The sequence below is a fragment of the Lutimaribacter marinistellae genome (assembly GCF_042648365.1).
Classification (GTDB): domain Bacteria; phylum Pseudomonadota; class Alphaproteobacteria; order Rhodobacterales; family Rhodobacteraceae; genus Lutimaribacter_A; species Lutimaribacter_A marinistellae.
The window spans coordinates 428798-485339 of the sequence record NZ_JBHRXI010000004.1; the positions used below are offsets into that span (position 1 = coordinate 428798).

The 56542-nt window shown below is 61.2% G+C and carries 52 protein-coding genes (1 of these 52 only partly in view); 24 read left to right on the forward strand and 28 right to left on the reverse strand.

All coding sequences use genetic code 11. The features are described 5' to 3' along the window. Positions 1-70 precede the first annotated feature (70 nt). Entirely contained in the window at positions 71-1138 is a 1068-nt protein-coding gene (locus ACFORG_RS06590) for a saccharopine dehydrogenase family protein (protein ID WP_386734591.1), read from the forward strand. 144 nt (positions 1139-1282) lie between these two features. On the opposite strand, the gene ACFORG_RS06595 is transcribed toward ACFORG_RS06590, so the two are convergent. Genes ACFORG_RS06595 through ACFORG_RS06605 form a run of 3 tightly spaced genes read right to left on the reverse strand, consistent with a single transcriptional unit; the run spans position 1283 to position 4575 of the window. After that, a complete protein-coding gene (locus ACFORG_RS06595) occupies positions 1283-2863 on the reverse strand; it encodes a TRAP transporter large permease (protein ID WP_386734592.1) in 1581 nt (526 codons plus the stop codon). 3 nt (positions 2864-2866) lie between these two features. Further along, positions 2867-3409, reverse strand: a complete 543-nt coding sequence (locus ACFORG_RS06600) for a TRAP transporter small permease subunit (RefSeq protein ID WP_386734593.1) — start codon at positions 3407-3409, stop codon at positions 2867-2869. Between the two features lie 59 nt (positions 3410-3468). Then, positions 3469-4575, reverse strand: a complete 1107-nt coding sequence (locus ACFORG_RS06605) for a TRAP transporter substrate-binding protein (RefSeq protein WP_386734594.1) — start codon at positions 4573-4575, stop codon at positions 3469-3471. 219 nt (positions 4576-4794) lie between these two features. Between ACFORG_RS06605 and ACFORG_RS06610 the strand changes: the two genes are divergently transcribed. Next, on the forward strand, positions 4795-5568 hold the full coding sequence (locus tag ACFORG_RS06610) for a class II aldolase/adducin family protein (protein WP_386734595.1): 774 nt from the start codon (positions 4795-4797) through the stop codon (positions 5566-5568). A gap of 1 nt (position 5569) precedes the next feature. Here the strand turns inward: ACFORG_RS06610 and ACFORG_RS06615 are convergent, their stop codons facing one another. Beyond that, the gene (locus ACFORG_RS06615) at positions 5570-6508 is read right to left on the reverse strand and encodes a ketopantoate reductase family protein (protein ID WP_386734596.1); all 939 of its coding nucleotides are present in this window, start codon (positions 6506-6508) and stop codon (positions 5570-5572) included. Continuing rightward, the gene (locus tag ACFORG_RS06620; protein ID WP_386734597.1) at positions 6505-8076 is read right to left on the reverse strand and encodes a class I adenylate-forming enzyme family protein; all 1572 of its coding nucleotides are present in this window, start codon (positions 8074-8076) and stop codon (positions 6505-6507) included. Before ACFORG_RS06620 ends, ACFORG_RS06615 begins: the two co-directional genes overlap by 4 nt. A 158-nt stretch (positions 8077-8234) precedes the next feature. Here ACFORG_RS06620 and ACFORG_RS06625 point away from each other — a divergent pair, with 158 nt between their 5' ends. Genes ACFORG_RS06625 through ACFORG_RS06645 form a run of 5 tightly spaced genes read left to right on the forward strand, consistent with a single transcriptional unit; the run spans position 8235 to position 14612 of the window. After that, on the forward strand, positions 8235-9473 hold the full coding sequence (locus ACFORG_RS06625; RefSeq protein WP_386734598.1) for a cytochrome P450: 1239 nt from the start codon (positions 8235-8237) through the stop codon (positions 9471-9473). A 25-nt stretch (positions 9474-9498) separates the two neighbouring features. Beyond that, entirely contained in the window at positions 9499-10683 is a 1185-nt protein-coding gene (locus tag ACFORG_RS06630; RefSeq protein WP_386734599.1) for a thiolase family protein, read from the forward strand. Then, positions 10680-12371, forward strand: coding sequence for an AMP-binding protein (locus ACFORG_RS06635; RefSeq protein WP_386734600.1), 1692 nt, complete (start codon positions 10680-10682; stop codon positions 12369-12371). The genes ACFORG_RS06630 and ACFORG_RS06635 overlap by 4 nt, the downstream gene beginning before the upstream one ends. Next, positions 12368-13351: a zinc-dependent alcohol dehydrogenase family protein gene (locus ACFORG_RS06640; RefSeq protein ID WP_386734601.1), complete on the forward strand. Its 984-nt coding sequence runs from the start codon at positions 12368-12370 to the stop codon at positions 13349-13351. Before ACFORG_RS06635 ends, ACFORG_RS06640 begins: the two co-directional genes overlap by 4 nt. 1 nt (position 13352) lies before the next feature. Then, entirely contained in the window at positions 13353-14612 is a 1260-nt protein-coding gene (locus tag ACFORG_RS06645; protein WP_386734602.1) for a thiolase family protein, read from the forward strand. Here the strand turns inward: ACFORG_RS06645 and ACFORG_RS06650 are convergent. After that, on the reverse strand, positions 14609-15424 hold the full coding sequence (locus ACFORG_RS06650) for an enoyl-CoA hydratase/isomerase family protein (protein ID WP_386734603.1): 816 nt from the start codon (positions 15422-15424) through the stop codon (positions 14609-14611). The two genes, ACFORG_RS06645 and ACFORG_RS06650, sit on opposite strands and share 4 nt — an antisense overlap. 123 nt (positions 15425-15547) lie before the next feature. Here ACFORG_RS06650 and ACFORG_RS06655 point away from each other — a divergent pair, with 123 nt between their 5' ends. Further along, positions 15548-16165, forward strand: a complete 618-nt coding sequence (locus ACFORG_RS06655; RefSeq protein WP_386734604.1) for a TetR/AcrR family transcriptional regulator — start codon at positions 15548-15550, stop codon at positions 16163-16165. 17 nt (positions 16166-16182) lie between these two features. Here the strand turns inward: ACFORG_RS06655 and ACFORG_RS06660 are convergent, their stop codons facing one another. From ACFORG_RS06660 to ACFORG_RS06695, 8 genes are all read right to left on the reverse strand, one after another. Then, the gene (locus tag ACFORG_RS06660) at positions 16183-17244 is read right to left on the reverse strand and encodes a C45 family autoproteolytic acyltransferase/hydolase (protein ID WP_386734605.1); all 1062 of its coding nucleotides are present in this window, start codon (positions 17242-17244) and stop codon (positions 16183-16185) included. After that, positions 17244-18344, reverse strand: a complete 1101-nt coding sequence (locus tag ACFORG_RS06665) for a DmpA family aminopeptidase (protein WP_386734606.1) — start codon at positions 18342-18344, stop codon at positions 17244-17246. Before ACFORG_RS06665 ends, ACFORG_RS06660 begins: the two co-directional genes overlap by 1 nt. Then, complete coding sequence (locus tag ACFORG_RS06670) at positions 18341-19261, reverse strand: MurR/RpiR family transcriptional regulator (RefSeq protein ID WP_386734607.1); 921 nt, start codon at positions 19259-19261, stop codon at positions 18341-18343. The genes ACFORG_RS06665 and ACFORG_RS06670 overlap by 4 nt, the downstream gene beginning before the upstream one ends. Continuing rightward, entirely contained in the window at positions 19258-20862 is a 1605-nt protein-coding gene (locus ACFORG_RS06675; protein WP_386734608.1) for a dipeptide ABC transporter ATP-binding protein, read from the reverse strand. Before ACFORG_RS06675 ends, ACFORG_RS06670 begins: the two co-directional genes overlap by 4 nt. Beyond that, a complete protein-coding gene (locus ACFORG_RS06680) occupies positions 20859-21662 on the reverse strand; it encodes an ABC transporter permease (protein WP_386734609.1) in 804 nt (267 codons plus the stop codon). Before ACFORG_RS06680 ends, ACFORG_RS06675 begins: the two co-directional genes overlap by 4 nt. Continuing rightward, on the reverse strand, positions 21659-22648 hold the full coding sequence (locus tag ACFORG_RS06685; protein ID WP_386734610.1) for an ABC transporter permease: 990 nt from the start codon (positions 22646-22648) through the stop codon (positions 21659-21661). The genes ACFORG_RS06680 and ACFORG_RS06685 overlap by 4 nt, the downstream gene beginning before the upstream one ends. Before the next feature lie 31 nt (positions 22649-22679). Beyond that, positions 22680-24176 (reverse strand): ABC transporter substrate-binding protein, encoded by a 1497-nt coding sequence (locus tag ACFORG_RS06690; RefSeq protein ID WP_386734611.1) that lies wholly within the window; start codon positions 24174-24176, stop codon positions 22680-22682. Between the two features lie 154 nt (positions 24177-24330). Beyond that, positions 24331-27771 carry a calcium-binding protein gene (locus ACFORG_RS06695; RefSeq protein WP_386734612.1) on the reverse strand — a complete coding sequence of 1147 codons (3441 nt, stop codon included), beginning with the start codon at positions 27769-27771 and terminating at the stop codon, positions 24331-24333. 373 nt (positions 27772-28144) lie between these two features. On the opposite strand from ACFORG_RS06695, the gene ACFORG_RS06700 reads away from it, so the two are divergent. The 3 genes from ACFORG_RS06700 to ACFORG_RS06710 all read left to right on the forward strand — a co-directional run bounded on the left by ACFORG_RS06700 (position 28145) and on the right by ACFORG_RS06710 (position 32049). Next, the gene (locus ACFORG_RS06700; protein WP_386734613.1) at positions 28145-29473 is read left to right on the forward strand and encodes a mechanosensitive ion channel domain-containing protein; all 1329 of its coding nucleotides are present in this window, start codon (positions 28145-28147) and stop codon (positions 29471-29473) included. A 54-nt stretch (positions 29474-29527) separates the two neighbouring features. After that, positions 29528-31204: a sulfatase-like hydrolase/transferase gene (locus ACFORG_RS06705; RefSeq protein WP_386734614.1), complete on the forward strand. Its 1677-nt coding sequence runs from the start codon at positions 29528-29530 to the stop codon at positions 31202-31204. Between the two features lie 137 nt (positions 31205-31341). Then, positions 31342-32049 carry an MIP family channel protein gene (locus ACFORG_RS06710; RefSeq protein ID WP_386734615.1) on the forward strand — a complete coding sequence of 236 codons (708 nt, stop codon included), beginning with the start codon at positions 31342-31344 and terminating at the stop codon, positions 32047-32049. A 67-nt stretch (positions 32050-32116) separates the two neighbouring features. Here the strand turns inward: ACFORG_RS06710 and nqrF are convergent, their stop codons facing one another. Genes nqrF through ACFORG_RS06740 form a run of 6 tightly spaced genes read right to left on the reverse strand, consistent with a single transcriptional unit; the run spans position 32117 to position 37959 of the window. Then, complete coding sequence (nqrF, locus tag ACFORG_RS06715; protein ID WP_386734616.1) at positions 32117-33337, reverse strand: NADH:ubiquinone reductase (Na(+)-transporting) subunit F; 1221 nt, start codon at positions 33335-33337, stop codon at positions 32117-32119. A 10-nt stretch (positions 33338-33347) separates the two neighbouring features. Then, a complete protein-coding gene (gene nqrE / locus ACFORG_RS06720) occupies positions 33348-33956 on the reverse strand; it encodes an NADH:ubiquinone reductase (Na(+)-transporting) subunit E (protein ID WP_386734617.1) in 609 nt (202 codons plus the stop codon). Next, positions 33956-34609, reverse strand: coding sequence for an NADH:ubiquinone reductase (Na(+)-transporting) subunit D (locus ACFORG_RS06725; RefSeq protein ID WP_386734618.1), 654 nt, complete (start codon positions 34607-34609; stop codon positions 33956-33958). Before ACFORG_RS06725 ends, nqrE begins: the two co-directional genes overlap by 1 nt. Continuing rightward, on the reverse strand, positions 34609-35409 hold the full coding sequence (locus tag ACFORG_RS06730; RefSeq protein ID WP_386734619.1) for a Na(+)-translocating NADH-quinone reductase subunit C: 801 nt from the start codon (positions 35407-35409) through the stop codon (positions 34609-34611). The genes ACFORG_RS06725 and ACFORG_RS06730 overlap by 1 nt, the downstream gene beginning before the upstream one ends. Further along, positions 35402-36610, reverse strand: a complete 1209-nt coding sequence (locus tag ACFORG_RS06735) for an NADH:ubiquinone reductase (Na(+)-transporting) subunit B (RefSeq protein ID WP_386734620.1) — start codon at positions 36608-36610, stop codon at positions 35402-35404. Before ACFORG_RS06735 ends, ACFORG_RS06730 begins: the two co-directional genes overlap by 8 nt. Before the next feature lie 5 nt (positions 36611-36615). After that, on the reverse strand, positions 36616-37959 hold the full coding sequence (locus tag ACFORG_RS06740) for a Na(+)-translocating NADH-quinone reductase subunit A (protein WP_386734621.1): 1344 nt from the start codon (positions 37957-37959) through the stop codon (positions 36616-36618). Between the two features lie 273 nt (positions 37960-38232). Here ACFORG_RS06740 and ACFORG_RS06745 point away from each other — a divergent pair, with 273 nt between their 5' ends. Beyond that, positions 38233-39348 carry a THUMP domain-containing class I SAM-dependent RNA methyltransferase gene (locus tag ACFORG_RS06745; RefSeq protein WP_386734622.1) on the forward strand — a complete coding sequence of 372 codons (1116 nt, stop codon included), beginning with the start codon at positions 38233-38235 and terminating at the stop codon, positions 39346-39348. Positions 39349-39398: 50 nt separating this feature from the next. On the opposite strand, the gene ACFORG_RS06750 is transcribed toward ACFORG_RS06745, so the two are convergent. Then, positions 39399-39593, reverse strand: a complete 195-nt coding sequence (locus tag ACFORG_RS06750) for a DUF1127 domain-containing protein (RefSeq protein ID WP_386734623.1) — start codon at positions 39591-39593, stop codon at positions 39399-39401. A 199-nt stretch (positions 39594-39792) separates the two neighbouring features. Between ACFORG_RS06750 and hslV the strand changes: the two genes are divergently transcribed. The 3 genes from hslV to ACFORG_RS06765 all read left to right on the forward strand — a co-directional run bounded on the left by hslV (position 39793) and on the right by ACFORG_RS06765 (position 43042). Next, on the forward strand, positions 39793-40353 hold the full coding sequence (gene hslV / locus ACFORG_RS06755; protein WP_386734624.1) for an ATP-dependent protease subunit HslV: 561 nt from the start codon (positions 39793-39795) through the stop codon (positions 40351-40353). A gap of 63 nt (positions 40354-40416) precedes the next feature. Beyond that, positions 40417-41718, forward strand: a complete 1302-nt coding sequence (hslU, locus tag ACFORG_RS06760) for an ATP-dependent protease ATPase subunit HslU (protein ID WP_386734625.1) — start codon at positions 40417-40419, stop codon at positions 41716-41718. Positions 41719-41836: 118 nt separating this feature from the next. Further along, complete coding sequence (locus tag ACFORG_RS06765) at positions 41837-43042, forward strand: MFS transporter (protein WP_386734626.1); 1206 nt, start codon at positions 41837-41839, stop codon at positions 43040-43042. Here the strand turns inward: ACFORG_RS06765 and ACFORG_RS06770 are convergent. The 3 genes from ACFORG_RS06770 to ACFORG_RS06780 are packed head-to-tail and all read right to left on the reverse strand — an operon-like array spanning position 43039 to position 45322. Next, positions 43039-43626, reverse strand: a complete 588-nt coding sequence (locus tag ACFORG_RS06770; protein WP_386734627.1) for a Smr/MutS family protein — start codon at positions 43624-43626, stop codon at positions 43039-43041. The two genes, ACFORG_RS06765 and ACFORG_RS06770, sit on opposite strands and share 4 nt — an antisense overlap. Beyond that, positions 43626-44669: a murein transglycosylase A gene (gene mltA / locus ACFORG_RS06775; RefSeq protein ID WP_386734628.1), complete on the reverse strand. Its 1044-nt coding sequence runs from the start codon at positions 44667-44669 to the stop codon at positions 43626-43628. Before mltA ends, ACFORG_RS06770 begins: the two co-directional genes overlap by 1 nt. Next, positions 44666-45322, reverse strand: coding sequence for a Tim44/TimA family putative adaptor protein (locus tag ACFORG_RS06780; RefSeq protein ID WP_386734629.1), 657 nt, complete (start codon positions 45320-45322; stop codon positions 44666-44668). Before ACFORG_RS06780 ends, mltA begins: the two co-directional genes overlap by 4 nt. Before the next feature lie 108 nt (positions 45323-45430). Here ACFORG_RS06780 and ACFORG_RS06785 point away from each other — a divergent pair, with 108 nt between their 5' ends. Then, a complete protein-coding gene (locus ACFORG_RS06785; protein WP_386734630.1) occupies positions 45431-45955 on the forward strand; it encodes an FxsA family protein in 525 nt (174 codons plus the stop codon). Positions 45956-46025: 70 nt separating this feature from the next. Continuing rightward, positions 46026-46535: a protein-export chaperone SecB gene (gene secB / locus ACFORG_RS06790; protein WP_386734631.1), complete on the forward strand. Its 510-nt coding sequence runs from the start codon at positions 46026-46028 to the stop codon at positions 46533-46535. A 24-nt stretch (positions 46536-46559) separates the two neighbouring features. Here secB and dnaQ read toward each other — a convergent pair whose 3' ends face one another. The 4 genes from dnaQ to ACFORG_RS06810 are packed head-to-tail and all read right to left on the reverse strand — an operon-like array spanning position 46560 to position 49300. Then, complete coding sequence (gene dnaQ / locus ACFORG_RS06795; RefSeq protein ID WP_386734632.1) at positions 46560-47285, reverse strand: DNA polymerase III subunit epsilon; 726 nt, start codon at positions 47283-47285, stop codon at positions 46560-46562. Then, positions 47278-47874 carry a dephospho-CoA kinase gene (gene coaE, locus ACFORG_RS06800; RefSeq protein WP_386734633.1) on the reverse strand — a complete coding sequence of 199 codons (597 nt, stop codon included), beginning with the start codon at positions 47872-47874 and terminating at the stop codon, positions 47278-47280. The genes dnaQ and coaE overlap by 8 nt, the downstream gene beginning before the upstream one ends. After that, positions 47871-48704, reverse strand: coding sequence for a shikimate dehydrogenase (locus tag ACFORG_RS06805; RefSeq protein WP_386734634.1), 834 nt, complete (start codon positions 48702-48704; stop codon positions 47871-47873). Before ACFORG_RS06805 ends, coaE begins: the two co-directional genes overlap by 4 nt. Further along, positions 48701-49300 (reverse strand): Maf family protein, encoded by a 600-nt coding sequence (locus ACFORG_RS06810; protein WP_386734635.1) that lies wholly within the window; start codon positions 49298-49300, stop codon positions 48701-48703. Before ACFORG_RS06810 ends, ACFORG_RS06805 begins: the two co-directional genes overlap by 4 nt. Before the next feature lie 405 nt (positions 49301-49705). On the opposite strand from ACFORG_RS06810, the gene ACFORG_RS06815 reads away from it, so the two are divergent. The 7 genes from ACFORG_RS06815 to ACFORG_RS06845 form a co-directional block, all read left to right on the forward strand. Continuing rightward, positions 49706-50155 (forward strand): CopD family protein, encoded by a 450-nt coding sequence (locus ACFORG_RS06815; protein WP_386734636.1) that lies wholly within the window; start codon positions 49706-49708, stop codon positions 50153-50155. 126 nt (positions 50156-50281) lie between these two features. Next, a complete protein-coding gene (rho, locus tag ACFORG_RS06820; protein WP_386734637.1) occupies positions 50282-51553 on the forward strand; it encodes a transcription termination factor Rho in 1272 nt (423 codons plus the stop codon). A gap of 31 nt (positions 51554-51584) precedes the next feature. Next, entirely contained in the window at positions 51585-52874 is a 1290-nt protein-coding gene (gene mnmE / locus ACFORG_RS06825) for a tRNA uridine-5-carboxymethylaminomethyl(34) synthesis GTPase MnmE (protein ID WP_386734638.1), read from the forward strand. 2 nt (positions 52875-52876) lie between these two features. Beyond that, the gene (mnmG, locus tag ACFORG_RS06830) at positions 52877-54754 is read left to right on the forward strand and encodes a tRNA uridine-5-carboxymethylaminomethyl(34) synthesis enzyme MnmG (protein ID WP_386734639.1); all 1878 of its coding nucleotides are present in this window, start codon (positions 52877-52879) and stop codon (positions 54752-54754) included. After that, positions 54751-55353 (forward strand): 16S rRNA (guanine(527)-N(7))-methyltransferase RsmG, encoded by a 603-nt coding sequence (gene rsmG, locus ACFORG_RS06835; RefSeq protein ID WP_386734640.1) that lies wholly within the window; start codon positions 54751-54753, stop codon positions 55351-55353. The genes mnmG and rsmG overlap by 4 nt, the downstream gene beginning before the upstream one ends. Then, positions 55346-56140: a ParA family protein gene (locus tag ACFORG_RS06840; RefSeq protein ID WP_386734641.1), complete on the forward strand. Its 795-nt coding sequence runs from the start codon at positions 55346-55348 to the stop codon at positions 56138-56140. The genes rsmG and ACFORG_RS06840 overlap by 8 nt, the downstream gene beginning before the upstream one ends. Positions 56141-56207: 67 nt before the next feature. After that, positions 56208-56542, forward strand: the beginning of a protein-coding gene (locus ACFORG_RS06845) for a ParB/RepB/Spo0J family partition protein (RefSeq protein WP_386734734.1). Its footprint extends 499 nt past the window's final position; 335 of the gene's 834 nt are visible here — the first part of the coding sequence; the start codon lies at positions 56208-56210; the stop codon falls past the right edge of the window.

Consider the following 56542-nt stretch of genomic DNA (forward strand, 5'->3'; position numbering starts at 1 on the left):
TGGCAGCTACACATCAACGGTGGAAGGGTGGAGCCTGCGACGTATCGAACAGGTACAAAGCGAGGGAAAGATGCAGAAAATCGCGGTTCTGGGACTGGGCAAGGTAGGTACATTGGCGGCTGAGCTGCTGCATTCGGCGGGTTTCGAGGTGACAGGGCTCGACAATGCTGCACGTGAGGACGCGCCCGCCTACGCGACCCGCGTGGTGGACGTGTCGGATGCCAACGCCTTGGGGCGCGAGATGGCGCAGGTGGATGCGGTTTTGTCTTGCCTGCCTTACCATCTGAACGTGGGTGTTGCGACAGCGGCCCATGCGGCGGGCATTCATTACTTCGACCTGACCGAGGACGTGCCGACGACCAAGACGATCATCGAACTTTCCAAATCTTCCAAGGGGTTGATGGCGCCACAGTGTGGGCTGGCACCGGGTTTCGTGGGCATCGTGGGCGCTGATCTGATCGAACGTTTCGACGAATGCAGGTCATGCAAGATGCGTGTCGGTGCCCTGCCGCAGCACCCGACGGGGTTGATGGGCTACTCGTTCAACTGGTCTCCGGCCGGGGTGGTGAACGAGTATCTGAACGATTGCGAGGTGATCGAGGACGGGGTGGTCAAGTGGGTCTCGGCGATGGAGTGGGTCGAGAAACACGTGATCGGCGGGATGGAGCTGGAGGCGTTCACGACCTCGGGCGGCCTGGGCACCATGTGCGAGACCTACAAGGGAAAGGTCGCGAATATGGATTATAAAACAATGCGTTACCCCGGTCACGTCAAGCTCATGAACTTCTTTTTCCACGAGTTGCTGATGCGGGAACGGCGTGACGAGGCCGAGGACATCCTGGTCAACGCAAAGCCCCCGGTGAATGATGACGTGGTCTATGTCCATGTCGCTGCCGAAGGAAAGATCAACGGAAAACTGGCACGGGAAGAGTTCGTGCGTGCGTATTATCCCATTGAGATCAATGGGAAATCCTATCCTGCAATCGCCTGGACGACGGCAAGCTCGGTGGTGGGTGTGATCGAGATGGTGCGCGACGGTGCATTGCCCGGACACGGGTTCCTGAAGCAGGAAGATATCCCTCTGGCGGCGCTATTGAACACACGCACGGGTGCGTCATTTGCCGGGGGCGCGGTGTGACAGTCCGGCAGGGGCCGAGGCGGATTGTACCAGCCAGAACCGGGAAATTGACCGTTTTGTACCCGGTTTTTCGGGCCGATTGACCGTTTTGTACATCGTTGTACCAGCGCGTCCGGGCCACAAGGCCCGGACTGTTGAGCAAGGTCACTGCGAGAAGAGGTAGTTCGGCAGCCATGTCGCGAGGGCGGGGAAACTCGCCAGCAGGATCAGGCCCAGAAGCTGCAGCATGATGAAGGGCATGACCCCTTCGTAGATGTGCCGGGTCGTGACCGAGGGCGGAGTAACGCCCCGCAGGAAGAACAGGGCGAAGCCGAATGGAGGGGTGAGGAACGAGGTCTGAAGGTTGACCGCGATCATCACGCCCAGCCAGACCGGATCGGCGCCAAGCATGATCAGCGCCGGGCCGACGATGGGCACGAGGATGAAGATGATCTCGAGGAAGTCGAGGAAGAAGCCCATCACGAACATCAGCGCCATGACGAAGATCATCGCTCCGGTCAGCCCGCCCGGCAGGCTTTCGAGAAGGTGATGCACCGTCTCTTCGCCGCCCAGCCCGCGGAAGGTGAGCGAAAACAGGCTGGCCCCCACGAGAATGGCAAAGATCATGGCGGTCACGCGGCCGGTATCCTCCATCGCGTAGCGCAGAGTACCGCTGGACAGAAGGATGGCGCAGGACATCAGGACCGCGATGGCAACGAGTGCCAGCAACGCGAAGGACGCCCACATCGCGATGGTTTCCGAGGTGGTGAAGGTTTCGCGCATCAGCAACAGGTGGAAGAAGTGGTTTATCACCATGAGCGCGATTGCCGCCGCAAGCCCGCCAAGCAGCCAGGGCGCGCGATCGGGCCGGGCGCGCAGCGCGGCGAGGAGCATGGCGCCCACCGCGCCGACGCCTGCGGCCTCGGTCGGGGTTGCGATGCCGCCGAGAATGGAACCGAGCACCGCGACGATCAGGGCCGACGGCGCAAGCAGACCATTCACGAGCACCCGGATCTTTTCGCTGCGATCGAGCGGCGCGTCCGCGGCGCCCTCGACCCGGACAGGTGCCCGGTCGGGCCGCAGTCCGGCAAGTACGATGATGTAGATCGCATAGAGCGCCACCAACATCAGGCCGGGGAAGAGAGAACCGGCAAACAAATCGCCAACGCCCACCGATTTCCCGGCGAAATTGCCCATCTTGAGGTTCGCCTGCTGGTTCGCATAGGTCAGCACATCCCCCAGAAAGACCAGCACGATCGAGGGCGGGATGACCTGCCCCAGCGTGCCCGAGGCGCAGATCGTGCCGGTGGCGAGCCGCGGGTCGTATCCCGAGCGCAGCATGACCGGCAGGGCGATGAGGCCCATCGTGACCACGGTCGCGCCAACGATCCCGGTAGAGGCGGCCATCAGCATGCCGACCATGACCACCGACAGGGCCAGCCCGCCGCGCATCCCGCGGAACAGGCGCGCCATCGAGGTCAGCAGATCCTCGGCCACCTTGGATTTTTCGAGCACCAGCCCCATGAAGATGAACAGCGGAGCGGCGATCAGCACCTCGTTCGACATGATGCCGAACACGCGTTGCGGCAGGAAATTGAGCTGTCGGAACTGGAACTGTCCCAGCATGTCGCCCAGCGTGGCGAAGATCAGCGCCACCCCGGCCAGCGTGAAGGCCACCGGAAACCCGGCCAGGATGGTGATGCAGACGGCGAGGAACAGCCAGAGTTCAAGGTATTCGACGAACATGTATCAGATCTCGTCCGGGTGCAGCGGAGCGTCCGGATCATGTCCCAGAACGGCAATCCGGAGGTTTTTCAGAAGGAAGGACACGGCCTGGAAGGCCAGCAGCGCCACGAAGACGAGCATGAAGGTCTTGAGCACGTAGAGATAGTCGAGCCCGGCGACCTCGTTCGAGGTTTCGCGCAGCTTCCAGGACCGCTCGACATAGGGGATCGAGCGGGACCAGAGCACCCAGAGCATCGGCGCCAGCAGAAAGACAGTCCCCGCGATATTCACCAGCGCCCTGCCCCGCGGCCGCATCGCGCCATAGAAGATATCGACGCGCACATGCTGATCGCGCATCAGCGCCCAGCCCGCCAGCGCCGTCATCGAGATGGCAAAGGCGTAGAGCACGGATTCATAAAGCGCGATGATCGAGATGCCGAAGACATAGCGCATGACCACGTTGGCGAAGGTCATGAGAACCATGTAAAGCACCAGCCACGAGATCAGTTTGCCGAAAAGCTCGGTTATCCGGTCGATGACCGAGATGACCTTGTCGAGTGCCTGCAAGGGTCTACTCCGGAACTTTGGGTGGGTCCGGCGCGCGGGGTGCGCGCCGGGGTACAGGGTCAGGCTCCGGCTTCGAACGCCATCTTGCGGGCCTTGTAGAGCGGGTAGTCGACGAGGGCCGAATACTGCATGGCCTCGTCGCGATAGGCCTTCCAGCTTGCATAGATCTCGGCCGCGTAATCGTCGGACTCGGCCAGTTCGGCAACGACCTCCTGCGCGGTCTTGGCGAGCGCCAGAACGACATCGTCGGGATAGCCGCGCACCTCGACACCGTGTTCGGTGCGCAGGGTCTCCATCGCCTTCGCGTTGTAGTAGGGCCATTCGCCGATATTGATCGAGTTGGCCGACTTGGCCGCGTGTTCCATGATCTTCTTTTCGTGGTCGCTGAACTCGTCCCAGAGGTCGGCATTGAGGCCGATCTCGCCGGCGCTGTTCACCTCCTGCCAGCCGGGGGTGTAGTAGTACTTGGCGTATTGGTGGAAGCCGTTGGCGCTGTCCAGCCAGGCGCAGCACAGTTCGGTCGCGTCGATGGCGCCCGATTGCAGCGAGGTGAAGATCTCTTGCGGGGGGATCATCACGGCGCTGGCGCCGACGCGGCGCATGACCTCGCCCGCGATGCCCGAAGAGCGCATCTTGATGCCCTGGAAGTCGTCGAGGCTGTTGATTTCCTCGTTGAACCAGCCGGCCATCTGGGTGCCGGTGTGCCCGCAGGTGAAGGCCTTGAGGTTCAGCAGGTCGCGATAGGCCTTGTCCTGAAGCTCTTGCCCGCCGCCGTGATACATCCAGGCGCAGTGCTCCATGGCGTTGAGGCCAAAGGGTACGAGACCGAAGAAGGTTGCGGCCTGCCACTTGCCCGCAAGGAACATGGGCGAGGCGTGATAGGCGTCGGCAGTACCCTGGCCGACGGCGTCGAACACCTCGAACGCGCCGACGAGTTCGCCTGCGGCGTTGACCTTGACGGTGATGTTGCCGTCGCTCAGCTCTTCGACGGCCTTGCCCCAGTTATAGGCGATGGAGGCGAGGCCCGGAAAGTTGTGCGGCCATGCCATGACCATGGTCAGCTGGCGTTTTCCCTGCGCGATGGCCGGGGCCGCGAGGGTTGCCGCAGTTGCGCCAAGCCCGGCGACGGCGGTGTTGCGAAAGAATGTTCTGCGATTGAGTGTCATGTTTTCCTCCCTGGTGCGCGACCCGGCGGGTCGCCGTTCGTCTCGGCGTCGGACCCTGGGTCGGATCAGCCAAACAAACACCTGTTCAAATTGACGGCAAACCTGTATTCTCGCAACACCAAAAAACGTTTCGGCCGGAAAAACCCGTTTCCGGACGGCAGAGAACCCGGTTTGGCGCCGGGCCCTTTTCGTATGGCCGAACAACGCGAGGAGATCACCATGGCACCGCTCGACAGCGCCGAATCCACCCCGCCCGCAGGCATGACCGCAGAGGAATGGCGGACCCGTGTAGACCTTGCCGCCGCCTATCGCCTGATCGTGCATTTCGGGATGGATGACCTGATCTATAACCACATCTCGGCGCGCGTTCCCGGGCCGGAGGAGCATTTCCTGCTCAACCCGTTCGGCCTGCTCTACGAGGAGGTGACGGCATCGAACCTGGTCAAGGTCGATCTGGACGGCAATATCGTGTCGGAAGGTGCGGACCCGATCAACCCGGCGGGATTCGTCATCCATTCCTGCGTGCATCGCGAGCGGCATGACCTGACCTGCATCATCCACACGCATACGACCGCCGGTGTCGGCGTATCCGCGCAGGAAGGCGGGCTGTTACCAATCAGCCAGACCGGGCTGCTGTACAAGGACCTGATCGGGTACCACGAATTCGAGGGCTTGGCGCTGAACCTCGAAGAACAAAAGCGCCTGCTGGCCGATCTGGGGCAGGACAAGCAATTGCTGATTCTGCGCAATCACGGGCTGCTGGCCTGTGGCCGGTCGATCGCGGAGGCGTTCATCATGATGTTCTACCTTGAGCAAGCCTGCCGCATCCAGATCGCCGCGCAGGCGGGCGGTGCGCTGCACACGCCACCCAAAGAAGTGCAGGACCTGACGCATAAACAGGCCATGTCGGGGCTGGGTGCGGAGCTGGGTACGCGGGAATTCGCGGCGCTCAAACGGAGATTGGACCGGATGGGCGCCGATTACGCGCGCTGATTCAAGAGGCCCCGCGCAAGTGGGGCTTCAACAGGGCGTAGCAGGTTTCGTGGATCGGCACGGACACATCGGCCTGCCGCGCGGCGTGGATCAGCCAGCCGACGGTGCTGCCGAGTTCCAGCGGACGGCCGCGTTCGAGATCGTCGAGCATCGAGGCGCGGGTGCGTGGGTCAGCGGTATGGCGGCTGAACTCCATGTTCTTTGCAACCAGGTCATTGGGCAAAGCGACGCCATGAGCGCGGCCGGTGGCGGCGACCTCTTCCATCGCGGCCTCGTATAGGGCCGAGGTTTCGAGGCAACCGATCCACCCGCCAAGCGGCAGGCGGGTCAGCGCGCTGACCATGTGAAAGGCGGTCAGCATCGTGAACTTGGCCCAGATGGCGGGCATGGGATCTGCCGCAACCTCCATCACGAGCCCACCCTTGGTGCCCAGCGCGGCGAGGGCGTCGATATGGGGCGAGGCGGCCCCGGCGGTCCGCGGCCCGTAGACGAACCGCCGGACCGGGCCGGTCAGCCGCACCTGCCCCGGCGCGGTGACCGAGGCGGGAACATAGGTCACACCGGCGAGGACGCGGTCGGCACCGAAGGCGCCTGTCAGGCGTTCGAGCCCGTCGAGACCGTTCTGAAAGCCGAGCACGCGGCTGTCAGGCCCCATCATCGCGCGAATCGCGGGGATCACGGCATCCGTGTCCTGCCCCTTTACCGTAACCAGGATCAGATCGGCCGTGCCCAGCGCCTGCGGATCGTCGCTGATCCGGTCGGGCGTGGCGTGCAGGGATCCATCATCTGTGGTGACGGTGATGCCCCGATCCCGCCATGCCGCGAGCGTGTCGCCACGGGCCAGCACGCGCAGCTCTGCCCCTGACGCCCCGAGATGGGCGGCAAGTACCCCGCCAATGGCCCCTGCCCCGACGATGGCGACCGAGAGCGGCGCGCTCATTGCGCGGCGTCCTGTTCGGCCCAATAAGGATCGCGCAGCAGGCGTTTCATCACCTTGCCAAGCGCGTTGCGGGGAAATTCCTCGCGCAGCTCCACCGCGACGAGGCGCTGCGTCTTGGCAAGGCGTTCATTGGCCCAGTCGCGCAGCGCGTCGCAATCGATGGCGGTGGCGTCGCGCGGTATGACGAGGGCAAGGCAGCTTTCGCCCCACTTGTCATGCGGTACGCCGATCACCGTCACGTCGAACACGTCCGCGTGCTGGGCGACGACCGCCTCGACATCGGTGGGGAAGACGTTGAAACCGCCCGAGATGATCATGTCCTTTTTCCGGTCGACGATGCAGAGGAACCCGTCCTCGTCGATCATGCCGATGTCGCCCGACCGCAGGAAGGTGCGGCCGCGCTCGTCGCGCCAGATCAGCTCGGCCGTGGCGTCGGGGCGTTTGTGGTAGCATTTCATGATCCCCGCACCGTAGCCCGCGATCTCGCCCGGGGTGCCGGGCGGGCATTCGTTGCCGTCATCGTCGAGGATGCGCACTTCGAACCCAAGAACGGGCGTGCCGACGGTTGCGAACTTGTCGGCGTGCTGGTGCGGTTTCAGCATCGAGGCGAACCCCTCGGAATAGCCGTAAAGCTCGTAGAGGCCGGGCGAGATCTGCTCGATGATGCGCGCCTTCATGTCCCGGCGCAACGACGAACCCGCCGACAGCAGGGTGCGCAACGAGGACAGGTCGGCCCCGGCCAGGTCGGGATGATCGAGCACCATGCCGTATTGCGCGGGCACCATGAAGGTGTGGGTGATCCCCTCTTGCGGGACGAGGCGCAGGAATTCGGCCACGTCGAACGCCTCCATCGCAACGAGGGTGCCGCCGGCGAAGAGGACCGGCAGCATCATCAGCCAGGTGCCGTTCGAGTAGAGTGCCGTGGTGGTCAGCGCGCGGCTGGTGGAGGTAAAGCCCATTTCGACTGCGTTGGAGAAGGCCCAGTGCAGACGCGCGCGGTGGGTCTGCACGATGCCCTTGGGCAGGCCGGTGGTGCCCGAGGAGTAGATGATGTTGAACTCGTCCGTCAGCTGGTAACGCACGTTGGGAACGGTCGCGGGCTGGCCGCTGATCAGATCGGGCAGCGTGGTCCAGCCATCGCCGTCAAAGCCATGCGCGATCCAGCCGGAGGGGGAGACGTTGGCGATGGCGCCGCGGTTCGCATCGACCTTGTCCTGGAATTCGGCCGAGACAAAGGCGCGCGTGGCGTCGCAATCGCTCAGCAGACCCTTGAGCTGGTCGGCGGTCAACATGCCCGAAAGCGGCACGGCCACACCGCCTGCGCGAACGATGCCGAAGAGGGATTCGAGCATCTCGACCGAGTTGCCCATCAGCAGCGCGACCTTGTCGCCCTTTTGCAGGCCGCCGGCGATCAGGCCGTGCGCGATTCGGCTGATATTGGCGTCGAAATCGCCCCATGTCCGGCGCACCGGGCCGCAGATCACTGCCTCTTTTCCGGGGTGGAACCGGGCGTGGGTGGCAAAGAGATCGGGCAGGTAGACCTGCGGATCGTCAACGGTATCGGTCATGTTTTCCTCCCTGCGGTGCGTTCTCTGGTGCCTGTCCGGGCCGGCATGCACGGCTTTGTCGATGCCGCCACTTGTGCCAAAGATACAACTGCGATAAAACTAAACAAACATCTGTTTGGTTGCAACCGCGCAGAGAGATCATCAGGACACGAGGTGCCATGACTTCCGCTATGACCGCCGAGCCGATCGTCTATGACCCAAGCGATCCGGCCACCATGGCCAACCCCTTTCCCATTTATGCGCGGCTGCGCGAAGAAGACCCGGTGCATTGGAGCCCCTCGCTGAAATCGTGGATCATCAGCCGCTACGCCGATGTGCGCGACCTGCTGCTGTCCGATCACCTGTCGGTGCGGCGCCTGATGCAGTTCTACAGCGCGCTGCCCCCGCAGGACGCGGCGCTGTTGTCGGACATCGTCAAGTACCTGGACCTGTGGCTGGCCTTTCGCGATCCGCCCGATCACACGCGGGTGCGCCGCATCCTGCGCCATGCCTTTACGCCCAAGGCGGTCGACGCGATGCGGCCGGGGATCGAGGAGATCGTCTCGCACCTGCTGGACCGGCTGGAGGCGAAGGACGCGAACCGGATCGACCTGATCCGCGAATATGCCCTGCTGGTGCCGGCCTATGTCATCATGGACATGCTCGAAGTGCCGCGCGACATGCTGGACGAGTTCAAGAGCTGGTCGGACGACATGGCCGTGTTCATCGGTGGCGCGCGCAATTCCGATGACAAATACGCCCGAGCGGCGCGCGGCTGCCAGAAGATGTCGTCGTATTTCCGGGACATCATCTCCGAGCGCAGCGCCAACCCGCGTCCCGGTTTCCTGATGGACCTGATCAATGCCCGCGACGAGGGCGACCAGCTGACCGAAGACGAGCTGGTCGCGACCTGCATCCTGATCCTGTTTGCCGGGCATGAGACGACGACGAACCTGATCGGCAATGCGACACTGTTGCTGCTGCGCCATCCCGAGCAGCTGGCCGCGCTGCGCGCCGAGCCTGCGCTGATCGACGGTGCGATCGAGGAAGTGCTGCGCTTTGACGGGCCCACCAATGCGCTGGTCCGCGTCGTAGCGCAGGATCACGAGCTGGAAGGGCGCAAGATGCGCGAGGGAGAGCGGGTGTTCGTCATGGTGAACTCGGCCAACCGCGATCCGCGCGCCTTTGACGAGCCGGACAGGTTCGACATCTCGCGCAACCCCAACCGGCACCTGACCTTTGGCCAGGGCATCCATGTCTGCCTTGGCGCGCGGCTGGCCCGCGAAGAAGGCCGGATCGCGGTGATGGAACTGATGAAACGCTTTCCCGACCTGGCGCTGGATGACGAGCCGCCGGAATGGCTGGACGCGATGGTGCCGCGCGGGACACGGCGGCTGCCGGTTCGGCTGCGGGGATAACAGGATACCAAGGGAGGACGCGCGAATGGCGCAGGAGATCGTGATTGCCGCGGGAACGCGCACGGCGATGGGAAATTACGGCGGCTCGCTCAAAGGGGTGGAGCTGACGGACATGGCGGGCCACGCGGCGCGGGCCTGTGTCGCAAAATCCGGTATCGCGCCGGAAAAGATCGACCACATGGTGTTCACCACGACCGTGCCGACCGATCGCGACACGCTGTTCGCGGCGCGGGTCGTGGGTGTGAAATCGGGCATTCCCGAGGATGCAGGGGCGCTGCATGTCGTGCGAGCCTGTGCCTCGGGGCTGCAATCCATCATCTCGGCCGGACAGCAGGTCGACAGCGGACATTCGCGGCTGGCGCTTGCCGGGGGCGCGGAATGCTATTCGCGCGCACCGCATGCCATGGCGGGCGCGCGCTGGGGTACGCCGCGCGGTCCGATCGAGATGGAAGACATGCTCGACTGGGCCTATCGCTGCCCGTTCAGCCAGGAATACATGGGCGAGACGGCTGAGAACCTCGCCGAGGAATACCAGTACGAACGCGAGCCGATGGACGAATGGGGCGCGATGAGCCAGGCCCGTGCCATCGCCGCGATCGAAAGCGGATTCCTGGCGCGGCAGATCACCCCGATCGAGGTGTCCGAGGGCAAGGGCACGCGGGTCTTCGACACGGATGAAAGCCCGCGCGCGGACGCAACGATGGAGAAGCTTTCGCGGCTGAAACCGGCCTTTCGCGCAGGCGGAAAGGTTACCGCGGGCAACTCCTCGGGCGTGACCGACGGTTCGGGTTTCGTGATCGTTGGCGACCGCGCCGCGATGGAGGCCGAAGGCTGCGCCCCCGAGGCCCGGCTGGTGGACTGGCACTGCGTCGGCGTTCCAGCGCGTATCATGGGGCACGGGCCTGTTCCGGCGATCAAAGGATTGCTGGAGAAGACCGGGTTGAGCGTTTCGGATATCGACTATTTCGAGATCAACGAGGCGTTTGCCGTGGTGAACCTGCATGCCGAGCGGCATCTTGGCATTCCGCGCGACATTCACAACCTGTACGGCGGCGGGATCTCGATCGGGCATCCGCCGGGCCTGACCGGTGTGCGGATGACCATGACGGCGGTCGAACACCTGAAGGAGACGGGCGGCAAGCGCGCGATCCTGTCGATGTGCCTGGGCGCGGGACAGGGCCTGGCCATGCTGATCGAGCGGGTGGCATGACGGGCGCGGCGACGCTTGCCCCCGGCCTGCCCGCGCTGATCGACGGCGCACCGGCGGCGCGCGCGGCCGAAGCGTTGGCAGCGCGGTCCGCCACGCTGTACGAGGCGTTTGCACAGGCGGCGACGGTGCATCCCGACAATGCGTTCTTGTGCATCCTCGCGCGGGCCGGACGCGCCTATTGCCCCGACGGGGCCGAGTTCACCTATGGGCAGGCGCTGGAAGAGGTCGAGACGCGCGCGGCGCTCTACCGGGCGGCGGGATACGGGCCGGGGCATCGTGTGGCGCTGATGCTGGACAACCGGCCGGAGCACCTGTTCAACCAGCTTGCGCTTTATGCCGTGGGGGCGACGCAGGTGCCGGTGAATCCGGATTACCTCGACCACGAGCTGGAATACCTGCTGGAGCATTCCGAGGCCGACCTGGCGCTGGGTCACGCGGGCAACATCGACCAGCTGAACCGCGTGGGCAGTGCGCTGGGCGTGCCCGTGCTGGAGGAAGCCGCCTTGCGGGGCCTGCCGCGTGTCAGCGGTGCGCGTGACGAGGTTCCGGGCCGGACGACCGAGGCGGCGCTGATCTATACTTCGGGCACGACGGGGCGGCCCAAGGGCTGCGTCATCGACCACGAATACCACTTTGCCGTGGGGTTGGGATATGCCCGCCACGGCGGACGGCTGGCCCTGTTGCACGGTGGCGACCGCCTGTTCGTGCCGCTGCCGGTGTTTCACGTGAACGCTGGGATCAATACGCTGACCGCGCTGATCCTGACCGGCAACTGCCTGATCCTGCCCGACCGGTTCCATCCCGACAGCTGGTGGCAGGACATTGCGGCGACCCGCGCGACGGCGATGCACTACCTGGGCATCATCCCCCCCATCCTGATGAAACGCCCGCCCAGCGCGCAGGACCGGGCGCATGGGTTGCGGTTTGGTCTTGGGGCGGGGCTGGACCCCGATCTGCATGCCGCGTTCGAAGACCGCTTTGGCGTTGCCATGGTCGAGGTCTGGGGCATGACGGAAACGGGGCGTTTCCTTGCGGATTGCCACGAGCCGCGCCGCATCGATACGCGCGCCTTTGGCAAACCCTATGACGACCTCGAGGCGCAGGTCTGGGACGAGGCTGGCCGGGAGGTGCCGTATGGCACCGAGGGCGAGCTTGTCGTACGCGCGCCGGGCGACGATCCGCGTCGCGGGTTTTTCCGCGAATACCTCAAGAACCCCGAGGCAACCGCCGAGGTCTGGCAGGGCGGCTGGTTTCATACCGGCGACGTTGTCCGGCAGGAACCTGACGGGATGGTGCATTTCGTCGAGCGGCGCAAGAACATCATCCGGCGGTCCGGCGAGAACATCTCGGCCGCCGAGGTGGAAAACGCCCTGATCGGTCATCCCTCGGTCGGTGCGGTCGCGGTGATCAGCGTGACCGACGAAATGCGTGACGAAGAGGTGATGGCCTGCATCGTGCCGGCCGAAGGTGCCGCACCGGACGAGACCACCGCACGCGCGGTGTTCGAGCATGGCCGCGCCCTTGTGGCCTATTACAAGTTGCCGGGTTGGGTGGCCTTTGTCGACGACCTGCCCCGGACCGGGACGCAGAAGGTGCGCAAGGGGCTGATCTTTCCCGGGCTGGACGACCCGCGCGACGCGCCCGGCATCGTCGATCTGCGCGCCCTCAAGAAACGGAGCAAGCCGTGAAGAAACTCGTTTACGACCGCCACGGCGACCCGGCCGAGGTCTTGCAATTGCAGAACCTGCCCGACCCGGAACCCGGCCCCGGAGAGGTGCGGCTGCGGATGAAGGTAATGACCATCAACCCCGCCGATTTGCTGACGGTAGAGGGGCGGTACGGGGCCGAGCCCGAGCCGCTGCCCGATACGCCGGGCTTTGGTGGGTACGGGATCGTGGACGCGGTGGGCGAAGGTGTCGATCGGGTGAAACCGGGCGACGCGATCCTGCCGCTGGGTCGGGGGTTCTGGAGCGATACCGTCGTGCTGGACGCGCGGATGGCCGCGCCCGCGCCCGAGGGGGCCGACCCTGAGCAGGCCGCGATGATGCGCGCCAACCCGGCCACCGCCGACCTGATGCTGCGCGATTACGTCGATCTGCAACCGGGCGACTGGGTCGTGCAGAACGCGGCGAACTCGGCCGTGGGGCGGCTGGTGGCGCGGTTTGCCCGTGATCGCGGCCTGAAAACCGTCAACATCGTGCGCCGCGACGGGCTTGAGCAGGACTTGCGCGCCGAGGGTGCGGATGCGGTCGTCGTGGATGCGGGAGGTGATCTGGCCGCCAGCATCCTTGCCGCGACGGGCGGCGAGCGACCACGGCTGGCGCTGGACGCGGTCGGGGGGCAAGCGACCGGCGCGCTGGCGGAAAGCCTTGCGCCCGGTGGTGTGGTCGTCGTCTATGGCCTGCTTTCGGGAGAGCCAAGCGTGATCGACGCGCGCGATCTGGTGTTTCGCGACATAACCGTCACCGGTTTCTGGCTGTCCGAATGGTTCGGCAAGGCTGACAGGTCAAAGATCGGTCGGCTGAACGGTTTTCTGGCCGAACAGCTGGCGCAGGGGCGGCTGAGCGTCGACGTGGCGGGCCGCTATCCCCTGGAGCAATATGCCGAGGCCATGCGCCACGCGGCGGCGGCTGGCCGCGATGGCAAGATCCTGTTTATCGGAGAATGACATGCGCGACGTCTATGTGATCGGAACATCCTGTACCCCGTTCGGCAAACGCCCCGGTGACGGGTTCAAGGACCTGACCCGCGAAGCGTATCTCGAGGTCCTGCAGGACGCGGGGTTGGAAACGGGTGACGGGATCGAACAGGCCTGGTTCGGCAATTGCGGGATGGGCACCTTTGGCCAGCGCAACATTCGCGGGCAGGTCTGTTTCACCCCGCTGGTGCGCGAGGGGCTGTTTCCCGAACGCGTTCCGATGATCAATGTCGAAGGCGGATGCGCCACGGCGTCGATGGCCTTTCACGGTGCGTGGAAGGATGTCGCCTCGGGCGACATGGAGATGTCGCTGGCGATCGGTGTCGAAAAGACCTTTGTCCCCGGCGATGCGGAACGAACGCTGGAGATCTTTGAAGGCGGGATCGACCAGTTGGACCCAGGCGAATGGCACGACTACTACGCCGAAAAGGGGCGCGAGGCGGGCAAGCCGTTCGAGGCCAATGGCGGCGGTGGCACGGTGTTCATGAACACCTACGCGATGCAGGCCGCGTGGCACATGAAGCATTACGGCACCACGCAGGAGCAGATCGCCATCGCGGCGTCCAAGAACCATTGGCACGGGTCGATGAACCCGAAGGCGCAATACCGGTTCGAGGTGTCGGTCGAAGAGGCGCTGGCGGATCGCGATATCTCGTGGCCGCTGACCCGCGCCATGTGCGCACCGATCGGCGATGGCGCCGCGGCTGCGATTCTCGTCTCTGGCGACCGGCTGGCCGGCATGGACCGCGCGGTGCGCGAGCGGGCGATCAAGGTGCGCGGCTCGGTCCTGACCGGGGGCAAGTATCGCGCGGCGGACGAGCCGGGGCTGAGCCGTGTGGCGGCGCAGAAAGCCTATGCCAAATCCGGGCTGTCGCCTACCGATGTCGATCTTGTCGAGGTGCATGACGCGACCTCGTTCTGCGAGATCTTCCAGCTGGAGATGCTGGGCTTTGCCGAAGACGGCAAGGGCGGTGCCTTTGTCGGTGACGGGAATACCCGGCTGGACGGTCGGTTGCCCGTGAACCTGTCCGGCGGCCTGGTGTCCAAAGGTCATCCGGTCGGAGCAACGGGTCTGTCGATGATCCATGAACTGGCGCTGCAACTGCGCGGCGAGGCAGGTGCAAGGCAGGCTGACCGCGCAAGGATCGCACTGGCCGAGAATGGCGGCGGTGTCATCGGTTTCGACGAAGCGGCCTGTTCGGTGATCCTGTTGGAAGGCCCTGCCGCCTAACTGTCGGGCAGGTCGGTGATGCTGCGCCGGCCTGCCGCCCCCTCGCGCACAAGCTCGCGGCTGCGCGCGCCCAGCATCAGATCACAGAAAAGCGCGCGCTCGGCGCCAAAGCCTGCATCCTCGGCCGAGGGGCCGGCGGCACGGCGCACGAGCTGCTTGATATGGGCGGGTGCCGGGTCGGGTTGGGCCGCAATGCGGTTCGCCATCCTTGTTGCCGCCTCGACCGCGTTGTCCTGCACCGGCCCCGTGGCCAACCCGGTGGCAACCATCGCTTCGCCGTCGAGCGTTCCGCCCAGAAGCGTGATTTCCAGCGCCCGGGCAAGACCGACAAGGCGCGGCAGGCGTTGCGTGCCGCCCGCACCCGGCAGCAGACCGAGGTTGATCTCGGGCAAGCCGAATTGGTACGGCCCCTTCTCGACCAGACGAAAATCACAGGCCAGCGCGATTTCGAAGCCCCCGCCCATGGCCGTGCCGTTGAGGGCGGCGATGAAGACGGTTCCCGACTCCTCCATCAGGCGCATGGCGGTGTGGATCGCCCCCTCGGGCACCGGTCGGTCGGCGCTGAACGAGAAATCCTTTTGCGCCATTTTCTCGGCACGGCGCTCCAGGACCTTGAGGTCATAGTGGCGGATGAAATAGCCGGGCGTCGCACCGGACAGGATGCAGACGGCCGGACCCGCGGTGCGCACGAATTCGATGGTCCGAAGGAACTCGGCCTCCATCGTTTCATCCATCAGGCCGTCATCGGGGTTGGAGAACTCTATCCGGGCGATCCGCCCCTCGAATTGCAGATCGACGTTACCCTGGGCCAAATGTGTTACTCCGCTTTACCATTCGGGCCGAGTTCAACACATCCGCTCTGGATCATCAAACAAACATTTGATAAATTTCTTTCACGGCCGCTAGCGCCGACAGCAAAACGGGGGCGCGGGGCAATGGCAAAGCCGAAAGCGGCATCGCCTGACGATCAGGCGGGTACGAAACGCGAGAACCGGCGCGAGGAGTTGCTGCGCAAGGCGGCGGATCTGATTGCGCAGAAGGGATTCGAAGGCACCTCGATGCGCGATATCGCGTCGGCGGTGAACATGCTGCCCGGGTCGCTTTACTACCACTTCAAGTCCAAGGAAGAGATGCTGCTGGAAATCCACCAGCGCGTGGTGGACGGCATGTTCGAGCGTGTGGAAACGGCCATCGCCGCCGGACACACGCCGTGGGAGCAACTGGAAAACGCCTCGGTCGCCCATTTCGAGGGGCTGATCGAAAGCCGCAACCTCGTCAACATCATCTCGCCCAACTTTCCCGAGGAACGCGGCGCGCTGAACGAACAGATCAAGGCGCATCGCAGCCGGTACGAAGACATCTTTCGCGGGTTGTTCGACCGGCTCGACCTGGCGCCCGGTGTCAGCAAGAACGTTCTGCGGCTTCAACTTCTGGGGGCGCTGAACTTTGCCCCGTTTTGGTTTCGCGAAGGCGGCGGGCTGAGTGCAGCCGACGTTGCGCGGCAGTTCACCTCGAACCTGCGGCACAGCTGCGAGGCTGGCGAGGGGCGCTGACCGGTGGGGGTTTGCCCCTAGATCTGAGTTGCTGCAAAGGCGATCTCCTGCCACTCGGCGGTGCCTGCAATGCCCTTGCGCATGCGGATTGCCGGTGTTTCGCCCAACTCCATCACCACGGAGGCAAAGGTCGATGACCCGCCATTGACCTGGCCGCGCATGCAGAGCGGGGCGTCCGTATCGTCGAAAAGCGACTGGACTTGCCTTGCCCCGGTCAGACCGGTCGCATGCGCCTGCAGCCAGTCGAGACGCCGGTGCGAACTGGCATTGAACCCTGCGGATTCGAGCCGGGCCTGTGCGTTGGCATCGGTATCGCGGCTGGCAAGCGGGTGGTTCGTGTGCAGTAGCGTTTCGCCACTTTCGTACCGGGCGCAGCCGCCTGCCGAGCATTCCAGCGAGGTGATCCCATCGCGCGAAACCAGCGCGTAATGCTGGCCGCTGGCGTGTCGGGCCGAGGCGAGGCGGTTGGCAGCATCATCGCGGCTGCGAGCGGCGAGGGCGTGACGCAGGGCAAAGGCAACGGGGAGGCCGCCCGCATCGTGATGCAGCATGAGGAGGGTGTTGACCCCGACTGCCAGCCCCGCATCGTTGAGACCCAGCAGACCGATCAGGCCCGCCGAACTGAGCGCGACGATTTCGGGCATATCCGGTCCGCCAAGCCGCAAGGCAACCTGTGACCCGTGCATATGCGCAGGCAAGTCCATGTTCTGCGCAAGGACATGGCCCCGCTCCGTCGGAATGGCCACAAGGCTGCATCCGGGTGGGACGGTTTCCGCCGTGTCGTACCACCATTGCTCATCCATCAGGTTATAGGCCGCGACGCGGGCAAAGGGCTGGCCCGCCCCGTCCGCGATGCCCTGCAATTCGGTATGGAGATCGGGAACGGTCTTTTCGGCGTGATCGAGGCAGGAGGTGGCTGCCAGAAACCCCTCGCAATAAGCATCGAAATCGGTGCGGCCGAGGGCGGACATGGTGGCCGCTTCCCACTGGGCGAGCGCTTCGGCGATCTCGGCGCGGAGGGTTTCGCCATGGGCGTGGCCGCGCGCTGCGGGCGGGCCGAAACAATCAACAACGTGCATCATCGGCCCCTGCCCTTTTCATCCAGAATGTCGAGAAGCTGCGCATGGTCGATGGCGCGCACTCTTTGTCCAGCGGGCTTGACTGTCATGCGATCCTCGGCCGCGATCATGGCGTTGATGACGGCCTCTTCGATCGCCTGCACGGCGGCGGTGTAGAAGGCATCGAGATGGGCATCGCTGAGCGCCTGAAGGGTCATCACATCGGGCGCGTGCCACGGATAGGCCGTCGGGTTCGCGGTGGAGAACGCCAGAAAGATGTCGCCTGAATAGTGACCGCCCGAAGTGCCATTGCGGCCGATGCCGATGCTGCCGCGCCGGGCGAGCCGGTTCAGCTGGTGCGGAAGAAGCGGGGCGTCGGTGGCGATGACGACGATGATCGAGCCGGTTTCGCGCGGATGCACGAGATCCTCGCGCATGTATTGCCCGACCGGCGTGCCCGAGATCGTCAGCCCGTCACGCGATCCGTGATTGGCCTGCACCAGAACGCCAAGGTCATAGCCTTGCCCCCCGACAGTGACCCGTCGCGAGCCTGTGCCGGTTCCTCCCTTGAACTCGTAGGCGATCATGCCGGCACCGCCACCCACGTTGCCCTCGGCCACCGGACCGTCGCGGGCGCCATCCAGCGCGGCGCGGGCATGCGCCTCGGTCACGGCGCGGGCGTTGATGTCGTTCAGCACGCCGTCATAGGTTTCGCCCACGACAGGCAGACACCACATGTGGTCTTGTTCGAACACCTCTGGATACCGATCGATCATCCAGCCGACCGTGGCGTGCGAGACCATGCCGACGCCGTGTGAGTTCGTCAGCATGACCGGACCCAGGAACCAGCCCAGATCGGCGATATGGTGACCGCCTGTCAGCTCTCCATTGCCGTTGAACGAGTGTATGCCGGCCCAGACGGGGGCGATGTCGCCCGAGACGCCCCGAGGGATGATGGCGGTGACGCCGGTGCACAGGCCCTTGTGTTTGCCGGCGACCGCATCCTCGATCACCGTCTCGAAGCCGACGGTGACGTTATCCACGTCGGTTATGGCGTTGAACGGTCCGGGCGTGCCGCCGAAGGTCAGCCCGATATCGCGGGCGCGGGGTTTGCGTGTCATGTCTGGGTCTCGTCGATGTTCGGCAGCGGGCGATCGCGGCTGTCGGGGTCGTAGGTGAACGGGTCGAAATGGCGTGTCAGCTCTCCCATCGCCTGAAGGCGGTCTGTCACCTCGCGCCCCAGCCGCGCCGTCAGTGCATTCAGGAACAGGCCCAGCAACGCGGACAGTCCCGAGGTACTGTCAAGAAAGGCGTTGGTCGCCGTGGTGACGGACAGGACATGCGGCGTGTAGCGGCGCGGCCAGGCGCTGTAACGGTCGGTGACCACGATCAGCGGGATGCCGCGCTGGCGGCAGAGATCGGCGATCTTCACGGAGTCGTGGGCATAGGGCACAACATCGACCATGATGACGCATGAGGTCTCTGGTTCCTCGATGAAGATTTCGGACCAGTTGCCACTGCGCCCGTCGGTAAATCGCGCACCGGGACGGGCGTATTTGAGGCGGGTGGCGAAATCCATCGCCATCCCCTTGACCCCCTGGAAGCCGGTCACGTTCACTGTGCGGGCAGCGGCCACGACATCGACTGCCGCGCGCCATGTTTCGGTCGTGGCAAGCTGGTAGACCTCGACAATGGCGTCGAGTTCGCGGCGCAGTTGTTCTTGCAACTCGGCATCGGTCACGTCGGCCACGGCGATACGGCGTTCGCGCTGGACCTGGGAAACGGGGTCGGATTGCCGGAACTCCTTGCTGATCTCGGATTTGAACGCCTTGAAATTCTCGTAGCCCAATCGCTTGACGAAACGTCCGACGGTCATTTCGCTGACGCCGGCGCCGTCGGCCAGATCGGCGGCAGTGGCGAAGGGCAGGGTGTCGAAATGCCGTTCGACCCAGAGCGCCACGGCGCTTTCACCGCGCGAGAGGTTGGGCGCGGCGGCCATGCGCGCCCGAACGGGGCCGGTTGGTTTGGCATCGGTCATGCGGCACCTCCATCCAGATGTGGAATCGCGTCGATCAGGGCGCGGGTGTAATCCTGCCGGGGCGCATCGAAAACCTGCGCGGTTGGGCCGGCTTCGACGATTTCACCCCTGCGCATGACCACGACGCTGTTGCACAGGCGACGGATCACCGACAGGTCGTGGCTGATGAAGATCATTGTCAGGCCGCGTTCCTTTTGCAGCCGCAGAAGAAGTGCGATGACCTGCGCCTGAAGCGTCACGTCAAGCGCCGAGGTGATTTCGTCGGCGATCAGAACACGCGGGTCGAAGGCAAGCGCGCGGGCGATTGCGACGCGCTGGCACTGTCCGCCGGAAAGCTGTCCGGGAAAACGCCCTGCGAGATCGGGTGAAAGGTCGACCTGCTCCATCAGGGCTGCGACGCGTTCGCCGAGCTTGTCGCGCGGAACAAGCCCATGACGACGCAGCGGCTCGGCAATGGCGGCGTGCACGGTCATGCGCGGGCTGAGCGCCTCGTACGGGTGCTGGTAGATCATCTGCACGTCGCGCAGATAGGCGATGCGGTTGCGCCCGGCGGGTTCGGCGGGACGGCCATCGAACATCACCTCGCCCCGGTCAGGACGAACAAGGCCCACCAGGGCACGGGCAAGCGTGGATTTGCCCGAACCGCTTTCCCCGACGATGCCGAGTGTCTGACCCGGCTGAACGGCGAAATCAGCACTGCGGACGGCGACGAAACCGCCCTCGCGCCGGGCAAGTAGGTCGTTCAGGGTGGCGCCGCCGTAGCGGATGCGCACGCCGCGCGCCTCTATCAGCGGTTCGGTACGCGAAGCGGTCGTAAGCGGAACGAAGGGCATCCGGTCGGGGTGCGAGGCGATCAGCTGGCGGGTGTAGTCGTGCCGGGGCGACTGCACCACGCGACGGACGGGGCCGGATTCGACAGGTTTCGACCGGCGCATGACCAGGATGTCATCGCAGACCTGTGCCACCGCGCCGAGGTCATGGCTGACGAAGATCATGCTGAGGTTCCGTTCGCGACGTAACTGCCCGAGCAGGTCCAGCACCGATTTCTGCACCGTTGCGTCGAGCGCGGTCGTCGGCTCGTCCGCGAGCAGCAGGTCGGGCTGACAGGCCAGCGCCCCGGCAATCATCGCGCGCTGTTTCATCCCGCCCGACAGTTGGTGCGGATAGGCCCGGGCCCAGCGTTCGGGGTCGGGGATGCGGACGACGTCGAGCAGGCGCAGAACCTCGTCCCGGATGGCACCGCCGCGCATATCCGTGTGCTTGCGCAGGGTCTCGGCCACCTGGTCGCCGATCCGCATGAGCGGGTCGAGATGGCTGGCCGGGGTCTGAAAAATCATCGCGATCCGCTTGCCCCGAATGGTGTCGAGCGCAGGTTCCGGCATGGCGAGGAGGTTCTGCCCCTCGAAACTGGCCTGCCCATCGATCCGGGCGGTTCTGGGCAGAAGACGCATCAACGCGCGGCAGGTCACCGACTTGCCCGAGCCGCTTTCGCCGACAATGCCCAGCGCCGCGCCGCGTTCGAGGTCGAAGGACACGCCATCGACCGCCGTGACCGGCCCGAAGCGAACGGTCAGGTCGCGGACGGATAACAGGGGACTCATCGCTCGATCCTCAACATGCGGGCCAACCCGTCGCCGATCAGTGCAAATCCGACGCCGATCAGCACCATGGCAAGCCCGGGAAAGAAGCTGATCCACCAGGCGGAGGAGATATAGGTCTGCCCCTCGGCGATCATCACGCCCCATTCCGCGGCAGGTGGCGAAACACCCATACCAAGAAAGCCCAGCGCCGCGCCGAAGAGGATCACCAGCGTCACATCCGTCATGACATAGACGACGATAGGCGACAGCGCGTTGGGCAGGACATGACGCAGCAGGATGTGGGCGTGCGAAAAGCCCATCGTTCGTTCGGCCAGCACGAACTCGGCCTGGCGCAGCACGATCGCCTCGGCCCGTGCCAGCCTTGCGTATCCGACCCAGCCGACCAGCGCGAGCGCGATGAAGTAGTTTTCGATCCCCGGGCCGAGCACGGCCACGATCGCAAGGACGAGGACGAAGAACGGAAAGGGCACGGTTATGTCGAGCAGGCGCATCGCCACCGCATCGACCCAACCGCCGAAATAACCGGCGAGCAGCCCGATTGCCATCCCGATCACCATGGGCGCGATGACACCCAGCAGACCGATGTAAAGCGCCAGCCGCGCACCATAGACAACCCGGCTGTAGATGTCGCGGCCGACATTGTCAGTGCCGAACCAGTGATCGGGGTTGGGCGCTTGCAGGATCGCCTCGAAATCGATGGTATAGGGGTCATGGGTCGCCAGAAGCGGGGCGGCGGCGGCAATCAGGCACCAGAGGAGAACAAGGCAGGCGCCGATGACGAACATGGGGGACAGCCTCATGGCGTCACCCTTGGGTCGATCAGGGCCGATATCAGGTCGACCGCCAGCATGACGAGGATCGTCGTCAGCGCAAAGACAAGTGTCGCGCCCTGCACCACGAAGTAATCGCGGGCAAGGATGGAATCGACCATCAGCTTGCCCATTCCGGGCACGGCATAGACCGTTTCGACGATGACCGACCCCCCCAGCAGGTATGCGACGATGACTGCGAAAAGGTTGAGCGTCGGCAAGACGGAGTTGGGAAAGACATGCGTACGAAAGACGCGGCCCTCACCCAGTCCCTTGGACATGCCGGTCAGCACGTAATCGCGGTTCATCTCGTCCAGCAGCGCCGAGCGCAGTGTGCGCACGAGGATCGGGACCACCCAGATCATCGTGGATAGCGCGGGCAGGAAAAGATGGCGGAGATGGTCGGTGAACGTCTCGCCGAAACCACTGACCGGGAACCAGCCGAGCGTCACGCCGAAGAACCGGGCAAACAGCAGCGCCAGCCAGAAGACCGGGACGGCCAGACCCAACACACCAAGTAGGCGAATGACCTGGTCGGCCAACCCGTTCTGCCTGCGGGCCGACAGGACCGAGAGGGCGATTACCGGCGGCAATGTCAGCACGATGGTGTAGATGACAAGGAACAGCGTCACCGGGTAATGCTGCGCGATCAGTTGCGAGACCGGGACACGATAGCGCAGCGACGCCCCAAGATCCCCGGCAACGAGGTTCTTGAGGTAGGTGAAGTATTGCATCAGAACCGGTTCATCCAGGCCATAGCGGTCGCGAATGGCCGCGATCGTCTCGGGCGTCGCGCGGTCGCCCACCAACAGTCGGATCGGGTCGCCCGGCGTGGCCGTCATCAGCACGAAGGTGATGATACTGACGCCAAGCAGGACAGGAACCGCCTGAACAAGGCGCCAGAATATGAAGCGAAGCGTGGTCAACAGGTCCTGCCCGATGGTTGGTTCTGCACTGAAGGAAATCGGGCCGGCCATCCCCTGCCGGCCCGCGTGAGTGGCGTTGGCCTCAGTTCGTAAATTCGGCCTCTTCCAACGACCATTGCAGCGCGGGGCTTAGCGTCAGGCCCTTGACCCGGTCGGCATAGGCGTTGGCAAAAGGCGTATAGTACAGCGGGATCTGCGCCAGCTCTTCGGTCGAGAGCTTCTGGATCTCGTGATACATGGCCTCGCGCTTGGCGGGATCAGTCTCGCGCAGGGCGGACTCGACCAGTTCGTTCACGCGGTCGTTGTTGTAGTTGGTGTAGTAGGAGTTGTTGCCGCAATTACCGCAAACCGCCCAGCGCACGGCGAGGTCCGGATCCTCGGTCTCGTTGTACCACCAGCTTGCCGTGACATCGTACTTGCCCTCGGTGAGGTTGCCCCACCACAGACCCGCATCGACGCGCTCGACCGTCGTGTTGAACCCCACCGCATCCCACTGCGCCTTGAGAAGCGTGGCGAGCTGTTCTGCCGAGGGTGTGATCATCAGGGTGACGGCAGTGCCGACAGCATCCTCCTGTTCCAGCAGGGCTCGGGCACCTGCCGGGTCATAGGCCGGGGGCGACACGTCACCGGCATGGAAGTTCAGGGCGCCGGGAAGCGTGGAGTTGGCCACGGTCGCGTTGCCCAGCGTGACGGCCTTGGTGATCGCCTCGCGGTTCAGGGCCATCGCGGCAGCCTTGCGGATGTTGAGGTTGTCGAAAGGCGGCTTGGCGTGGTTGGGCATGACGCCATAGATCACTGTCGACGGCTCAAGCGCGACGCCGGCACCATCGGCGGCGTTGATCTCTTCGATCTGGGCCCACGGGACGCCGCGACTGACATCGATTTCGCCAGCCATGATCATCGTTGTTCGGGCATTGTCGTCGCTGACTTCGATCAGGTCGGCGCCAGCCAGCTTGGGATAACCTTCGCGCCAGTAGTTCGGGTTGGCCTTGAGAGTCAGCCGGTCATTGGGTTTCCACGCCTCGACCATGAAGGGACCCGAGGTGACGGGATCGGCGGCAAAGGCGTCCTCTCCACGTTCCTCGACATCGTCCTTGCTGACGATACCGGCATTGAAAATCTCCATGTAGGACAACATCGGCGCGCTGGGATATTCGAGCGTCAGTTCGACGGTATCCTCGTCCAGTGCCTTGAATTCCTTGACTGGCGCATATGCGGCCGGATAGGCGCTTCCTTCGTCCTTGGCGACGCGGTTGAGGCTGAATGCAACGTCCTCGGCCGTGATATCGCTGCCGTCCGAGAATTTCGCATCGCGCAACTCGAACGTGTAGGTCAGCCCATCCTCGGACACTTCCCAGCTTTCGGCGAGGCCCGGTTGCAGCTTGCCTTCGCCATCCTTGCGCAGCAGGCGGGTGTATAGCTGACCAAACGCCTCGATATTGCCGGCCGCGGCGGATGCGATCGGGTCGAGTGTCGTGACCTTGTTCGGCGAGGCGATGCGGATCATGTCCTGCGCCGCCAGCGGCGTGGCCGCCGCCAGCAGCGCGGCTGCGACTGGCGTCAGTCTGTTGATGTTCATTGTTACTCTCCTGTTGGCTCCCTTGTCATTACGGTAGCAAACTAACATCTACATTAGAAGGTGTTAGTTTAGTCGCGTTGCCAACGGAGAGGGCAGAATGAAAAAGGCCGCGGCGGTTCGCACCGCCACGGCCTCAATCCCAACTGTTGAACGATCAGGCGAGCAGATCGAACAGTTCTCCGCCGGCCTGCACATTGATGCTGGATTGCCCTTCGCCGTCGACGAGCGCCCACATGATCTGGCCGGTGGGACGATAGATCACGAAAGCTTCCTGAACGTCGTCCTCGCCAGAGCGTTCACCATCCGGTGTGGCGGTGTGGGCAAGGTTGATCTGGAACTGATCGGCTGTCGCGGCCTGACCGAACACCAGAACGTCACCTTCGGCGGCGTCGTAATCCTGAACCCAGTCGGATCCGTGATCGAACACACCGAGGTGGAAGAACCGGTCAGCGCCATCGCCGCCATTGATCCGGTCATACCCGAACCCGCCATTGACGAAGTCGTTGCCGCCGCCGCCGAAGACAAGGTCGGACAGCGCGCCGCCGGTGACGACATCGTCGTCCTCCTGGCCTTGCAACTCGTCCGCGCCAAACCCGCCGGCGATGGTGTCGTTGCCACCCTGACCAAAGATCTGGTCATTGCCATAGCCGCCATTGAGCAGGTCGTCGCCGTCACCGCCATAGATCACGTCGCGCAGATCGTCAGGGGAGTCACCGCCCAATACCTCGTCATTGCCATCGCCGGCGTTGACGGTGTCGTTGCCATCGCCGCCGTTGATCACATCCTCGCCGTCGCCACCACGCAGCGTGTCGTTGCCCGTGCCGCCATCGATGGAGTCGTCGCCGCCGCCGCCATTGACCTCGTCATTGCCGCCGCCCGCGATGACCTGCTCGGCGTCATCCGAGCCGTCGAGACGTTCATCACCATTCCCCCCGACCTGAACGCCGGGTTGCGGGAAGAGGTCTGCGACTCGGACACTCGCATCGTCAAAGCCCAGTTCCTCGATATCGACCAAGGTATCCGTTCCCAGCGCCGAGACGACCTGAACCGAACCATCGGCGTTCTGCGTCACCGTGGCGTCGGCCTGCATGACGCCCCAGAACTCGGCCCGGTCGAGGCCGGCGCCGCCATTCATGGAGTCATTGCCGGCGCCTCCGATCAGGACATCCTCGCCGCCGAGACCTTCGAGCGTATCATTGCCACCCACACCATTGATGAAGTTGTTGCGGCCATCCCCGCGCAGCAGGTCGTCATCCTCGCGCGAGCCATTTATGTTCTCGACGTTGGACAACAGATGCGAGAAGGTGTCGCCGCGCCAGACGCCGGTTGCGGTGCCCGCGGAAAGATCGACCTGCACCGACTCGACCCCTGTACGGTCATAGCGCACCGCGTCGACACCGCCGCCGGCATCGAGCGTGTCGTTGCCACGACGCAGAATGAACCGCTCATTCGCGTCCGAGCCGAGGATGCTGTCATTCAGGTCTGTCGCCCGAAGCTCGCGCACGGATCCGTTGATCGTGTCCGTCCCGCCAAAGCCATCTTCGGACACGGTCCCGGCAGACAGGTCCGCAGTGATGCCGGACATGCCGGCCCAAGAATAATCGAGACGGTTGGTCGGCGCATCGGGGTCGATGTTGAACGTGTCGTTGCCGCCGAGTCCAATCACCTGGACAAACCCGTCATCCGAAGGTTTCAAGTTAAACACGTCGTCGAAATCGGATCCGACCACGGCCAGCCCATCGGCATTCATCGCGCGATCAACGAACAGGAGCGTTGTCGTTCCACCGGCACCCTTGTCGATATTGCCGGTGGCGGCCCGGCCATCGATGTTGACGGTGATGCCGCTGGCCAGATCATCGTGCTTGAGCTCGAAATACCCGTTTGCAGCGTTTTCGAAGGTAACGGTATCGTTTCCGGTGCTGGGAGTGATGAGGTCACCGCCTGTGTTGTCGAGCGGATCGATGAAGTCGTCACCGACCGTACCGACGAGGTCGTCATCACCGACCGTGCCGATGATCGGGCCACTTGGCGGAAACAGGTCGCTGACCTGAACCATCTGGTCGTCAAAGCTGATCTGCTCGATATTGACGAGCTGGTCGGTGCCTTGCGAGCTCTCGACCCGGATCGTTCCGTCGGCATTTTGAGAGATCAACGCGTCCGCACGTTGCATCCCCCAATATGCTGCCTGGTCGATTCCTTCGCCGCCGTCGATCCGGTCGTCGCCAGCCTCACCGACGAGGGTGTCGTCGCCCGCGCGACCTTCGATCGTGTCATTGCCGCCGCCACCGAGGATTTCGTTCGCGATGGAGCTTCCGCGCAGCAGGTCGTTATCTCCTTGCGAGCCGCGCAGATTCTCGACGTTGGAGACCTGATGCGTGAATGCCGAACCGCGCCAGACACCGCTGGCTGTCCCGGCCTCGAGATCGACCTCGACCGCTTCGACCCTGGACCGGTCGTATCGCAGCACGTCGATGCCACCACCCGCATCCAGCGTGTCATTGCCACGCCGCAGGATGAACCGCTCATTCGCGTCCGAACCGAGGATGCTGTCGGACAGATCGCTGCCGCGCAATTCACGGACGGATCCAAGGATGCTGTCAGTGCCACCGAAAGGGTCGGCAATCGTTCCCGTCACCAGATTGGCGGTGATCCCCGAGCTGCCGGTCAGGCTCCACAAGGCGTAGTCAAGTCGCGGTTTGTTGTCGATGTCGCGAAAATCGAACACGTCGTTGCCGCCAAGGCCGGTTACGTTCATGAAGCCATCGCCAGTATCGACGCGGAACGTATCGTTGCCGTTCGTACCGACGATGCCGAGGCCACCCGCATTGATCGCGGTCGAAAGCCCCATCAGGGTTGTCTGGCCATTGGCGCCCTTGTCGATCACGCCTGTATCGCTGGTGCCGTCGAGGTTTACGCCGATTGGAGCGTTGAGATCGCGATGATCGATCTCGGCATAGCCCATGTTCATCTCGGTCAGGTCGACCGTGTCGTTGCCTGCGCCCGGCTGGATCAGGTCGTAATCGTCATTGTCGATCGGCTGAAGAACATCATCCCCGGCGGAACCGATGAGGGTGTCGGCCCCCGGGGTCCCGATCACCAGTTCGCCCGGCAGAACCTGAACGCCGGACAGTGAATTCAGACTGATAGACGTACCCGGTGCAAGCGGACCCGAAGTGATGGCGCCGCCGCCGGTGATCTGCGCCTCGAGTGCAGCAAACTCCGCAGGGCTGCTAACATTCGGCAGAGGGGTTCCACCAATCGCAAAGATCCAGTCCTGCGCAGGGGTAGAGGGTGGGTTGTATGTAAAGGCAAGGATCTGGGTCACCCCGCCGGTCCAGATAATCTGCCCCAGTTCGGTGCTGGAGATATCGTCAATATCGTCGAACCCGGCCAACATCGTCACATCGGGCGCCGCGCGGTTCAGGTCCACGCCGGGCAGCAGTTCATCTCCACTCGGGGGGACGGTGATCGTGTAGGTAAAGGTCTGTGGGTCCGCGCTGGCCGTGATGATGGTGAACGTCGTGGGTTCCACCGCGACAACGTCGTCGGCAAGGTTTCTATCCACGCGGAAGCCGGACAGGACATACTTGGTCATGAAAAATTCCCCTCGGAGTTGAACTCTGGATCGTTACGAGCGTCGCTTTCCCAGATCTGCCTTGCCCGGACGCGCATCACCGCATCGTTGCAGATTCGGGTAAACGAAAACGACGTTCATCCGGGAAAGACAGAACGCTGCACAAAGCGCATCGCCTGGCGAATTCATTCTGCTCTCCTGCCCCTGGACCCGTAACGATCATTACCAGCCCGGAGCCTATCGGCTGACAAGAGTCAGTCAAGTTTTTCCGTGGGTTAATTGAATTCGATTGTCAGAGGTCGATTCCCTGCCGCATTACCTGACCGGGATATGAACCCCGAAACGAATGCTTGAAGGCGTCATGATCTCGGGTCTTAATCGGGGAATGAAATTCGTGTTCCCGATTTTGGTTTCCTTTTTCTTCATGGCCCCGGCCTGGGCGCAGGAAAGTGTCTCGCCGGCAGAGGAAACCGGGCCCGTCCGGGATGTGGCGGTAGCGCCCGAAGCAAGGGACGAGGAAATCGATGCACGGATCACGCAGATCCTGAATGCGACCGGGTGGTTCGTCGACCCACGGGTGCGTGTGGATGACGGGATCGTTTTCCTTGATGGGCTTGCCGATAGCGAGGACCACCGCGTGTGGGCGCGCGACCTGGCGGCCAAGACGCAGGACGTAGTCGCCGTAGTCAACCGGATCCAGGTCGAGGCACGCGCCGACTGGTCCTTTGCCCCGGCGTTCGGTGCGATCCGGACGGTCATTCAGCGGAGCCTGGCCGCCCTGCCGCTTGTCGTGCTCACCATCGTCGTGCTGCCACTGGCCTGGTGGATCTCGAGCATTGCGGCACGCGGTTTGCGCCGTTGGTTTCTGGGCGGGCTCGAGTCACAGTTCCTGCGCACCGTGGTCGCCCGCGCGCTGGCATTGCCGATCTTTCTGCTGGGCCTTTACGTGGTGATGCAGGCGGCGGGACTGACGCAGATCGCATTCTCGCTCATCGGTGGTGCCGGGATCATCGGTATCATCGTCGGTTTTGCGTTTCGCGACATTGCCGAGAACTTCCTTGCTTCGCTCCTTCTGTCATTGAGGCAACCGTTTCGCGCGGGCGATCTGATCGACGTGGACGGGCGGCTGGGATCTGTCCACTCGATGAACACGCGCTCGACCGTGCTGATCTCGCCAGAGGGGAACCACATCCAGATTCCCAACGCCACCGTGTTCAAGAGTGTCATCACCAATTTCACCGCCGCGCCCGAAGGGCGGGACAGTGTCACGGTCGGGATTGGCTATGATGCGGCTGTAACCGAGGCGCAGGAAATCGTGGCACGTGTGCTGTCGCAGCACGAGGCCGTTCTGAACGAACCGCCGCCCATGGTTCTGGTCGAGGCGCTGGGCGCCTCTACCGTGAATTTGCGGGCCTATTACTGGATCAACGTCCGCGACTTCTCGATGCTCAAGGTCAAGTCCTCGGTCCTGCGTCTGATGAAAAAGGCATTGATGGATGCCGGTATCTCGATGCCAGACGACGCGCGCGAGATCATCTTTCCCGAGGGTGTTCCGGTGTTGCAGGACCAGAGCATTCCGCATGAGCCAACCGTCACCGTTGTGCGGGAAACGCCCGAGGAACGCACGGCTGCCGAAGCCTCGCTGGAGAACGACCAGAACGAAGTGGTGGAGAGAGCCACCCGTGGAGACAATCCGGAGCAGGATGGCGACCTGTTGCGATGACGGGCTGGCCGGCCCTAGAAAGTCGATAGCCACGACAAGGAGGAGGCGCGGGACATGGCCAAGGCAAAGAACATCCTGTTCATCATGTTCGACCAGTTGCGGTGGGATTACCTGGGCTGCTACGGTCATCCGCACCTTGAGACACCGAACATCGACCGCCTCGCCGCGATGGGCGTGCGGTTCGACCGGGCCTATATCCAGTCACCCATCTGCGGGTCGTCCCGCATGTCGACCTATACCGGGCGCTACGTTCATTCGCATGGCGCGAGCTTCAACGGTGTTCCGCTGAAAGTCGGCGAGATGACGATGGGCGACCACCTGCGAAAGGTCGGTATGGATTGCTGGCTAGTCGGAAAGACCCACATGCGTGCCGACGCCGAGGGTATGGCGCGTTTGGGTTTGGCCCCCGACAGCATCATCGGCGCGCGGGTCGCGGAGTGCGGGTTCGACGTGTTCGAACGCGATGACGGGATGCTGCCCGAAGGCCCGGACGGGTATTATGACCCGGATGGCGCAAAGGAGTACAACAAGTGGCTCAAGGCCAAGGGGTATGAGTCGGACAACCCGTGGCACGACTTCGCGAACTCCGGATTGGACGAGGAAGGCAACGTCTTGTCTGGGTGGTTCCTCAAGAACTCCCGCGAGGCGGCCAACATCCATGAGCCGGATAGCGAAACACCCTATCTGACCGGTCGTGGGATGCAGTTCATGGAACAGACCGAAGGGCCGTGGTGCTGTCACCTGTCCTTTATCAAACCGCATTGGCCTTATGTCGTGCCCGAACCCTATGCCTCGATGTACGGGCCGGAACACGTGCTGCCACCGGTTCGCACGGACGCTGAACGCCAGAATGCACATCCGGTGTTCAAGGCCTTCATGGATACCAAGGTGGGCCAGGCCTTTTCCCGCGACGAAGTGCGCGAGGCGGTCATTCCCGCCTATATGGGGCTGATCAAGCAGGCCGACGACCAAATGGGGCGTCTTTTCGACTGGATGGACAAGACCGGCCGGATGGATGACACGATGATCGTGCTTACCTCGGACCACGGCGATTTTCTTGGCGATCACTGGCTGGGGGAAAAGACGTTCTTTCACGATGCGTCGACCCGCATGCCGCTGATCATCTACGATCCCAGCCCGGATGCCGACGCCACGCGCGGTACAGCATGTGATGCACTGGTGGAATCCATCGACCTTGCCCCGACATTTGTCGAGATAGCCGGTGGCGAGGTTCCCGATCACATCCTGGAAGGTCGATCCCTGCTGCCGATCCTGCGGGGGCAGGCCCGCGATACCGGTCGCGAATATGCCATCTGCGAGTGGGATTACTCCGCCACCGGAGTCGCCACCGCCCTGAATGCCGATCCGCGCGATGCGCTGTTGTTCATGGTTGCCACGAAGGAATGGAAGCTGATCCACGCGCAGGGCGGCTATCGTCCGATGCTGTTCGATTTGCAGAACGACCCGCAGGAATTGGTGGACCTTGGCGAGAGCGACGAACATGCCGAGGTGATCGAACGTCTCTACAGCTATCTTCACGACTGGACGTGCCGCCCGTCACAGCGCACGACCCGGTCGCGCCAGCAGTTGATCGACATGCGCACCAAGAGCGGCGGCAAGGGGATCGTTCTGGGTGTCTATGACGAGGATGAAACGCCGCTGAACCTGACCGTGAAGTACCGCGACAGAAAAGCAATGCCGTGGCGGGACATCAGGAAGCCAGACGCCTGACCATGTACGTTGGAATGCCCCGACGATACCGGCGCCTCTTTGAATGAATACTGTCTTTTTGAAGGGGCTTACGAAATTTAATTACTCTGTCGGTTAACGTGTTACCATCTCCGCGCTTGTCAGTGGGAGACGGGGAAATGAAAAAACTGTTAGCAGAAGGGTTTGGGACATTCACCCTGGTGTTTTTCGGGGTCGGCAGTGCCGTTCTGGCCGGGTCGGGCGTGGGTCTCGCGGATGCGATCAGCATCACCGGCATAAGCCTCGCCTTCGGGATTTCGGTTGTCGCCATGGCCTATTCAATCGGTCAGGTCTCGGGCGCGCATCTGAACCCGGCGGTGAGTTTCGGGTGCCTGGTCGCGGGCCGGATGTCGATGGCGGACTTCATCGGCTATGTGATCGCCCAACTTGCCGGTGCCATCATTGCTGCGTTGCTGATTTACATGACAGTCGAAACACAGGTCGGCGGCTATGATGTTTCAGTGAACGGAATGGGCCAGAATGGTTGGGGAGAAGGGTTCGGAGCCGGGTATGGACTTGCCGGTGCCTTCATTTTCGAATTCGTTGCAACTGCTGTGTTCATCGTGGTGATCCTAGGGGTCACCTCGGCGACAGGGAATGCCACAATGGCGGGCCTGGTGATCGGGTTGACGCTGACGATGATTCACCTTGTGGGCATCACGATCACAGGCACGTCCGTCAATCCCGCGCGGTCGGTTGGCCCGGCCTTGTTCGCCGGTGGTGCGGCGCTTTCGCAATTGTGGCTGTTCATCCTTGCCCCGCTTCTTGGGGCCGGGGCCGGAGCGTTGATTTACAAGCTGGGGATCGCGTCCGAATCCGACCCGTGAAAGAGGACCGGAATTGAAAAGGCCGCCGGTGGACCCCGGCGGCCTTTTCTTGAAGTGTCTTCGAGTCTTACCCGCCGAAATCGTCGAGCATGATGTCTTCGCGGTCGACGCCCAGATCGAGCAGCATGTTGATGACCGACTGGTTCATGATCGGGGGACCGCACATATAGAATTCGCAGTCTTCCGGTGCCGGGTGATTCTTCAGATATTCTTCGAACAGGACGTTGTGGATGAAGCCGGTGTAGCCTTTCCAATCATCCTCGGGCAGCGCGTCAGACAGGGCGACATGCCATTCGAAGTTCGGATTTTCGGCAGCGAGCTGGTCAAAATCCTCGACGTAGAACATCTCGCGCTTGGAGCGGGCACCGTACCAGAAGGTTACCTTGCGATCGGTCGAAAGCCGCTTGAGCTGATCGAAGATGTGGCTGCGCATCGGCGCCATGCCCGCACCACCACCGACAAAGATCATCTCTTTCTTGGTGTCGCGCGCAAAAAACTCGCCGAACGGCCCCGAAATGGTGACCTTGTCGCCGGGTTTGAGGTTGAAGATGTAGGACGACATCTGGCCCGCCGGAATGCCTTCGGACCCCGGAGGGGGCGACGCGATCCGCACGTTGAGCATGATGATGCCCTTTTCCTCGGGGTAGTTCGCCATCGAATAGGCGCGCTCGATCTCTTCATCGACCTTGGAGGTGTACTGCCAGAGATTGAACTTGTCCCAGTCCTCGCGATACTCCTCGGCGACGTCGAAATTCTTGTAATCGACGACATGCGGAGGCGCGGCGATCTGGATGTAGCCGCCGGCACGGAAATTGACGTCCTCGCCCGCGGGCAGTTCCAGCACCAGTTCCTTGATGAAGGTTGCGACGTTGTCGTTGGAACGCACGGTGCATTCCCACTTCTTCACGCCAAAGACCTCTTCGGGAACCTCGATTTCCATGTCCTGCTTGACCGCAACCTGGCAGGAGAGTCGGTCGCCACAGGCTGCTTCGCGCTTGGTGATGTGGCTTTCCTCAGTTGGAAGGATCGAACCGCCTCCGGAATGCACGCGAACGCGGCACTGCGCGCAGGTTCCACCACCGCCGCAGGCCGAGGGAACAAAGAGCTTCTGTTCCGCCAACGTCTGCAACAGCTTGCCACCGGCGGGGACGGATACCGTCTTTTCCCCGTTGATGGTGATGTTCACGTTGCCGGTCGAGACCAGCCGCGACCGTGCAAGCATGATGATCGTCACCAACCCGATTACAATCAGGGTGAACAGCGCGATACCGAGCGTAAAGGTTTCCATTTGCGCCCCCTTACAGTTTGACGCCCGAGAAGGACATGAAGGCCAATGCCATCAGACCTGCCGAGATGAAGGTGATGCCGAGACCCTGAAGACCGTCGGGAATATCGGAATACTTGAGCTTTTCCCGCACGCCAGCCATGGCGGTGATCGCCAGCGCCCAACCAAAGCCGGAGGAGAGGCCATATGTCGTCGCCTCGGCAAAGTTGTAGTCACGTTCCACCATGAACAGCGAGCCACCAAGGATGGCACAGTTCACCGTGATGAGCGGCAGGAAGATTCCCAGCGCGTTGTAGAGCGGCGGGAAAAACTTATCGAGCACCATCTCGAGGATCTGCACCATCGCGGCGATCACGCCGATATAGGTGATCAGTCCAAGGAAGGTCAGGTCGACATCACCGAAGCCCGCCCATTCAAGCGCACCGGGCTTCAAAAGACCGTTCAGCAACAGGTTGTTGGCTGGAACGGTGATCGCCTGCACGACCATGACAGAGATACCAAGGCCGATCGCGGTCGAGATCTTTTTCGATACGGCGATAAAGGTACACATGCCGAGGAAGAAAGACAGCGCAAGGTTTTCGACAAAGATGGCCTTTACGGCCAGCGAAATGAGCCCTTCCATCAGTGAGCCTCCACCGATTGGATCTTGTATTCACGCTCTTCGACCTGGGCGGGTTTCCAAGTGCGGAACGCCCAGATGATGAGACCGATGATGAAGAAAGCCGACGGTGGCAGAAGCAGCATCCCGTTCGGGACATACCAGCCGCCGTTGTTGACGGTCTCGAGAATCGTCACGCCAAAGAGTGAGCCGGCGCCGAACAGCTCGCGGATGAAGCCCACGAGCATCAGGATCAGGCCGTAGCCCAGACCGTTGCCGAAGCCGTCGAGGAACGAAGCGACCGGCGGGTTCTTCATCGCGAAGGCCTCGGCCCGGCCCATCACGATACAGTTGGTGATGATGAGACCCACGAACACCGACAGCGTTTTCGAGATTTCGAAGGCATAAGCCTTGAGGATCTGGTCAACGAGAATCACGAGCGACGCGATGATGACCATCTGCACGATGATCCGGATCGAACCGGGGATCTGGTTGCGCAGGATCGAGATGAAGAAAGACGCAAACGACGTCACGAAAGTCACGGCCAGCGCCATGACGAACGCCACCTGCAGCGACGATGTCACGGCCAGCGCCGAGCAGATGCCCAGCACCTGAAGGGTGATCGGGTTGTTGTCGACCAGCGGATCGACGAGCAGTGATCTGCGTGTCTGGGGCATTAGATTTCTCCTGCCTTCAGCCGGTCGAGGAAGGGGCCATAGCCCTGTTCACCCATCCAGAACCGGACAAGGTTGTCGACACCGACGCTGGTTAGGGTCGCCCCGGCCAGCGCGTCCACGTAATAGTCTCGGCCCGCCGGTGGCGGCGCCTTGGCGACGGTGATCTGGAGTTCGCCGCTTTCGTCGAACAGTTTCTTGCCATTCCACAGCGCTTTCCAGCGGGGGTTGTCCACTTCGGCGCCGAGGCCGGGGGTTTCGCCGTGCTGATAGAATTGCAGCCCGTAGATGTCGTTGCCGTTCTCTTCGAGCGCGATGAAGCCATAAAGCGTGGACCACAGACCATAGCCCTCGATCGGCAGGATTACCTTGTCGATGCCGCCGGCATCGTCCCGCAGCAGGTAGACCGTCTGGAAATACACCTGATCACCCAGCCCGGCCGGATCCTCGTCAAGCGCGCGGACGATCGCCGGATCGCGGGTCGTGGCCAGTTCGTCATAGGTTTCAAGGTCGAACTGGTCGGTGAATTCCCCCGTCGACAGGTCCAGAACGTGCGGTTCGAATGCTTCGAACGCTTCTTCGACGTCGAGGCCCGGTTCATAGATGCCGGCGACCTGCAGCACGTTCACTTGTTTGTCGCGCTGGCGGTTGGCGTCCTGGATGGGTCGCAGCGAAACCGCCGCGGCCGAAACGACCATCGAGGCGAAGAGGCACAGGGCCACGGCGACAAAGATCGTCTTGCCGACCGAGTCCGGCGGCGCGGCCAGGAAGCGGGCGATGGGGCCTTGCTTTTTCTCAGGCATGGCGGCGGACCCTCCGTTTGATGTTGGCCTGCACGACGAAATGGTCGATCAGCGGGGCAAAGACGTTGCCGAACAGGATTGCCAGCATGATCCCTTCGGGGAAGGCGGGGTTGAGAACGCGGATGAGAACGACCATGACACCGATCAGCGCGCCGTAGATCAGCCGACCCATGTTGGTATGCGCTGCCGATACGGGTTCGGTCACCATGAAGGCGAGGCCGAAGGCGTAACCGCCGAGAACGAGGTGCCAGTACCAGGGCATCGCGAACATCGGGTTGGTATCCGATCCGATGACGTTAAGCAGCAGCGAGAACCCGATGGTGCCGGCAAGGCAGCCAACGATCAGGCGCCAGTTTGCGATTCTTGTTGCCAGCAGGAAGGCAAGACCGATCATCGCGGCAAGGGTCGAAGTTTCGCCGATGCAGCCCTGAATGAAGCCAAGGAAAGCATCCATCCAGGTCATGCCTGCCGCCGCGAGTTCCTGGTAGCCTTGCTGCGCGGAAACCGACAATGCGGTTGCGCCGGAATAGCCGTCAACCGGCACCCAAACCGAGTCGCCGGACATCTGAGCGGGATAGGCAAAGTAAAGGAAGGCACGCCCGACCAGCGCCGGGTTGAGGAAGTTCTTGCCGGTGCCGCCAAAGACCTCCTTGCCGATCACCACACCGAAGGCGATGCCAAGCGCGACCTGCCAAAGCGGCGTCGTCGCAGGCAGGATCAGGGCATAGAGCATGGAGGTCACGAGGAAGCCCTCGTTCACCTCGTGTCCGCGCACCGTGGCGAACACGACTTCGCAGATGCCGCCCGCAACCAATGTGACGATGTAGATCGGCAGGAAGTAGAGCAGGCCGTGCATGAAACAGGCAAAGATATTGTCGGGGTTCAACCCGATGCCCAGCATCTGCAAGAGACCGATCCGCCAGCCGGTTGCCTGTTCGGCGCCCACGGTCAGCAGCGCGGAGTTGGCCTGGTAGCCAGTGTTGTACAGGCCGAACAGGATACAAGGGATTGTCGCAATCACGACATAGGTCATGATGCGTTTCATATCGATGTAAGACCGGGCGTGCGGAGCAACCGTGGTCACTGTGCGCGGCGTATAAAGGAAGCTCTCCACCATCTCATAGAGGGGGAAGTACCTTTCGTATTTGCCGCCCTTTGTGAAGTTGGGCTCGATCCGGTCAAAGAAGCTGCGCAGACCCATCTGGCTCAGCCCTCCTTCTCAATCTTGGTCAGGCTGTCGCGAAGAGCGAGCCCATATTCATACTTGGCCGGGCAGGCAAAGCCCACGAGGCCGAGGTCTTCTTCGTCGAGTTCCATTGCGCCCAGCGCCTGCGCAGTGTCGGTGTCCATCACGAGAAGCGCGCGAAGCAGCTGCGTCGGAAGGTAATCCTGCGGCATCAGCCGTTCGAACGTCCCGATCGGCACCATCGCGCGACGCCCGCCATTCAGGTTCGAGGTGAGGTTGAACAGCTTGCCCGACAAGGCAGAACCCAGCACAGGCTGAACCGCGTATTTCGATGGCATCGGACGGATCCAGCCCATCGGAATCTGCTCGCGGTCCTCTTCGATGATCGTCACCTGTCTGGCGTAGCGCGAGAGATAGGCAAATGGTCCTTCGGCGGCCAGACCCGAGAGGATGGAACCGGAAATGACTCGAACCGGCTTGTCCACGGCGACTTCATGCGCGGTCAGATCGGTCAGCGATGCGCCCATCGTGGTCCGGATCAGCCGCGGCTGTCGGCAAGCGGGGCCGCACAGGGCGACAACCCGGTTTGAATCCAGGTGACCGGTGCGCATCAGGCGGCCAATGGCGATCACATCCTGATAGCCGATGGTCCAGACCATGTCCGACGCGGTGAGGGGGTGGAGAAAGTGAATATGCGTACCGGCAAGGCCCGCAGGGTGGGGGCCTTCGAAACTTGCCACCTGAACACCCGGAAGATCGCCACCGGGAATTGCGGCACCCGGTGCCTGGCACAGCCACGTCGTTCCTTCGGTCAGGGCGGACACGGCCTTCAACCCGGTTGCGAAGTCGTCCGGAGCGTCATTGATGATCAACTCGGCCTCGGGCGAGAGAGGTTCGCTTTCCATCGCAGTGACGAAAACCGCCTCGGGAGCAGTGCCGGGGACGGGCAGCTTGGAATAAGGGCGGGTGCGGAAACTGGTCCAAAGGCCCGCAGCGCAGAGTTTCTCGGTGATGCCGGCAGCCGTGGTGCTGTCTCCGACACCCGAGAAATCGACACCCACGTCGTTGGGGTCGGTCACCTCGATCACGACGGACTGCAGCACACGGCGTGCGCCGCGATTGATCGCGACCACCTTGCCGGTCATCGGCGCGACCATCATCGCCTCGGGCGCGTCCTTGTGCGCGAAGAGCGGAGCGCCCCGCTGAACGCTGTCCCCCTCCTGTGCGATCATGCGCGGCTTGAGCCCGACATAGTCGGCTCCAAGCACGGCAACGGTCCCAAATTCAGGTCCCGGATGGATCTTTTGTTCGGGCGCCCCGCTCACCGGCAGGTCCAGCCCTTTCTTCAATTTGAAAGTCTGCATGTCGCTTCGTTCTTTCGAGCCCGATCCGCTTTGCGGCTAGTTCCAGATGCAGGATGCGCCGCGAAAGTGCACCCCGCCAGCTTGCGCAATCGGCCGCCTGCACGAGACGTCCCATTTCGCGCGCACGTTTACGCGGGAAGTCTGGCAAAGGCAAACACGTTCGGAGTTCGAATCTTTGTATACTACGGAATACAGTCAATGTGACGCAGCCTCGCGAACCTCGATGCCATAAAAACGGTCGCCCAGCGCGCGCGATGCGCATAAAGCAGTGGAATGGTATCCAGTTCGACACATGAAATCTTCCTCGCAGCCACGCCCGGCCTTGAACGCCCACTAATGCAGGAGGCGGTCGAGCGCGGCTTTTCCGGAGCAACAGTTGTACCCGGCGGCGTTACCGTCACGGGCGACTGGACTGAGGTTTGGCGCGCAAACCTGCTGTTGCGCGGTGCCAATCGCGTGCTGTTGCGGTTCGCACAGTTTCCGGCCGTGCATCTTGCCCAGTTGGATAAGCGGTCGCGGAAACTGCCGTGGGCGGATCTCTTGAAACCCGACGTGCCTGTCAGGGTTGAGGCAACCAGCCGACGTTCGCGGATCTATCACGCCGGTGCAGCACGTGAACGGGTCGAAAAGGCGATCGCCGATACATTGGGCACCCGTATCGACCCAGAGGCCGAGGTGAAAATCATGCTCAGGATCGAAAAGGACATGTGCACCTTCTCGGTCGATACCTCGGGCGAGTTGCTGCACAAGCGCGGCTACAAGCTGTCGGTCGCCAAGGCGCCCCTACGTGAGACGATGGCGGCAATGTTCCTGCGCGAATGCGGTTTCACCGGAGGAGAACCGGTGGTCGACCCGATGTGCGGATCGGGCAGCTTCGTGATCGAGGGGGCGGAAATCGCCGCGGGCCTGGCGCCAGGCCGGGATCGGAGCTTTGCTTTCGAGCAGCTCGCGACGTTTGACGCGGATGCCTGGCAACGGATCCGGGGAACTATCGAGACCGGTGCGCCTCAAACCCTCTTTTTTGGCTTTGACCGGAACCCTGGTGCGGTGGATGCAGCGCGCAGCAATGCCGAAGCTGCTGGGATCGCGGATTGGACACGGTTTTCGCAGGCTACTGTCAGCGCGCTGAAGCCACCCCCAGGTCCGCCGGGCCTTGTCATCGCGAACCCGCCCTACGGCCTGCGGATCGGCGATGAAAAACGCCTGCGCGCGCTGTATGGATCGCTTGGAAAGGTGCTGATGGAGCGTTTCTCGGGCTGGCGCGCGGGGATTGTTACAAGCTCACAATCTCTGGCCCGTGCCACGCGTTTGCCTTTCGAACCGGCCGGACCGGTGGTCGATCATGGCGGCACCAAGGTACGGCTTTACCAGACGGCTCCCCTGAAATGAAAAAGCCGCCCCCGGGGAGCGGCTTTCATGAACCGTGAGTGTGCATTGGTTCAGAGCTTCGAGATATCGTCGCGGGTCAGTCCGATATCGTCCAGCTGACGATCCGACAGGTCGCTGAGGATGGCGCGGGTTTTGCGCGACGCGTTCCAGTTGGCGAGGTCGGTCTTGATCGAGAGTACGGCATCCACCACGCGGAGAGTTGCGACTGCTCCAAGTGGCGCATGCATCTGGGGTGCTTGTGCCATGAGATGTTCCTTTGAATGAGAAGCAGCCGGTTCATCGCCGGTTGCAGCGCTGATGTAGGCGGGATGCTGCACTTGCACAATTGCCGCCTTGGCAGTCCCGTATTGCGTCTTTTGCATATCTTTTGGGCGATTTGTGAACGGTTGCTCCGACCGGGCGCGCGGCCCATATAGGAATGGTTTTGAATTCAAGGAGCGCGATATGGCAGAGGACACATTCCCCGGCTGGCACGGCACCACGATCGTCGGCGTCAAGAAAGGCGGGCAGGTCGTCATCGCCGGGGACGGGCAGGTCAGCCTGGGCCAGACGGTGATCAAGGGCAGCGCGCGCAAGGTGCGACGCCTCAGCCCCGGCGGTTTTGATATCGTGGCCGGGTTCGCGGGATCGACCGCCGATGCTTTTACCCTGTTGGAGCGGCTCGAAGCCAAGCTGGAAGCGACGCCGGGCCAGTTGGCCCGCGCATCGGTGGAACTTGCCAAGGACTGGCGCACAGACAAGTACCTGCAAAAGCTTGAGGCGATGCTGATCGTGACCGACGGCCGCGATATGTTCGTGATCACCGGTGCTGGCGACGTGTTGGAACCGGAACATGACGTCGCCGCGATCGGATCAGGCGGGAATTATGCCCTGGCTGCGGCCCGGGCGATGATGGACAGCGACCGCTCAGCAGAGGAGGTTGCGCGCGCCGCGATGGCGATCGCCGCTGACATCTGTGTCTACACGAACGGCAACCTCACCGTCGAGAGCATCGGCGGCAGCTGATCGGCCCCGCTCTTGCACCTCGGGCTGACCGATGCCACGTCCTATCGGACCAAGGAGAAATGAATGACCGACCTGACACCGCGTGAAATCGTATCGGAACTTGACCGCTTCATCATCGGCCAGAAAGAAGCCAAGCGCGCCGTCGCCGTGGCGTTGCGCAATCGCTGGCGGCGCAAGCAGCTGAGCGACGATTTGCGCGACGAGGTGTATCCCAAGAACATCTTGATGATCGGGCCCACCGGCGTCGGCAAGACTGAAATCAGCCGTCGCCTCGCCAAGCTGGCGCGTGCCCCTTTCATCAAGGTCGAGGCCACCAAGTTCACCGAGGTCGGTTACGTCGGGCGCGATGTGGAACAGATCATCCGCGATCTCGTCGACTCTGCCATCATACAGACCCGCGAATACATGCGTGAAGACGTGCGGGCCCGAGCGCACCAGAATGCCGAAGAGCGCGTGATCGCCGCGATTGCGGGCACCGACGCCCGCGAAGCCACCCGCGACATGTTTCGGCGCAAGCTGAAAGCAGGCGAGCTGGACGATACCGTGATCGAGTTGGAGGTTTCAGACACGTCGAACCCGATGCCGATGATGGAACTGCCCGGTCAACCCGGCATGGGGATGATGAACCTGGGCGATATCTTCGGCAAAGCCTTTGGCGGCCGAACGGTCAAGAAAAGGATGACGGTCGCTGACAGTTACGAAATTCTTCTGAGCGAAGAAGCCGACAAGTTGCTGGATGACGAGACGGTCAACAAGACCGCGCTCGAAGCTGTCGAACAGAACGGAATCGTGTTTCTGGACGAAATCGACAAGGTCTGCGCCCGCACCGATGCGCGCGGAGGTGATGTCAGCCGAGAGGGCGTGCAGCGCGACCTGTTGCCCCTCATCGAAGGAACAACAGTGTCAACCAAGCATGGCGCCGTCAAAACCGACCATATCCTGTTCATCGCGAGCGGCGCATTCCACATCGCCAAACCTTCGGATCTTTTGCCCGAGCTTCAGGGGCGTCTGCCGATCCGGGTCGAACTGCGTGCGCTGACCGAAGGTGATTTCGTTCGTATCCTGACCGAAACCGATAACGCACTGACGCGGCAGTATACAGCCCTGATGGGTACTGAAAGCGTGACCGTGGAATTCACCGACAACGGGATCTCGGCACTGGCGCGAATCGCCGCCGAGGTGAACCAAAGCGTCGAGAATATCGGGGCGCGCAGGCTGTATACCGTGATGGAACGCGTCTTTGAGGAACTGTCCTTTGCTGCCCCGGACCGCTCTGGCGATACCGTGACTGTGGACGAAGCCTTTGTTGAAAAGAACCTTGGGGAACTTGCGCGTTCCACGGACCTGAGCCGGTACGTCCTGTAATCATTTGACTGGACCTCACAACCCGGTCGGGTAGCGTGGTCGCAAATTGACCCATGAGGTAACCAGTGCGCCCCCTATCCCGCGGACCCCGCGTCCAGCCATGTTGAACACGGGCGCCATGAGAACGTTCCTGAAACAGAATGCCCGCTGGCTGGCGGCTGGCGGGCTTCTGACCTTTCTGTCCAGTTTCGGGCAGACCTTCTTCATCTCGGTGTTTGCCGGTGAGATCCGCGAGACGTTCAACCTGAGCCATGGCGCTTGGGGCGGAATCTACACGCTGGGCACGACGGCTTCGGCGGTTGTGATGGTCTGGGCCGGCTCGCTGACCGATCAGTTCCGCGTCCGGCAACTCGGCCCTCTGATCCTTGTCGGTCTTGCAGCGGCCTGCCTTTCCATGGCCTTCAACCAATGGGCTTGGGGGCTGGTCCCGGTGGTTTTCCTGTTGCGGTTCTTTGGGCAGGGGATGTCCAGTCACATCGCGATGGTCGCGATGGCCCGATGGTTTACCAAAACACGGGGCAGGGCGTTGTCGATAGCAACAGTAGGGTTTGCTGTTGGAGAGGCCGTTCTGCCGCTGCTCTTCGTATCTGCAATGACGGTGTTCGACTGGCGCATGCTCTGGGTGGTTGCTGCCGCGATCGCTCTTCTGGGGATTCCCGTTCTTTGGAAGCTTTTGGCAGAGGAACGTACTCCGCAGAGCTTTGCACAATCCTATGTCACCTTCGGTATGGAGGGGCGGCACTGGACCCGAAAACAGGCCCTTGCACATCCGCTGTTCTGGATGATGGTTCCCGCGATTTTGGGGCCTGCGGCATTCGTCACCGCATTCTTTTTCCACCAGGTTCACCTGGCCGAGCTCAAGGGCTGGGCCCATGTCGAACTGGTGGCCCTTTTCCCGCTTTACACCGCCATAGGCATGGCATCGATGTTCGCTTCGGGCTGGGCGCTCGACAAGTTTGGCACTGCGGGCCTGATGCCATTCTACCAGTTGCCCATGGCGGCCGGTTTCCTGTTTTTCGGCCTCGGCGACAGCACGGCGATGGCAGTTCTTGGTATTGCCTTGATCGGGGTGACGACGGGCGCGAATTCCACTTTGCCTGCGGCATTTTGGGCGGAATTCTACGGCACCGCGCATATTGGAGCGATCAAGTCGCTTGCCACTGCCGTCATGGTCCTTGGATCGGCCATCGGGCCCGGCCTGACGGGTTTTCTGATTGACCTCGGCTGGGGACTGGAAGGACAGTTCAACGCGATTGCGTTGTATTTCTGCCTGACGGCGGCTTTGACCTGGCTGGGCGTTTCGCGCGCGAAACAATTACTCTAGCTGCGGCGCCGCAGGTAAACGTAATACGCTCCGCCACCGCCATGACTTAGATGCGCCGGCGCGATCTGCAGGACGGCCTGCGACAATGGGGGCATCGACAACCATTGCGGCACCTGGTTGCGCAGTACACCGCGAGGCGTTGGGATTGGTCCGGGTTCGTCCCGATCCTTGCCCTTACCGGTGATGACCAGAACCAACCGTTTACCGGACGCCTGCGCAGAGAGGATGAACCGGATCAGGGCGGGGTGAGCGGCATCGACGCGCATACCATGCAGATCTAGCCGACCCTCGGGCTTCATCTTTCCGCGGGTCATCCGGGTGAACGCCTTGCGATCCATTTGGACCGGCGCAGCCCTCAATTCCTCCGCGATGGATGGTTTCAGATGATGCCCGTTAGTCGAACGAGACGCCCGCTGCCCAAGTTCAAACGCCTCGATACGCGTTTGGGGCCGCTTCGTCGGCGTCGGCTTGGGAAGAGGTTTCTGCCTGTTTTCCTTGCGGCTTTCAGGGTGCAGCCGTTCTGCGCGGGCGGCTACCTTTTGCCATAGCTCGACCTCTTCGGGAGTCAGTTTTCGCCGGGTCATCAGAATTCATCCGGCAGCAACGCATAGGCCCGCTGGATCGGCAGCAAGACAACCATCCTTCCCGGATCGCGCAGTCGGCCGGCGGCCAAGCCTGCGTCGTGCCCGGTTCCGAAAAAGATATCTGCGCGTTGGGCTCCCTTGATGGCGGAACCGGTATCCTGAGCAATCATCAGTCGTCGGATCGGATCAGCTCCATCCTTCTCGACCCAGACCGGCGCGCCAAGCGGGGTGAATGCAGGGTCGACAGCGATGCTGCGATGCGCCGTGACTGAGCGGTTCATCGCGCCCAAGGGTCCATGCTCGGCAGCGACACGGCGAACCTCGCGGAAAAAGACATAGGACGGATTGTGATACAAAAGTTCCTGGCCCTCGGCCGGGTTTCGACGAACCCAGTTTCGGATAACCTGCGCACTAACCTGATGTGCGTCGTAAATCCCTCGACGTACAAGCTCGACCCCGATCGACCTGTAGGGATGACCGTTGGTTCCGCCGTAGCCCACACGAAGAGAGCCACCATCAGGCAGCTTGATCCGGCCCGATCCCTGTATCTGGAGAAAGAACAGCTCGACCGGGTCATCGACCCAGGCGATTTCGAGTCCCCGGTTTTCCATCACCCCACTGGACAGAATGTCGCGCCGGGGGAGCCACGGATTCTGCTCCTTCGCTTCGGGCGGCATTTTGTACAGAGGGTATTGAAAGCGCCCGGACGGGTAGCGGGATCCGTCTAATTCGGGCTCGAAATACCCGGTGAACAGGGCCTTTTCGCCGTTCTCGATCAGCACAGGCCTGAAAAACAGCTCAAAGAATGCGCGCGGATTGTCCGGGCCTTCTGATTCGGCAACGGCACAAAGAGTTGTCCAATCTGGGTCGTCGAAGTCGCGGCAAGTATTGAGAAAAACGTTCAGCGCCGCGCCATGGTCGTCATCCGACCATCCGTCGAGATCCTTGAACTCGAGAATGGAATGCGTCGCCTCGGACTGGGCCGCACCGGCGAAGGCCATCACAGCCCCCGCCAGGAAGACAGACCGAAGCGCTGCAATCATGCGTCCGTGGCAACAAGGAGCCAGTTCGGGTCGGGGCTGCCCATAACGCGGGCGAAGGTCCAGACGTCCTTCTGACGTTTGACGGTATTCGGACTACCCTCGACGATTTCACCAGCGCGATCGCGAACGACCGAGGTCAGCTCACCAACCAGACGGATTGTTATCTCGGCTTCGTTGGTATCCTTGTCAAAGCGCGCATCGACAAGAGCAACCTCGCGGACACCGATGAACTCGGCCTCGATGGTAAGGCCCTGTTCCTCGCGATGGCGCACAACCTCGGCGAACGTCTCATAGACATCTTCGGCAAGGTAGGGGCGGATCTGCTCCACCTCTCCACGCTCGAAACTCATCACGATCATCTCGTATGCGCCGCGCGCACCCTGAACAAAGTCACTGACCGAGAAGCTGGGTTCGACCCGTTTCATGGCAGCAAGGGTTTCAGCCGTGTCGCTGTCTTCGGGCACGTGATCGGTGATATCACGGTCAGGACCGCCCTCTATCACTTCGAACTCGGGCTTGTTACGGTCCGCGTTCTGTTTGGGCAAGGGTGGTTTTTCGAATCCTTCACGCGTTCCGAGTACGCTTTTCAGTCGCAAAATCAGAAAGATCGCAATACCGGCCAACACAAGAAGCTGGAGCAGGGGTGAGTTCATTTCTTCCTCGTCTTGGACCCGGGGCTTTAAAAGCCGCCGCTTTCGCTCCTATGTAGGGGAGAGGTGGGTGCAAGTCCACCATTCCGCCGTTTCGAAAGGACGCAGCCGATGTATCTGTTTCTGGCCTTCCTGCTGGTTCCGATCCTCGAGATCGCCCTGTTCATACAGGTTGGCGGTCTGATCGGGCTATGGCCTACACTCGGTATCGTCGTCCTGACGGCGGTCTTGGGCACTTGGCTGGTCCGTACGCAGGGCCGCCTGGCAATGGGCCAGTTGCAGCGAGCATTTTCGGAACTGGATGATCCCACCGAACCATTGGCACATGGCGCGATGATCCTGTTTTCCGGGGCATTGCTGCTGACGCCGGGTTTTTTCACCGATGCCATCGGCTTTGCCCTGCTCGTTCCCGGAATACGCGTCGCAGTCTATCGCTACATACGAAAGCGCGTCCGCGTGACGCAGTTTCAGATGGGTCCGGGACCCCGGCCCGGAGGGCCGCACCATGGCGGACCTCATCATGGAGCCTACGGTCCAGTCGGTGGTGACATCATCGATGCTGATTACGAAGAGGTGAAACCGCGGCATGACCCCGATAAACCGTCGGGCTGGGTAGAAGGGCCGGACGGGCGCTGAAAGGCGGCATTGAGCACGGCATTCCAAGCTGGTAAGCAACTGCCAAACTTGTTTTTGGGAGCCAATCTTTATGTCTGATACTCAAGCTGCAACCGATACCACGACTGCAAAACCCGAACAGCAACCGCAGGTTCAAATGCGGGTTCTGGGCCAGTTCATTCGGGACATGTCCTTTGAAAACGTCATGGCGCAAAAAGGTGCGTCAGGGGACGTTCAGCCTGATGTCAGCGTGCAGGTGAATTTGGATGCCAAGAAGCGCCCGACCGATCACCAGTTCGAGGTGGCGATCAAGCTCAAGGTCGAATCCAAGGCCAAAGGAATGGACGATGTGCTGTTCCTGTTCGAAATCGATTATTGCGGCATTTTCCACGTCGAAGGCGTGCCGGAAGAACAGTTGCATCCCTTCTTGCTGATCGAATGCCCGCGGATGTTGTTCCCGTTCCTGCGCCGGATCGTGAGCGACGTGACGCGCGACGGTGGTTATCCGCCGCTCAACCTCGACAATATCGATTTCGTCCAGCTTTACCGCAACGAGATCGCCCGCCGTCAGGCAGAGCAGGCAGGCACTGCACAAGCCTGAGACTATGCGCCTGATCCTTGGGGGTCAGGCGCGCGCCCACAGGGCATTTTCGCCCAGTTTGGTAACGAACTCTTCATGCGCCCGTCGTTCGACTTCGGTGACCCGAGAGGGTAGCGGTTTGGGTCGCGGTGAAGGGCGCCAAGTGTCGACCGAAACACCGGCAGACTGCTCCTGGGTCGCGGACAGGGCGAAGTCAGGCTGTCGCCCCCCGATCAGCTCAAGATAAACCTCTGCCAGGATCTCGGAGTCGAGCAGGGCGCCGTGTAGCGTCCGGGCCGAGTTGTCGATGCTGAAACGTCGGCAAAGCGCGTCAAGCGTGGCTGGCGCACCGGGAAAACGCTTGCGGGCCATGGCCAATGTATCGACGGCCTGATCCATTGGGAGCAGGCGCAAGCCAAGCCACCCCAATTCGGCATTCAGGAATTTCATGTCGAAGGCAGCGTTGTGGATCACCAGCCGTGCATCACCGACAAAATCAAGGAATTTTTGTCCGATAGCCGAGAACAACGGTTTGTCTCGCAAGGTGATCGCTCCGGGCGCAGGGTCCTGGGGTGGTTCCAGCAAGTCACAGCCGATGCCATGCACTTGGAACGCCTCGTGCGGCATGCCGCGATTTGGGTTGATGTACTCGTGGAACGTGCGACCTGTGGGCAGGTGGTTGTAGAGCTCCAGAGCGCCGATTTCGACGATGCGGTCGCCCGTTTCCGGGTCAAATCCGGTCGTTTCCGTATCAAGAACGATCTCACGCATTCTGGTTTAGCCCTGTCCTGATTTCCTTCACGATGTCCTGAACCTGTTGTCGTGCATGATCGAGCGTATCGGTCACGATAACAAAGTCGGCGCGGGCGCATTTGTCTTCGTTCGGCATCTGCTTTGCAAGGATCTGTTCGAACTGCGCCTCTGTCATGGTGCCCCGCTCCATTACGCGCGCCTTCTGATCTTCACGCGGGATCGAAACACACGCAACGGCATCCATCGCCTTGTCTCCACCCGTTTCGAACAACAACGGGATGTCATAAACGACAATGTCAGCTGTAACGGATTTCAGGAAATCCGCCCGGTCCGCTGCAACAAGCGGATGGACGATAGCCTCGATTTGTTTGAGAGCCGTCGGTTCACTGGCGATTATTGCCTTCAATCGGGCCCTGTCGACAACGCCATCAACAACCGCCTCGGGAAAGGCCGCTTGCATTGGAGCCACGGCGGCACCACCCTTGTCGTACAGCCGATGTACTGCGGCATCTGCATCCCAGAGCGCGCAACCTTCATCCACGAAGAAGCTGGCCGTGGTGCTTTTGCCCATGCCGATGGAGCCTGTAAGTCCCAGACGAAAGCTCATCTGAGCGCAGCCGCCCGCGTTGCCGCATCAACAACCGGACGTTCGCCGAACCAGCGTTCGAAACCGGGGACGGCCTGATGCAACAGCATCCCCAATCCATCGACAACAATGCAACCCGCCTCTTCGGCAGTTTGTAGCAACCTTGTCTTGAGAGGGGCATAAACGAGGTCGGTCACGACAGTGCCCGGTGACAGACCATCCAGCGGAATGCGCAGCTCGGGCTTACCAACCATACCCAGTGAGGTCGTGTTGACGACAAGGTTTACCCCCTCGATCAGGTTCCCGGCCTGGACCCAGTCGGCGACGACAACGCGATTTCCAAAATCCGATTGCAGACGGTCGGCGCGGGCGCGTGTGCGATTGGTCACGATGATTTCCGGCGCACCCGCCTCGGCCAACGCGGACACGACCGCACGCGCGGCGCCACCGGCACCCAGAACAACTGCCGGCCCCGCGGCTGGATCCCAGTCCGGCGCACCTTCCTTGAGGTTGGTGATGAACCCGTAACCATCGGTGTTGTCCGCGTGGATCTTGCCGTCGGCGCGAAAGATCAGCGTGTTGGCCGCACCGATCAGGGTCGCACGATCCGAAATCTGGTCCGCGAAGGTAAGGACCGATTCCTTGTGGGGAACCGTTATGTTCACCCCGACGAAACCCGCCTTGGGCAAGGTGCGGATCACGGTCTCCAGATCTTCTGGTGCCACATCCATGGGAATGTAGTGACCATTGAGACCGAGCGTGACCAACCAGTGCCGGTGAATGCGCGGGGATTTGGAATGCGCCACAGGGTGCCCGATGACACCGGCCAAGGGTATGCGCATGTCCGTCATTGTTCGATCACTCCCCGAAGGCCTAGATAATTGAGTAGCTCGATCAAGGGCATACCCAAAACGTTAAAGTAGTCGCCGTCAATGGTCGCGAAGAGCCGGACCCCTTCTTCTTCGAGTTTGTAAGCACCTACAGCCTCGCGGATACTGTCCCAGTTTCGATCGACATAGCTTTGCAGGTAATCGTCCGACGCCTCGCGCATCCTCAGGCGAACTTGTCCGATGTGCCGCCAGACAGGCTCTCCATTCTCATAAATGACTGCAGCCGACAGAAGCATGTGGCGCTTTCCACGCATGTCGCGAAGCTGCTGCAATGCCTCTTCGGGTGTCGATGGTTTCGACAACAGCCGCCCTTCGAAATCGAGCACCTGATCGCATCCCAGAACCATGGCTCCTGGGCGCTTGTCGCTGATCTTGCGGGCCTTCATCTCGGCCAGTGCGTCGGCAATGTCGCGCGGGTTGGCACCCTCGGCCATCAAGGACGACTTAATGGTATCTTCATCGACCTTGGGTTTTTCTACCTCGAAGTTCACACCGGACTGCCGCAGCATTTGCGACCTGATCTGCGAGCCAGAAGCGAGGATGAAGGGGATAGTCATGGGGATAACCGGGTGGGCAAGGCAAGGAGTTTGTTCGCATCGTTTGTATGAATTTCCGCTTGCCAAGCAAACCCCGGGTTTGGCGGGAAAACCTCATCCGAGTCGCGCCAAGCACATCCCACGGGAACAAGGATAACCGAACTGTTGAGAACAAACGCATCAAACCACAGGTTATCCCGGATTTTCCAGATCTACTGGAAAAAACTGGTTACTTAAGTATCTGTAAAAAAATAACTTTCGGAAGTTTTCCCCACCACGTGGAACAGTCTGCTTCCCGCTTGCCCCGATGTGGATAAGCCACGGGATCGAATTTTTATCCACGGATTCCGAAGGCCCTACAAAACCATCATCCTTTTCTCTTTTCTTTCTTTTTATTAGTGAGTGACCAAGGTTCACGAGGATCCCATGACCGATCTGCTCTACATTCTGTATCCTTGGGTGAAATCCCTGCACATCATGGCTGTCATGTCCTGGATGGCTGGTCTGTTCTACTTGCCGAGATTGTTCGTCTATCATGTCGAACAGGCAGGGTCGGTTGACGGTGCAAGCGCCATTTTTGAGACCATGGAACACAAGTTGCTACGTTTCATCATGGCCCCCGCGATGATCGTGGCATGGGTCTGCGGTTTATTGATGGTATTCACTCCGGGGATCGTCGACTGGACGATGTTCTGGCCGTGGGCCAAGACCGCAGGTGTCATAGGGATGACCTGGTTCCACCACTGGCTGGGGTATCGCCGTAAGGATTTCGTGGCAGGGCGGAATTCGCTGACAGGCCGACAGTACCGATTGATGAACGAAGTTCCGACGCTGCTGATGGTCGTCATCGTGATCTCGGTCATCGTCAAATTCTGAGAGCGGGTTTGACTCTGGCATAGCGCTCGCTTATCTACCGCTACACGTCCCGTCCGGGGCGATGCTCTCCGATTGCACATCTCCACCATACACGCCGTCTCTGCGGCGGCTACAGGGCCGTTCATCATGTCTACCGAAGTTCTGAATCTCTCCGATCTCAAGGCCAAGAGCCCCAAGGACCTTCTGGCAATGGCAGAAGAGCTGGAGATCGAGAACGCCTCGACCATGCGCAAGGGCGAGATGATGTTCCAGATTCTCCGTGAACGCGCGGATGAGGGCTGGGAGATCGCTGGTGATGGTGTACTGGAGGTTCTGCAGGACGGTTTTGGCTTCCTTCGTTCGACCGAAGCCAACTACCTTCCGGGCCCGGATGACATCTATGTCTCGCCTGACATGATCCGGCAGTACTCCTTGCGCACAGGCGATACCGTAGAGGGCCAGATCAAAGCTCCGCTGGACAACGAGCGGTACTTCGCGTTGGTCGACGTCAAGCAGATCAATTTCGAGGATCCTGAAAAGGCCCGTCACAAGGTCGCGTTCGACAACCTGACGCCGCTCTACCCGGATGAGCGTTTGAAGATGGAAATCGAGGACCCGACGATCAAGGACAAGTCTGCGCGGGTCATCGACCTAGTCGCGCCGATCGGGAAGGGGCAGCGTTCCCTGATTGTGGCGCCGCCAAGGACAGGTAAGACGGTGATCCTCCAGAACATTGCCCACTCGATCGAGCAGAACCACCCCGAGTGCTACCTGATCGTCCTTCTGATCGACGAACGCCCAGAAGAAGTTACCGATATGCAGCGCTCGGTTAAGGGGGAGGTTGTGTCCTCTACCTTTGACGAACCTGCAGCCCGTCACGTGGCCGTGTCCGAGATGGTGATCGAAAAAGCCAAGAGATTGGTAGAGCATAAACGAGATGTTGTTATTCTTCTCGACTCAATCACAAGACTTGGTAGGGCATTCAATACAGTTGTTCCGTCTTCGGGCAAGGTTCTGACCGGTGGCGTCGACGCCAACGCCCTGCAACGACCCAAGCGCTTCTTTGGTGCGGCGCGGAACATCGAAGAAGGCGGTTCTCTGACGATTATTGCTACGGCGCTTATCGACACTGGCAGCCGGATGGACGAGGTTATCTTTGAAGAATTCAAGGGTACCGGTAACTCTGAAATCGTGTTGGATCGCAAGATTGCCGACAAACGCGTCTTCCCTGCGATCGATATCCTCAAGTCCGGGACTCGGAAAGAGGATCTGTTGGTCAACAAGGCCGACTTGGCCAAAACATTCGTTCTGCGCCGGATTCTGAATCCGATGGGAACAACGGACGCGATCGAATTCCTGCTTTCCAAGCTGAAGCAGACAAAGACAAACTCGGATTTCTTCGACTCGATGAACACCTGACCCGTCAGGGTCGGATCGTGAGGGTCCCTGTATGGATACCATTTTTGCCTTGGCAACCGCGCGGGGGAAATCCGGCGTTGCCGTGATTCGTGTGTCCGGCCCAAGGGCTCATGACGCAGCTGCTACCTTGACCGGAAGTGGCTTGGCAGGCCGCGGTATGAGTGTCCGCAACCTCTACGACGTACATGGTGAACTCCTTGATGAAGCGGTCATTTTAACCTTTGTCGGGCCTAACAGTTTCACGGGCGAAGACGTTGTCGAGTTCCAGATCCATGGTAGCTCGGCTAGCGTTCAAGCTGTCAGTTCGGCGCTCGCAGCGCTTTCTGATTTGCGTCAGGCTGAACCAGGGGAGTTCACCCGAAGGGCGCTGGAAAATGGTCGCCTGGATCTTGCTCAGGTGGAGGGACTTGCCGACCTGATCGATTCCGAGACGGAGGCACAGCGGAAGCAAGCGCAAGCAATTTTGTCCGGTAAACTCGGCGACCTGGCTGAAAGTTGGCGGCGAGACCTGATCCGAGCGGCGTCACTCCTCGAAGCTGTCATCGATTTCGCCGACGAAGAAGTACCGACGGACGTGACGCCAGAGGTCTCCCAAATCCTAGAACGTCTGATGGGAGCTTTGCGTCAAGAAATATCGGGTGTTCGAATTGCCGAGAGGATCAGGGATGGCTTCGAAGTTGCCATTATCGGCGCACCGAATGTTGGAAAGTCAACTCTCCTTAATGCACTTGCCGGCAGGGACGCTGCGATTACCTCCGATATAGCAGGAACTACGCGGGACGTGATCGAAGTTCGGATGGATCTGGCCGGGTTGCCCGTTACGCTGCTGGATACCGCAGGTTTGCGTGATACAGATGATGTTGTTGAGAGCCTGGGTATCGGCCTTGCCCGGCAGAGAGCGGAGCGTGCTGACCTTCGCGTGTTTCTAATAGATGGATGGGACAGCTCACTTGGAATTTCCCGGCAAACTGGGGACATTGTAGTTGCTCCAAAGGCAGATTTGCGGGGAACGCGTGAGTTTGCTGTGTCGGGCAAGACGGGCCAGGGGATAGACGAGCTTATCACCAAGATCGAGAATGTGCTCGTGGACAAGTCGACCGGAGCAGGCATCGCGACGCGGGACCGTCATCGAAAGGCGATGACGGATTCGTTGGAACGTCTGTTGGCCGCCCGCAACCTCCTTGACCTCGGGCCGGACAGTTACGATCTTTCTGCTGAAGAGATGCGCTCGGCAATCCGGTCGTTGGAATCGTTGGTCGGTCGAATAGGCGTCGAGAATCTGCTTGATGAGATTTTTGCCAGCTTTTGCTTGGGTAAGTAGGAGTGTTTCACGTGAAACAATGTGACTTTGACGTTGTGGTGATCGGCGCCGGTCACGCAGGCGTAGAAGCAGCTCATGCGGCTGCGCGCATGGGAAGTTCCGTTGCACTCGTCACGCTCTCTGAACGGGATATAGGCGTGATGTCATGTAACCCGGCTATCGGGGGATTGGGAAAGGGGCACCTTGTCCGCGAAATTGATGCGATGGACGGGGTAATGGGCGTTGCTGCCGATCGGGCCGGTATCCAATTCCGTCTATTGAACAGGCGTAAAGGGCCGGCTGTGCAAGGGCCACGCGCTCAGGCCGACCGAAAGCTGTACCAGAGCGCAATGATGAAACTCACGCGTCAGCGTAGAGAGCTACGTATTGTTCCCGGTGAGGTCGTTGATTTCGTCATGGATAAGGACCGTGTCGCTGGCGTAGAGCTAGCAGACGGATCAAAGTTAACAGCAAAGTCAGTGATCCTGACATCGGGTACGTTTCTAAGGGGAACGATCCATATCGGAGATGTTTCACGATCCGGGGGCCGAATAGGGGATCGCGCGTCGGTCAGATTGGCGGAGCGGATCGACTATTTCGAACTGGCGAAAGGGCGATTGAAAACTGGCACGCCTCCTAGGTTGAGCGGTAGAACAATCGCATGGGACCAATTGGAGCGGCAGGAAGGTGACGAAGACCCATCGTTGTTTTCGTTTCTTTCGGATGTACCACTTGCTCGACAGATCGCTTGCGGCATTACCCATACGAATGAACGCACGCACGATATCATACGCAATAACCTGTCGCGCTCTGCCATGTATGGCGGCCACATCGACGGAGTAGGGCCACGGTACTGCCCGTCCATAGAGGACAAAATCGTCCGGTTTTCGGAAAAAAACTCGCACCAGATCTTCCTTGAGCCGGAAGGTCTGGACGTGGATACCGTTTATCCGAACGGGATCTCAACCTCTCTTCCGGAAGAGGTGCAGCTCGAGTACGTTCGTTCCATAACGGGCCTTGAGGCAGCGGAGATACTGCAACCCGGTTATGCCGTTGAGTATGATTACGTTGATCCCCGGTCGCTCGACATGACGCTCGCTGTGTCAAAGACTCCAGGTTTGTATCTTGCAGGTCAGATCAATGGTACCACGGGATACGAGGAAGCCGCAGCGCAAGGCCTTGTCGCGGGGTTGAATGCTGCGTTAAGCGCTCAAGGTCGTGATCCGATCATTTTCAGCCGTTCCGACAGCTATATCGGTGTGATGGTTGATGATCTTACAACTCGTGGGGTAACGGAACCTTACCGGATGTTCACCTCGCGGGCAGAGTTCAGGCTGTCATTGAGGGCAGACAATGCCGATCAACGCCTGACGCCGATCGCAATCGAGCTCGGTTGCGCTTCCGAAAACCGGAAAAAGCTCTTTTCTGAAAAGATCGAAAAGATAGACCGAATCAAGTCGAAATTGCACGGAGTTCGCCTTACTCCAAAGCAGATTTCCGAAGCGGGGATAAAGGTAAGTCAAGATGGCAACCTGCGGGATGGTATGGATGTTTTGGCGTTCCCTGATGTTGGTTTGTCAGACTTGGCGCCACTGGTGGATGGTCTTGACGGTGTTGAAACGGATATCAAAATCCAGATAGAGCGTGACGCGCAATACCATCACTACATTCTAAGGCAGCAACGCGATGTGGTTGAACTTAAGCGTGACGAGCAGGAGGTCATAGATGCCGGGTTCGACTATGACTCGCTGGTCGGTCTGTCGAATGAATTGCGTTTCAAGTTGAAGCAGGTCCGTCCTCATAATCTTGCTCAAGCGGGGCGCATCGACGGAATCACTCCGTCCGCTCTTGCACTGATACTTGCGCGGTTGCGTAAAGATCGTAAGGCCAAGGCTTCATGAGCGGCCTTCCGAATGTTTCACGTGAAACAAACGATAAGCTCAGGACCTTCGTTGCATTGGTTGAGAAGTGGAACCCAAGGATAAACCTTGTTTCCAGAATCAGCCTTGAAGAAATCTGGAGCCGTCATGTCGCTGATTCGGCTCAATTATACGAACTATCCGAAGGGACCGGCCACTGGGTTGATATTGGAAGTGGAGGCGGATTTCCTGGAATAGTTTGCGCCATTCTCGCCGAACAAGACGATCGGTTCGACCGATTTACACTGGTTGAAAGTGATACGCGCAAGTCGACATTCCTAAGAACCGCCATTCGAGAATGTGGTTTGAAGGCTAACGTGTTGAACAAGAGAATCGAGAGCTTGCCGAAACTGGAGGCCAATGTACTGAGCGCGCGCGCATTGGCAGATCTGGATGGCCTACTGAAGTTCTCAGTTCTTCATCTAAGGCCTGACGGTTTGGCCCTATTCCCAAAAGGTGCCAGGTGGCGGAAAGAGGTCGAACTTGCTCGACAGTCGTGGAACTTCGACCACGAAGCCGTTAAAAGCAAAACAGAAGCCCAAGCCGTCATCCTGAAGTTGAAAGGAATCACGCGTGTCTGACTTGTCGCACCCGAGAATTATCGCCGTGGCGAACCAAAAGGGTGGGGTAGGAAAAACAACAACGGCAATCAACCTTGCTGCCGCCTTGTGTGAAGCTGGAATGCGTGTGCTTATCGTTGATTTGGATCCACAGGGGAACGCGTCTACCGGTCTGGGTATCGATGATCGACCTGCCACCACATATGAACTGCTCCTTGGGGATGATCTGCTGGAAAAGGTTGTTCAATTCACCGACATAGAAGGCTTGGCGATCGTCCCCGCCACGGTGGATCTGAGTTCCGCTGATATCGAGCTTTACTCGAACGAGAAGCGCAGTTTCCTTCTACATGATGCGCTGAGACAACCTGCGATGCGGGACTACGGATGGAACTACATCCTGATCGACTGCCCGCCGTCCTTGAACCTGTTGACTGTCAACGCAATGGTTGCCGCCGACTCGGTCCTCGTACCCCTTCAGAGTGAGTTCTTTGCGCTTGAAGGCCTGTCGCAGCTTATGTTGACGATTAGAGAAGTGCGCCAGAGCGCCAATCCCAGCCTACGGATCGAAGGTATCGTGCTGACGATGTATGACCGGCGTAACAATCTCTCTCAGCAAGTCGAGAAAGACGCGAGAGAGAATCTTGGGGATCTGGTGTTTGCAACGCGAATTCCGCGAAACGTTCGTGTTAGTGAGTCGCCGTCCTATGCGATGCCGGTTCTGAGTTACGACCCACAATCACTGGGAGCGACCGCGTATCGCGAACTGGCACAGGAACTTTTGACAAAACATAAGCGGGTAGCCGCATGAATGAGGGAGAGCGAAAGTGACGAAAAAGAACCAACCGCGTGGCCTCGGAAGGGGTTTGACAGCGTTGATGGCAGATGTGTCGCAGGAACGCGCAGCGCCCCAGGGCGAGGTGCGCCGACCTGACCGTGTGATCCCGATTGAAAAACTTCAGGCCAATCCGGATCAGCCACGACGCAGTTTTTCACAAGAACAACTGGACGAACTGGCGAATTCCATCAAGGCAAAAGGGATCATCCAGCCTCTGATTGTTCGGCCAAAAGGAACAGATCGCTTTGAAATTATTGCGGGTGAGCGACGCTGGCGGGCCGCTCAGATTGCTCAACTGCACGAGATACCAGTACTTGTTAGAGATTTCGACGATACCGAAGTTCTTGAGATCGCGATTATCGAGAACATCCAGCG

Bases quoted from the DNA above. Each gene is read 5' to 3' on its own strand.
- ACFORG_RS06630 (WP_386734599.1), top strand. From the start codon at position 9,499: ATGGCGCAGGAGATCGTGATTGCCGCGGGAACGCGCACGGCGATGGGA.
- ACFORG_RS06665 (WP_386734606.1), bottom strand. From the start codon at position 18,344: ATGACACGCAAACCCCGCGCCCGCGATATCGGGCTGACCTTCGGCGGC.
- ACFORG_RS06815 (WP_386734636.1), top strand. From the start codon at position 49,706: ATGACCGATCTGCTCTACATTCTGTATCCTTGGGTGAAATCCCTGCAC.
- rsmG (WP_386734640.1), top strand. From the start codon at position 54,751: ATGAGCGGCCTTCCGAATGTTTCACGTGAAACAAACGATAAGCTCAGG.
- ACFORG_RS06685 (WP_386734610.1), bottom strand. From the start codon at position 22,648: ATGGCCGGCCCGATTTCCTTCAGTGCAGAACCAACCATCGGGCAGGAC.
- nqrE (WP_386734617.1), bottom strand. From the start codon at position 33,956: ATGGAAGGGCTCATTTCGCTGGCCGTAAAGGCCATCTTTGTCGAAAAC.
- ACFORG_RS06605 (WP_386734594.1), bottom strand. From the start codon at position 4,575: ATGACACTCAATCGCAGAACATTCTTTCGCAACACCGCCGTCGCCGGG.
- ACFORG_RS06735 (WP_386734620.1), bottom strand. From the start codon at position 36,610: ATGGGTCTGCGCAGCTTCTTTGACCGGATCGAGCCCAACTTCACAAAG.
- ACFORG_RS06745 (WP_386734622.1), top strand. From the start codon at position 38,233: ATGGTATCCAGTTCGACACATGAAATCTTCCTCGCAGCCACGCCCGGC.
- ACFORG_RS06615 (WP_386734596.1), bottom strand. From the start codon at position 6,508: ATGAGCGCGCCGCTCTCGGTCGCCATCGTCGGGGCAGGGGCCATTGGC.
- secB (WP_386734631.1), top strand. From the start codon at position 46,026: ATGTCTGATACTCAAGCTGCAACCGATACCACGACTGCAAAACCCGAA.
- ACFORG_RS06730 (WP_386734619.1), bottom strand. From the start codon at position 35,409: ATGCCTGAGAAAAAGCAAGGCCCCATCGCCCGCTTCCTGGCCGCGCCG.
- nqrF (WP_386734616.1), bottom strand. From the start codon at position 33,337: ATGGAAACCTTTACGCTCGGTATCGCGCTGTTCACCCTGATTGTAATC.
- coaE (WP_386734633.1), bottom strand. From the start codon at position 47,874: ATGAGCTTTCGTCTGGGACTTACAGGCTCCATCGGCATGGGCAAAAGC.
- ACFORG_RS06810 (WP_386734635.1), bottom strand. From the start codon at position 49,300: ATGACTATCCCCTTCATCCTCGCTTCTGGCTCGCAGATCAGGTCGCAA.
- ACFORG_RS06590 (WP_386734591.1), top strand. From the start codon at position 71: ATGCAGAAAATCGCGGTTCTGGGACTGGGCAAGGTAGGTACATTGGCG.
- ACFORG_RS06740 (WP_386734621.1), bottom strand. From the start codon at position 37,959: ATGCAGACTTTCAAATTGAAGAAAGGGCTGGACCTGCCGGTGAGCGGG.
- ACFORG_RS06765 (WP_386734626.1), top strand. From the start codon at position 41,837: ATGAGAACGTTCCTGAAACAGAATGCCCGCTGGCTGGCGGCTGGCGGG.
- ACFORG_RS06690 (WP_386734611.1), bottom strand. From the start codon at position 24,176: ATGAACATCAACAGACTGACGCCAGTCGCAGCCGCGCTGCTGGCGGCG.
- ACFORG_RS06680 (WP_386734609.1), bottom strand. From the start codon at position 21,662: ATGAGGCTGTCCCCCATGTTCGTCATCGGCGCCTGCCTTGTTCTCCTC.
- ACFORG_RS06770 (WP_386734627.1), bottom strand. From the start codon at position 43,626: ATGACCCGGCGAAAACTGACTCCCGAAGAGGTCGAGCTATGGCAAAAG.
- ACFORG_RS06635 (WP_386734600.1), top strand. From the start codon at position 10,680: ATGACGGGCGCGGCGACGCTTGCCCCCGGCCTGCCCGCGCTGATCGAC.
- ACFORG_RS06645 (WP_386734602.1), top strand. From the start codon at position 13,353: ATGCGCGACGTCTATGTGATCGGAACATCCTGTACCCCGTTCGGCAAA.
- rho (WP_386734637.1), top strand. From the start codon at position 50,282: ATGTCTACCGAAGTTCTGAATCTCTCCGATCTCAAGGCCAAGAGCCCC.
- hslU (WP_386734625.1), top strand. From the start codon at position 40,417: ATGACCGACCTGACACCGCGTGAAATCGTATCGGAACTTGACCGCTTC.
- ACFORG_RS06780 (WP_386734629.1), bottom strand. From the start codon at position 45,322: ATGAACTCACCCCTGCTCCAGCTTCTTGTGTTGGCCGGTATTGCGATC.
- mnmE (WP_386734638.1), top strand. From the start codon at position 51,585: ATGGATACCATTTTTGCCTTGGCAACCGCGCGGGGGAAATCCGGCGTT.
- ACFORG_RS06655 (WP_386734604.1), top strand. From the start codon at position 15,548: ATGGCAAAGCCGAAAGCGGCATCGCCTGACGATCAGGCGGGTACGAAA.
- ACFORG_RS06660 (WP_386734605.1), bottom strand. From the start codon at position 17,244: ATGCACGTTGTTGATTGTTTCGGCCCGCCCGCAGCGCGCGGCCACGCC.
- ACFORG_RS06670 (WP_386734607.1), bottom strand. From the start codon at position 19,261: ATGACCGATGCCAAACCAACCGGCCCCGTTCGGGCGCGCATGGCCGCC.
- dnaQ (WP_386734632.1), bottom strand. From the start codon at position 47,285: ATGCGTGAGATCGTTCTTGATACGGAAACGACCGGATTTGACCCGGAA.
- ACFORG_RS06805 (WP_386734634.1), bottom strand. From the start codon at position 48,704: ATGACGGACATGCGCATACCCTTGGCCGGTGTCATCGGGCACCCTGTG.
- ACFORG_RS06625 (WP_386734598.1), top strand. From the start codon at position 8,235: ATGACTTCCGCTATGACCGCCGAGCCGATCGTCTATGACCCAAGCGAT.
- hslV (WP_386734624.1), top strand. From the start codon at position 39,793: ATGGCAGAGGACACATTCCCCGGCTGGCACGGCACCACGATCGTCGGC.
- ACFORG_RS06705 (WP_386734614.1), top strand. From the start codon at position 29,528: ATGGCCAAGGCAAAGAACATCCTGTTCATCATGTTCGACCAGTTGCGG.
- ACFORG_RS06610 (WP_386734595.1), top strand. From the start codon at position 4,795: ATGGCACCGCTCGACAGCGCCGAATCCACCCCGCCCGCAGGCATGACC.
- ACFORG_RS06750 (WP_386734623.1), bottom strand. From the start codon at position 39,593: ATGGCACAAGCACCCCAGATGCATGCGCCACTTGGAGCAGTCGCAACT.
- ACFORG_RS06710 (WP_386734615.1), top strand. From the start codon at position 31,342: ATGAAAAAACTGTTAGCAGAAGGGTTTGGGACATTCACCCTGGTGTTT.
- ACFORG_RS06595 (WP_386734592.1), bottom strand. From the start codon at position 2,863: ATGTTCGTCGAATACCTTGAACTCTGGCTGTTCCTCGCCGTCTGCATC.
- ACFORG_RS06725 (WP_386734618.1), bottom strand. From the start codon at position 34,609: ATGCCCCAGACACGCAGATCACTGCTCGTCGATCCGCTGGTCGACAAC.
- mltA (WP_386734628.1), bottom strand. From the start codon at position 44,669: ATGATTGCAGCGCTTCGGTCTGTCTTCCTGGCGGGGGCTGTGATGGCC.
- ACFORG_RS06620 (WP_386734597.1), bottom strand. From the start codon at position 8,076: ATGACCGATACCGTTGACGATCCGCAGGTCTACCTGCCCGATCTCTTT.
- ACFORG_RS06695 (WP_386734612.1), bottom strand. From the start codon at position 27,771: ATGACCAAGTATGTCCTGTCCGGCTTCCGCGTGGATAGAAACCTTGCC.
- ACFORG_RS06785 (WP_386734630.1), top strand. From the start codon at position 45,431: ATGTATCTGTTTCTGGCCTTCCTGCTGGTTCCGATCCTCGAGATCGCC.
- ACFORG_RS06675 (WP_386734608.1), bottom strand. From the start codon at position 20,862: ATGAGTCCCCTGTTATCCGTCCGCGACCTGACCGTTCGCTTCGGGCCG.